The organism is Amphritea balenae, from assembly GCF_003858655.1.
Lineage (GTDB): Bacteria > Pseudomonadota > Gammaproteobacteria > Pseudomonadales > Balneatricaceae > Amphritea > Amphritea balenae.
Window position 1 is genome coordinate 57672 of the sequence record NZ_RQXV01000011.1, and the last position, 55599, is coordinate 113270.

Below are 55599 nucleotides of genomic sequence, written 5' to 3' on the forward strand. Positions count from 1 at the left end.
GCAGAATGATGCATAATCAGCTACCTGCAGCAGTCCTGTTTGACCTGGACGGCACCTTAATAGACACCGCACCTGATTTTCACTTCGTTATAAATCAGCTACTGGCAGAACACCAGCGATCCGCCATCAGCTATGACTACCTGCGCGGCTATGTATCCAATGGCGCCCGCGCCATGATTAGCGCCGCGTTTCAATTGGATGAAAACGAACCCGGCTTTAACAACCTGCACAAAAGAATGCTCGAACTCTATCTTGAGCACCTGAGTGTAGATAGCAAGCCCTTCCCCGGCATCACCGACCTGTTAAGATGGCTGGGTAGTAAAAACATTCCCTGGGGTATAGTAACTAATAAGCCTGAGCTTTATACCACCCCGGTAATGCAGGGTCTTAACTTGCAACCCTCCGCCAGCACAGTTATTTGCCCGGATCATGTTACCGAGAAGAAACCTCATCCTGAAGCCCTGCTATTAGCCTGCCAGGAGATCTTCGTTACACCGGCACACTGTGTTTATGTTGGTGACCATCAGCGCGATATTGAAGCGGGATACAGAGCAGGCATGAAAACCATCGCCGTAAGCTATGGCTACATCGATGAAGACGAAGATATTGAGGCCTGGAACAGCGATTATCTTGTCGATCATGCCCGTGATATCCAGCCTATTCTCGAAAATATTTTTAAACCCGCATTCGACAATAGTGTTTCTAATTAATAACCTTACATCCTCAGCCTGAAGCCTATATTCAGGCCATACAACCTGACCCTATATTGAAGGAATTGCCATGTTTGATTACCAGGCACCAGAAAACCTGCTACAAAATAAAGTCATTCTGGTAACCGGTGCCGGCGCAGGCATAGGCCGGGCAGCAGCACTTAGCTACGCATCCAAAGGCGCTACCGTTATCTTATTAGGCCGCACAGAAGAAAAGCTGGATACGGTATACGATGAAATTGAAGCTGCCGGTTATCCACAGGCTGCAATCATTACGCTAAACCTACAAACCGCAGGTGAAACAGACTATTGCAACCTTGCCACCAGCCTCCAGCAAGAATTTGGCCGACTCGATGGCATCCTTCATAACGCCAGCATACTCGGCCTGCGCACACCGCTAGAAAGCTATGATCCTACTATCTGGCAACAAGTTATGCAGATCAATGTGAACAGCACGTTCATGCTGACTCAGGCACTACTACCGCTAACCGAAAATTCGGACGACGCCTCAATCATCTTCACAACCTCCAGCGTTGGTCGAACAGGACGCGCATACTGGGGCGCATATGCCGTATCAAAATTTGCCACCGAAGGCTTAATGCAAGTACTGGCAGACGAGCTGGATCACAACAAAAACATTCGGGTCAATTGCATCAATCCAGGCGCTACCCGCACCAATATGCGTGCCGCCGCCTATCCAGGTGAAAACCCTTCTGCCAATCCAGCAGCAGAAGAGATCATGCCGCTATATCTATACCTGATGGGCAAAGACAGTAAAGAGATCAACGGACAATCTCTGAACGCTCAATAAACCTAATTTACGAACAAAAAAAAACGCAGCCATCATCACCCTGAGTAAGCTGCGTTTTTATTATTTCATATCCGAGACTACTTAGTCCGAACGCTTTGGCCCAACTTCGCGACGTGTTTTCTGTCGTTTAACCCGACGATTGGCCTGCTCTTTCTCTTTAACCGTCAACGCTTTATTCTTCTTCTGCTTCATGCCCATCATACTGGAGAGCATATTAATCTCTTTCTGCTCCAACTCTTTCCAGTGCCCGGCCTTTACTTCACTCGGCAAAAAGAACGGTCCGTAACGAACCCGCTTCAAACGACTAACCTGAACACTCTGTGATTCCCACAGACGACGAACTTCCCGGTTACGCCCCTCCATCACTACCACGTGATACCACTTGTTAGCACCATCACCATCGAAGTACTGAACATCACTAAAGCGCGCCATGCCGTCATCCAGCAACACACCCTTCTTAAGGCGAGCGATCATATCGTCATTAACATCACCCAGAATTCGTACCGCATACTCACGGTCGATATTCGCAGAAGGGTGCATCAGGTTATTTGCCAGCTCGCCATCAGTAGTGAACAACAGCAAACCAGAGGTATTAATATCCAGCCGCCCAACAGCAATCCAGCGCCCCTGCTTCAATGGCGGCAAATGATCAAACACCGTTGCACGACCTTCAGGATCATGGCGAGTTGACACTTCACCCAGGGGTTTATTGTAGACAAGTACCCGACGTTCACTATCACGGTCAAACACCATCTTCTGGGCAACCCCATCAACCTCAACTTCATCCCGAACAGAGATTCTGTCGCCGAGCGTTGCCAGCTCACCGTTTACACTTATACGGCCAGCTTCAATCCAACGTTCCATCTCACGACGTGAACCAACTCCGGAACGCGCCAAAACTTTCTGCAGTTTTTCGTCATTCATCGACGCTTCCTCAAATTCATATTACTAACAAGCTTTATAGAAAATAAAAAAGCCCTTCAACCAGAAGCTGAAGAGCTTTAACTATTCTACAAGAAAAGCGTTACTTAATTAAGCAATCTTCCTTGGTGTTACCACTTTCAAAGAAAGCTTTAAATACTGCTGGCGTACGACCACGGCCAGACCACTGATGCAGCTCACCATTTTCATCCGTTACCTGATACTTAGGCTCAACTTTTTTCTTAACCGGCGCATCAACGAGATTCATCAGATCATCCAGATCAATTCCTGCATCCTGCATACTTTTCTTAATCGCTTCAATCTTTTCCAGACGTTCCTGCTCAACAGCCTGAGCCGCCTGTTCTTGCTCTTGCTTCTCTTCCAGTATTTCTGTCAGATCAGCAATCGCTTTTTCAACATCAGCACTTGAAAGCGCCTGACACTGTTTACGAAGTGAATTTTTACGAGTAAGCAGCTTTACGAAATCGGTCATTATTAATTACCAATAATAAATTAATATGGGGGAACTAAATTAATTATTATTTATTAAAACCTTTTTTACAACTATTTATATTTCTTACTATTCAAAATCTGAAATATCACCGGCACCGTTTCGAACAACCACTGGTACATCATCAACAAGATTAATAACCGAAGTAGCTTCCATACCGCAATACCCACCATCAATAACAAGATCAACTTCATGCTGCAGAAGATCCCGCACTTCATAAGGATCAGTTAACGGCAACTCATCACCCGGCATTATTAACGAGGTACTCATTATAGGTTCACCAAGCGCTTCCATTAACTGCAGAGCAATATTATTTTCAGGAATACGCAAGCCAATAGTACGCCGCTTAGGATGCATTAAACGACGCGGCACCTCTGTAGTCGCATTTAATATAAAGGTATAGGCGCCCGGCGTATGAGCCTTCAACAATCGATAGACTGAGTTATTTACTTTTGCATAAGTACCGATCTCAGAAAGATCCCGACATACCAGTGTAAAGTTATGTTTTTCATCCAGCTTTCGAATACGTTTAATTTTTTCTACCGCATTCTTATCACCAAGATGACAACCCAGCGCATAGGCGCAGTCGGTTGGATAAACAACCACACCACCCTTCCTGATAATATCGACGGCCTGATTAATCAGACGCTGCTGGGGATTATCCGGATGAATCTGAAAAAACTGGCTCACATGAAGACCTTTAAGTTCTTTAAATAATATTGATATTCTACTGAAAACAGCACTAAGACAGAAGCAAACGAGTTAAAACATGTTCATTATCTGTACTGAAACCAGGATACTTTCCTAAACCAGTCCAATGAAACTGTTTTTTATGAAAATCACTGCCAGCAGACACCATCAGATTATGTTTCTTCGCCAACTTATCTAACTGCAATATATGACCCGACTCAATGCCAGGATAGCTTATTTCAATTGCATCACCTCCCTGTTCAAAAAAAGCATCAACTAAGAGACGAATTTTTGTAAAGGTAAGATTATATTTAGTCGGATGCGCTAACACAGTTATTCCACCTGCATTTTTAATAATCGCTATCGCTTCAGATAATTCAGGCCAGTCAACTTTAACATCACCAACCTTACCTGAGCCTAAATAACGATTAAATGCCTGAGCTTCAGTATTAACCACCCCAGCCTCAACTAAAGCCTGTGCAAAATGCGGCCGACCCACCTGCCCTTTATTAGCAAGTTCAAGCGCTCGCGCAAGCAGATCGGGCAGCCCCTGCTTTATTAATTTCTGCGCTATCAGCTCGGCCCGATATAACCGCAATCCATCAAGTTGTTTCATATACTGAACAAGCGCCGGATCCTGATCATCAAAGCCAAGCCCAACCACATGTACTGAGCGACGCCCCCAGTAACAGGTCAGCTCGGTACCACTAACAATATGAATACCGGCACCTGAAGCAGACAGACGCATCTCAGCTAAACCTGCAACGGTATCGTGATCCGTCAAAGCCAGCACTGCAATCTGTTTTTCAATAGCCATTGCCACCAGTTCAGAAGGCGTTGATTCACCATCAGAGAAGCTTGAATGGAAATGTAGATCCGCTATCGGCAAAGTATCACCGTTTTCGGGTTTATAACTTATCTGGCTCACTCTATAATCAACCCACTTCTAACTAACAATATGTTGTCATGAAACTACTTTTAGACTTCCTACCGGTCATTATCTTCTTTATTGTCTATAAAAGCACCGACGATATCATTCTGGCCACCGCCATTCTGATTCCGGCAACTCTGCTACAGATGCTTTACACCTGGATCAAAACCCACAAAATAGAGATGATCCAGATCGTCACACTGGTACTGGTTGTCCTATTAGGCGGCGCCACCGTCATCTTTCAGGATAAGACCTTTATCCAGTGGAAACCGACAGTAGTGACATGGCTATTCGCAGCTGCATTTTTAGGCAGCCAGTTCATTGGTCAAAAAACCATTATTCAGCGCCTCATGGGTGGCACTATCGAATTGCCAGCGCCAGCCTGGAAACAGCTAAACATTGCCTGGATAGTTTTTTACCTGATTCTGGGTGCCACTAACCTGTTTGTTGCTTTTACCATGAGCGAAGAAACCTGGGTTAACTTTAAACTGTTCGGCATGTTAGGCCTGACACTTATTTTTATTCTGCTACAGGGCTTTTATATCTCTAAACATATGGAGCCAGAAGAAGCTGACAGCAACGGCAGCAACAATAGCAACGAAAACAAAACTGAAAATTAATAAACAAGGATCACTCTATGTTTTATGCAATTATTAGCGAAGACAAGCCCGGTACCTTAGAGCAGCGTATGTCTGCTCGCCCCGACCACCTGGCTCGCCTGGAAGCATTGCGTGATCAGGGACGATTACTCATCGCTGGCCCACACCCGGCCATCGATAGCGAAGATCCCGGTCCCGCTGGATTTACCGGCAGTTTAGTGGTTGCCGAGTTTGATTCACTAGAGCTGGCACAGGCCTGGGCCGATGAAGATCCGTATATTTCTGCCGGTGTTTATCAACGCGTGGTAGTCAAACCTTATAAAAAAGTTTTACCATAACAGCGATTTATAGGCTTTAATTCCCATGGGGGGGATGCTGGCGCCTGCCTCGTTTATACTAGGTTCAGGTTAAGCTGGTATAAATAGCCACAAACAGATCACTCTTACATAAAAAAGGATGTACATGATGAAGAAGCTTGCTCTTACAACGGCTCTGGCACTGACACTGGGAATTTCTGCTACCGCTCAGGCACACCCAAACCATGCTGGTTATGCAACCACAAAAGCAGATACTGTATGGATATCCGGTACCGGCGATTGCTGGCAGCACGGTTTCTGGACTGCTGATAATAAAACTGTAGAGTGTGGTGCTGAAGCAGCTGCGCCTGCACCAGCTCCGGCTCCGGCGCCAGCACCAAAAATGATGATGATGGATGCTGAAGAAAAGCATATCGTTTACTTTGATTTCGATAGCAGCGCAGTAACTGACGTTAGCGCTATCGTGAACTACGTTGGCTCTCTGTCTAAACTGACTTCAATCGATCTTAAAGGCTACACTGACCGCATCGGTAGCAATGCATATAACGATGCACTGTCTCAGCGCCGTGTAGAAGCAGTTGACGCAGCTCTGGCTAATGCCGGTATCGATACTAATAAGATCGCTACCCACTCTTTCGGTGAAACTAACCCAGTTAAAGAATGTACTAATGCTGGCGCATCACTGAAGAGCTGTCTGGCTGAAAACCGTCGTGTAGAAGTGACCATCAATGGTCAGAAGCAGATGAAGCACTAAGCTATACAACAGTAAAGTCTAATATAAACCGATTACCCGGGTATTCTATACTTGGGTAATCGGTTTTTTTATACCTGAAAAAAGACAAACATCAGTCCACAGACAAAAACAAACTAAGAGCTAATGAATAAGCCCTGCTACAGTAAGTGCTATTAAATAAGCTCAAATAAATGCCCGACTAAAAAGCCCTGACATTATGAAGACTTTAATGACCACTCTGTTCGCCATATTACTCGCCAACACCGTTTTGGCCGCTAATCAATATGACGAGCAAAAAGTACTCTACCACGTTAACTACCATGAGCAGTCTCGTATCAATGAGACACTGGTTAACGTCGCCAACCACCTTGAAGCTTTAGGTGAAGATCGGGTAGACATTAAAGTGATGATTCATGGCAAAGCGATTGAATACCTGATTGCTGCTAACGACGATGAAGGCAAGCAGATGCAACTGGACAGCCTGCGCATGAACGGCGTGCAATTTCTGGTATGCGGCAACACCCTGAATGGCTACAACATCACACTTGAAGACCTGTATGAAGTCGAGCCTGAAGACATGGTTCAGGCAGGTCTCCCCGCCATTGTCGACCTACAGCAGAAAGGCTATATCTACGTACGCCCATGACTTTTTTCAAAAACTTACCAGACTGGCTTAGCTGGCTCCCTCTAGGCACGGTTCCATCTGTTCCTGCAGATAAAGCAGCTATGCTTTTGAAGCAATGCACTTTACTCGATGTCCGCAGCCTCTCGGAATTTAATAAAAGCCATATACCCGGGGCAATTTCTATCCCACTATACAAGCTAAGTAAAAACAGAATAAACCAGCTACCAACTGACAAACCTTTTATCTGTATCTGCCTTTCTGCCCATCGCAGCAAACCAGCCGTCCGTAAACTTTTAAAAGCAGGACTCGACGCTAAAGAATTAGAGGGCGGTATGCTGGCATGGTGGAAACTTAAGCTGCCAATAGAAAAATAGCCATACTTTGCCACCCGCTTAGCCGTTAGATTACCGCTATATGGCTGCGAGAGGCCACTCCGCTGCTTGCTCGCCACTAGAAAAAACCTCTTTCTAATTCTTCTCCAAATTTGTAAAACACTTCTCTATATCGAAAGCACCTAAAACAAAAAACCGCCATAAGGCGGTTTTTCTTAGCTTTGACTAACGACTGATTCAACCAACCCAAACCCGGGCATTACGGAACATCCGCATCCAGGCACCATCCTCATTCCACTCTTCCGGCGCCCAACTGTTTGTTGCAGCACGGAATACACGCTCAGGATGTGGCATCATCAGGGTTACACGACCATCAGCAGAAGTCACACCAGTAATGCCATCTGGTGAACCATTAGGGTTCGCCGGATAGGTCTCAGTTACTTTACCGAAGTTATCCACATAGCGTAACGCAACAGTCCCTGAATCCTGCAGGCTATCCAGATGCGCCTGATCAGAAAACTCAGCACGACCCTCACCATGCGCAACCGCGATAGGCATACGAGATCCCGCCATTCCCTGAAGGAATACTGAGTTACTTTCCTGAACTTCAACCATCGCAACCCGAGCTTCAAACTGCTCAGACATGTTACGCACAAAATGAGGCCACTGTTCAGCCCCCGGAATCAGTTCATGCAGATTGGACAACATCTGACAGCCATTACAGATACCTAGCGCAAAGGTATCTTCACGGCTAAAGAATGCCTGGAATTGCTCGCGAGCACGGGCATTAAACAGAATAGACTTAGCCCAGCCTTCACCTGCACCCAATACATCACCATAGGAGAAACCGCCACAGGCAACCAGACCCTTAAAGCGATCCAGCGTAACCCGGCCTTCCAGAATATCGCTCATATGCACATCAACAGCAGCAAAACCAGCACGATCAAAAGCCGCACCCATCTCTATCTGACCATTAACACCCTGCTCACGAATAATAGCAACGGCTGGACGTACACCTGATGCAATAAATGGTGCCGCAACATTGTCATCCTGATCAAAGTTCAGGGATACATTCAGACCCGGATTTTCTTTATCCAGCAACACATCGAACTCTTGCTGCGCACACTCTGAGTTATCACGCAGCGATTGCATGCGATAAGAGGTTTCTGCCCACCAGCGCTGCAGCTGAATACGGGACTCTGCGTAGATCTCTTCATCATCAAAATGACAACGCAGCTCATCATCAGGGTTCAGAGAACCTATCACCTTGGTAATATCGCCCAGGCCCGCTGCGTTCAGTTCAGTCAATACAGTCTGCAGATCATCACGCTTAACCTGAATCACTGCACCCAGCTCTTCAGAGAACAGTGCGGCAGTAAATTCAGAGCTATCTGCAGCCAACATATCCAGATTGATATCGATACCGGTATGGCCAGCAAACGCCATCTCGGCAACTGTCGCGAACAAACCACCATCTGCACGGTCATGGTATGCCAGTAGCACCCCCTGCTTATTCAGTTCCTGAATAGCACCAAAGAAAGCTACTAGCTGTCCCGCATCGTCAACATCCGGTACATCCCTACCTACTTCGTTATAAACCTGCGCCAGCGCAGACAGACCCAAACGGTTATTGCCGTTACCCAGGTCCAGCAGAATCAGGTCAGTATCGCCCTTATTCGTTTTCAATTGCGGCGTCAGCGTCTTACGTACATCAGTTACCGGAGCAAAACCGGTAATAATCAGCGAGGTCGGTGCTGTAACAGACTTATCTTCACCCTCGTCATTCCATACGGTACGCATGGACATAGAGTCCTTACCTACCGGAATAGTAATACCCAGTTCCGGGCACAACTCCATACCTACCGCTTTAACGGTATCGTAGAGCTTCTCATCTTCACCCGGATGACCTGCAGCACACATCCAGTTAGCGGACAGTTTGATATCAATAATATCGTTGATCTGAGCGCTTGCCAGGTTTGTAACTGTTTCACCTACAGCCATACGACCAGACGCTGGAGAGTCAACCAAAGCCAGCGGAGTACGCTCACCCATCGCCATTGCTTCGCCGGCATTAGTATCAAAAGATGCCGTCGTTACCGCACAGTTGGCTACGGGAACCTGCCATGGACCAACCATCTGATCACGGGCAACCTGGCCGGTAATAGAACGGTCACCGATAGTGATCAGGAATGACTTAGAAGCAACCGCAGGCAGTTTAAGGACCCGCTCAGCAGCATCTTTCAGGTTAATTGAAGTCGCATCGAACTGTGGCACTTCATAAGATTTGCGCTCAACGGTACGATGCATTTTTGGTGGCTTACCGAATAGCACACTCATCGGCAGATCAACTGGCTTATTCTGGAAGTGAGTATCCCCCAGCGTAAGATGATGCTCTTCCGTTGCAGTACCTACGACAGCATACGGGCAACGCTCACGGGCACAGATCGCTTCAAAACGCGCCATGTCCTTTGGCTCAACCGCCATAACATAGCGTTCCTGAGCTTCGTTACACCAGATCGCCAGAGGAGACATACCTGGCTCATCATTATTAACATTACGCAGCTCAAAATCGCCACCCCGACCACCGTCTTTTACCAGCTCAGGGAATGCGTTAGAAAGACCACCAGCACCCACATCGTGGATAAATGCGATAGGGTTCGCATCACCCTGCTGCCAGCACTGATCGATCACTTCCTGACAACGACGTTCCAGCTCAGGGTTATCACGCTGTACAGATGCAAAGTCCAGATCAGCAGAAGAAGTACCGGAAGACATAGAAGAAGCAGCGCCACCACCTAAGCCGATCTGCATTGCAGGTCCACCCAGACAGATCAGTTTAGCCCCAACCGGAATCTCTCCTTTATCAACATGCTCATTACGGATGTTACCGTAACCACCAGCAATCATAATCGGCTTATGGTAACCACGCATCTCTTCGCCAGCAGCACCATTAACCTTCTGTTCAAAGGTACGGAAATAACCGTTCAGCGCAGGACGGCCAAATTCATTGTTAAAAGCCGCACCACCGATAGGACCTTCCAGCATAATATCCAGTGCACTTACGATACGCTCCGGTTTACCATACTTAGACTCCCAAGGCTGTTCAAAGCCCGGAATATTCAGATCAGATACAGTGAAACCCGTCAGACCCGCCTTCGGCTTTGAACCCTTACCGGTTGCGCCTTCATCACGAATCTCGCCACCAGATCCTGTTGCAGCACCAGAGTGTGGCGCTATCGCAGTAGGATGGTTGTGGGTTTCTACCTTGATCAGGATCTCAATACTTTCCTGATTGTACTCATACTCTTTAGTTTCAGGGTTAGGGAAGAAACGACCCGCCTCACTACCCACCAACACCGCTGCGTTATCAGAGTAAGCAGACAGGATATTCTCACCGCCCAACTCATTGGTATTACGAATCATCGCAAACAGTGACTTATCCTGAGCTTCACCATCGATATCCCATGAAGCATTGAAGATCTTGTGGCGACAATGTTCAGAGTTTGCCTGAGCAAACATCATCAATTCGATATCGTTTGGATTACGGCCCAGCTCAACAAAGCTATCGACAAGATAATCGATCTCATCATCGGCTAGCGCCAGACCGAGTTCAGTGTTCGCCAGCGCCAGAGCCTCACGACCACCCGCCAACACATCAACCGCAGTTAAAGGTGCTGGCTCATCCTGACGGAACAGTTCAGCCGCTTCTTCAACGCCACTCAGAGTCGCTTCAACCATACGGTCATGTAGCTCAGCTACCACTTCAGACAGCTCAGATTCAGACAACGGTTGCTCAGATTGCACATAATAGGCAGTACCACGCTCCAGACGCTTAACGCTCTGTAAGCCACAGTTTCTGGCGATATCAGTGGCCTTAGATGACCAGGGTGAGATAGTTCCCGGACGAGGAACCACTAAAACTAATTGACCTGAAGGCTCTTCCACTTTAGCTTTAGGTCCGTAACGTAGTATACGTTCCAGGGTGCTATGCTCCTGATCGGAAAGATCTTTTTCCAGATCAGCAAAATGCATAAACTCACCGTAGATCCCGGAGATCTGAGAAACTCTGGATTTCAGGGCAAACAGCAGCTTATCGTGACGAAAAGCAGAAAGAGCGGGAGCTCCACGCAGTACCAGCATGTTAGTATCAAGCCTCTTGAGTACGCCTAACAGATAGGTTGGATGTAGGAGAAAATTAAGGGCGAATTTTACTTAAATCGAGGTTTAGTTACCAGAAAAAGCCCAATATTCTTATGCGAATTAATATATTTCATGCTAAAGAGCTGTTATTCCTGCTAATTTCAGTCTCACTCTTCGCCGCACTGTTCTTTTTAAGTGAGAGTAGTCGCACTCAGCTGGACGCTATTCAGAAAACCGGCGTCCTGCGTGTCGTTACCCGAAACACCCCTACAACTTACTATCTTGATAATAATGGCCGGCCAACAGGTTTCGAATATGAGCTGGCAAAAGCCTTTTCTGATTATTTAGGTGTTGAACTGGAGATTTTAATACCGGATACCTTTGGTGAGATTTTTGATCGCGTAAAAGATCGCAGCGCACACATTGCCGCAGCCGGACTCAGTATTACCGAAGAGCGCAAACAGGACTTTCGCTTCTCTCCTGCATACGCCTACTCTACTCCGACACTGATCTACCGTGTAACCCGCGGCAAGCCTGCGCCAAAAACCATCGCAGACCTGGAAGATAAGAAAATTCATGTCATTGCTAATAGTAGCCATGCAGAATTAATGCGCACCCTCAAACAGACTCATCCGTTCCTTAAATGGCAGGAAAGCCCCACCAACAGCGTTACCGAACTGCTCGAAGATGTTTACAACAAAGAGCTGGATTACACCGTCAGTGATGATCTGGTGTTTGATGCACAAAAATCCTACTTTCCCGGTTTAAAGAAATCCCTGGTACTCAGTAAGCCCGAACCTGTTGCCTGGTTGCTCATAAAACAGAATGATCAGAGCCTGCAACGAGCACTACGACGCTTTTTTGAACGCCCTGAGACTCAGGAACTACTGGTCAAATTGAAAAAGAAATATCTGACCCGACAAAACCAACTAGGCTTTGTTGATATCGAAACCTTCCGCAGAGATATGGAAAACCGGTTCTGCAAGCTAGAACAGTACTTCATGATGGCAGAACAGGAAACCGATATAGACTGGCGCCTACTAGCCTCTATCGCTTATCAGGAATCCCACTGGAATCCCAAAGCTGTTTCCCCAACAGGGGTTAGAGGGATCATGATGTTAACCCAGGCAACAGCTAAAGAGATGAACGTTGCTGACCGTACAGATCCAGTGCAGAGCGTCATGGGTGGTGCCCACTATCTAAAGAAAGTAATGGGCAAAATCCCTGAGCGTATTACCGGAGATGACCGCCTCTGGTTTGCCCTCGCCTCCTATAATGTTGGTTATGGTCATCTTGAAGACGCACGCATCCTGACCAGCAGAGCAGGAAAGAACCCAGACCTCTGGGAAGATGTTAAAGAGTTCTTACCGCTACTGACTCAACGCAAGTACTACACAACCGTCAAGCGCGGTTATGCCCGGGGATACGAGCCCGTCCTTTACGTAAAAAATATTCGCAACTATTTTGACCTGCTCGACTGGGAGCTACAACAAGCCCAGATTGAAGCCAGCAAAGCTGCAATTACGCCGGCTGAAAATGAAGGTGAAATTCTGATGCCGGGTAATAGCGATGAATCGGGCGAAGCGGTAAAAACTATGATTGAATCGGTTCCTTCCACCCTCTAATAGCAGTCTTCCTCAGGCTTTAATAGCTTTCATGTGGCAGCGCTCCACTTCTTCAGTAAAGCAGATTACAATAGCCCCCACCTGAACATGTGGTTATTAACGTTATGCCTGCTCGCCTGATACATCTGATCGCCCTATACCTTTGCCTGATGGTTACTACAGTCTGCCAGGCCGAGCCCGCCGACCTGCTTTCTGATTACGATATAGCTGAATCAGACAAGGGCATTAATGCACTGCCCCATAAACAGATCGTAGATATTTGTAACCGTATCGGCAAAAAATTAAGCAGCGTATCTAAACAGGACTGCTTAGATGGTAACTTCGATTCACCGCGTTTCTATTCGAACCGCAACAACCTGATACTTGAAAAACACTTTCACGCCCGGCCCGACCTGCACAACGCCCCCCGCATCCTGTTCTTAGGCGGTATTCATGGTGATGAATACTCCAGTGTCAGCGTGTCATTTAAATGGCTAAAGACCTTACAAGAAAATCATAGCGGTATTTTCGACTGGCACTTTATGCCACTCACCAACCCTGATGGTTTATTGCAAAAAAAATCATCGCGAGTTAATGCCAACAAAGTAGACCTGAACCGCAATTTCATCCCGGCTGAAACAGCGATCAATCCGATAAAACACTGGCAAACTTACGCCAAAAAACGTGCCCGTTATTATCCTGGCACCAGCCCACTGAGTGAACCAGAAACCCAGGCTATTCATCAACTGATTGAAGAGATAAAGCCAGATGTCATTGTCTCTGTTCACGCGCCCCATGGCATCCTGGATTATGACGGCACCATCACGCCACCTAAAAAGCTAGGACCGCTGCGCCTCAAACAACTAGGTACCTACCCCGGCTCTCTGGGTAATTACGGCTGGTTTGTTAAGCAGATCCCGGTAATGACAATTGAGTTAAAACACGCAGGCATCATGCCTAAAAGGAAAGATATCGATCGCATGTGGACCGACCTTATTCACTGGGTAAAACTACGCACCGATGGCGATGGCACCCTGCTGGCACGTAAAAGCACACCTTAGACCAGACAGTAAGCCAAAACTTTTACCAACAGTTTGGTTTACTTTTTCTTCAACGCTTTTTTCTCAGCCCTGCGTCGTTTAAAAAAAGCACTGATAATCCCGCTGCACTGCTCAGCCATTACGCCACCCGAATGCGTCGGCCAGTGATTCAGCCAACTCTGCTCATACAGCTGACTATTACTCACTATTGCACCGGCTTTTGGCTCAGTCGCACCGAACACAACACGATCGATTCGCGAATGAATAATAGCCCCGGCACACATGGTACAAGGCTCAATAGTGACATATAGCGTCGCACCGACAAGACGGTAATTTTCAAGCCGGCCTGCAGCATCCCGCATAGCCATAATTTCAGCGTGCGCAGTAGGATCATGGCCTGAAATTGGCTGATTCCAACCCTCACCTATGATCTCGCCATCCAGTACGATTACGGCACCCACCGGCACTTCATCCAACTCAGCGGCACGCGCCGCAAGCTCAAGGGCACGCGCCATCCACTTACGATCTGAATCCTGATCCGTTATCTCTTTAGTCATAGCCAAACAATATATTTATCGCTTCTATTAATCACTTCTATTAATCACTTCTATGTATCGCCTCGATACATCCACGACATACCTATATCCCGCATATAAAAGCCTGTATACAAAAAGACCGCATATAAAAAGCCCGCATTATGCGGGCTTTGTCATTAACAGATTAAGGTCGCTTATTCCCACTCGATAGTGGCCGGCGGCTTAGAACTGACATCGTAAGTCACACGAGACACATGTGGAATCTCGTTGATAATACGAGCAGAAACTGTTTCCAGTAGCTCATAAGGCAGATGCGCCCAACGGGCCGTCATGAAGTCGATAGTTTCAACGGCACGCAATGCAATAACGTATTCGTAACGACGACCATCACCTACCACACCAACAGACTTCACCGGCAGGAATACCGCAAAAGACTGACTGGTCTTGTGATACCAATCGGCAGCGTGCAACTCTTCCAGGAAGATCGCATCCGCTTCACGCAGAATATCCGCATATTCTTTCTTAACTTCACCCAGAATACGCACACCCAGACCCGGACCCGGGAACGGATGACGATAAACCATATCGTATGGCAGACCCAGCTCAAGGCCGATCTTGCGAACTTCATCCTTAAACAGTTCACGCAGTGGCTCAACCAGATCCATCTTCATATCGTCTGGCAAACCGCCAACATTATGGTGGGACTTGATTACATGTGCTTTACCGGTTTTCGCAGCAGCCGACTCAATCACGTCTGGATAGATAGTGCCCTGCGCCAGGAAGTTAACATCCTGAAGCTTAGTTGCTTCCTCATCGAACACTTCGATAAAGGTATTACCGATAATCTTACGCTTTTTCTCTGGATCATTTTCGCCCAGCAGACGACCCAGGAACAGATCTTCCGAGTCAGAACGGATCACGCGAACACCCATATTCTTAGCGAACATGTCCATCACCTGATCGCCTTCATTCTTACGCAGCAAACCATTATCAACAAACACACAGGTTAGCTGATCGCCAATCGCCTTATGCAACAACGCAGCGACCACTGAAGAATCAACACCGCCAGACAGACCCAGCAGTACTTTCTGACCACCAACTTGCTGCTGAACCTTCTCGATCAGATCAGCAATGATATTAGCCGGATTCCACAACGCTTCACAGTCACAGATCTCGCGTACGAAACGCTCAAGGATACGACCGCCCTGCTTAGTATGAGTTACCTCAGGGTGGAACTGCACACCGTAATAGTTTTTAGCTGGATGGCACATCGCAGCAACCGGCGCACTCTCTGTGCTGGCAATAACACCGAAGCCTTCTGGAAGATTACCTACTTTGTCACCGTGGCTCATCCATACATCGAGTAACAACGAACCGTTATTGGCGATATGATCTTCGATACCTTCCAACAGACGACTCGGACTGTCTTCCAAACGCACTTTGGCATAACCAAACTCGCGCTTATCAGAAGTAACTACGGAGCCACCCAGCTGCTCAGCCATCGTCTGCATACCGTAACAGATACCCAGAATTGGCACTTCCAGATCGAACACCACATCCGGTGCACGGGGAGAATCACCCTCAGTAACTGACTCAGGGCCACCCGCCAGAATAATACCTTTCGGTGCATATGCACGGATGTCAGACTCATCCATATCCCAGGGATGAATCTCACAGTAAATACCGATCTCACGTACACGACGCGCGATAAGCTGAGTGTATTGTGAACCGAAATCCAGAATCAGAATTCGCTGAGCATGAATATCTTGTGACATTTCGATGACTCCGAAATCATCGCCCCTAACTCTTAGAGTAAACAGGACGATCAGACTGCTTTAGCAGTATATTAAAAAAGAAAAAGTGGGAGGGCCGAAGCCATCCCACCTGCTTTATCAGTAAAGAGCCGATTATCCTACGCGATAATTCGGCGCTTCCTTCGTAATACTTACATCATGTACATGGCTTTCAGCCATACCTGCATTGGTGATACGAACAAACTCAGGCACGGTACGCATGGTCTGGATATCCGCACTACCGGTATAACCCATTGATGCACGCAGACCACCTACCAGCTGGTGCACTACACCACCCATAGGGCCTTTACAGGCAACACGACCTTCAATACCTTCAGGTACCAGCTTCTCGGCACCTTTAGATGCATCCTGGAAGTAACGGTCTGAAGAACCGGTACTTTGAGCCATTGCACCCAGAGAACCCATACCACGGTAAGACTTATAAGCCCGACCCTGGAACAGCTCAACTTCACCCGGCGCTTCATCGGTACCCGCCAGCATGGAACCAACCATCACTGCAGATGCACCGGCAACAACAGCCTTAGAAACATCACCAGAGAAGCGTATACCACCGTCAGCGATACAAGGAACGCCATATTTCTCCAATGCTGCAGAGACATTAGCTACCGCACTAATCTGAGGCACACCAACACCAGCGACAATACGTGTAGTACAGATAGAACCCGGACCGATACCAACCTTAACACCATCGGCACCCGCTTCAGCCAGAGCAATCGCTGCCGCTGCTGTTGCGATATTGCCACCAATTACCTGCACTTGCGGATAAGTTTGCTTCACCCAGGCAACACGATCGATAACGCCTCGGGAGTGACCGTGAGCTGTATCAACGATAATCACATCAACACCCGCTTTAACCAGGGCATCAACGCGCTCCTCAGTCTCAGCACCTGTACCTACAGCAGCACCTACAATCAGGCGACCTTTATCGTCTTTAGCTGCATTAGGATGGGTCAACGCTTTGTTCATATCCATTACGGTCATCATGCCGCACAGACCGAACTTATCATCAACGACCAGAATTTTTTCAATGCGGTGCTTGCGCAGCAAGTTACGTACATCATCGGGATCAGCCCCTTCCTGTACAGTAACCAGGCGCTCTTTCGGCGTCATGATGGACGCAACAGAGGCATCCAGTTTATTCTCGAAACGGGCATCACGGCCGGTAACGATACCAACCAGTTCACCGTTATCAATAACAGGGTAACCGGAAAAACCAAGACGGTTAGACAGGGCATTCAGTTCGCCAACTGTCATATCAGGACTGCAGGTCACAGGATCGCTAACCACACCGGCTTCGAACTTCTTAACCCGGCGTACTTCTTCAGCCTGCTCATCTATGGTCAGGTTTTTATGGATAATACCGATACCACCTTCCTGTGCCATGGCAATTGCCAGACCAGATTCGGTTACAGTATCCATTGCAGCGGAGACCAGAGGGATATTCAGCTCAATGCCTTTGGTCAGGCGAGATTTCAGCGATACGTCCTTTGGCAGTACTTCAGAGTAACCTGGTACCAGCAGAACATCGTCAAAAGTGAGGGCTTCTTCAGCGATTCGCAACATATGTGAGCGTGCCTGTAGTGTCTAAAAAAATAAGACGCGGGATTATAGCCTTTTGTCGAACTTCCGACAATCAAAAACAACACTCTTTCCAGCATTTTTCAACAATTAATATATTCCACAAATCCTCCGTTACAAACCTGCCGCAGGTTGGTTTACTATGCGCAGTATGCAATCAAATTCTTTCTCTCAAAAACGCACAACTCATCAACCTGTGGGCGCTACCCATAACCAGGCCCTGAGCGTTAGTGAACTCAACCGGCAGGTTAAATCCCTGCTCGAATCATCCTTTCTCACTATTCATGTTGAAGGTGAACTCTCTAATGTTGTCCGCCCCAGCTCCGGGCATTGGTATTTCACCCTGAAAGACAGGGATGCTCAGGTACGCTGCGCCATGTTCCGTAACCGTAACCAGTACCTGAAGTATCAGCCTAAGAATGGTGATCAGGTCGTGGTCCGAGCCAAAGTCAGTCTCTATCCAGGCCGGGGCGATTACCAACTGATCTGCGATTACATGGAAGAAAGCGGTACCGGATCACTGCAACGCGCCTATGAAGAGCTTAAGCTCAAACTACAGCAACAGGGACTGTTTGATCCGGCATTTAAAAAACCAATCCCGGAACACCCTCAACACCTCGGCGTGATCACCTCCTCTACCGGTGCAGCTGTTCACGATATCCTGACCGTATTGAAGCGACGCTTTCCATCACTTCCTGTCACACTATTCCCGACTTCGGTACAAGGCAATGAAGCAGCACCACAGATCGCAGATGCTATCCGTATAGCCAATGAAGATGGCCGCTGCGATGTATTGATCGTCGGGCGTGGAGGCGGCTCCCTTGAAGATCTCTGGCCGTTTAATGAAGAGATTGTCGCCCAGAGTATTTTCCACAGCGAAATACCTGTAATCAGTGCAGTAGGTCACGAGGTTGATGTCACTATTGCGGATTTTGTCGCCGATATGCGAGCCGCTACCCCCTCCGCAGCGGCAGAACTGATCAGCCCGGATCAGCAGCAACTGCTATTACAACTAAACCAATTGCAGCACCGTTTAAACCAGGCCTGGCAACGCAGCCTTCAACACCGACAGCAGCAATTACAATGGACCCGCGCCCGCCTGCGCCATCCAGGCGAGAAACTGCGTGAGCAGGCCCAGAAACTAGACGATTTTGAACTTCGACTGCAACGGGCAATCAACAATAAAGTCCAGCGCCAGAAAGACCGCTTTAGCGCGGCCGAGCAACGCTACCAACGCTGCTCCCCAGTACCTCAGATACACAACGCGCAGACTCGTGTCGAAGCGTTAAAGCAACGGCTTCAAAGCCTGATTACGCATAACCTGACACAACAATCATTAAAGCTAAAAGGTATTGCAGGCACGCTACACAGTGTCAGCCCTCTGGCCACACTGGAACGTGGTTATGCCATCGTTCAGGGTGACGACGGCAAGGTAGTACAGGACATCAACCAGCTTAGCCAAAACAAGACTGTCGAAACCCGCCTGCATAACGGCCGTTTCCAAAGTCAGATAACGGAAATCATCAAAGATTAAGGAATCAAAGCCATGCGTTTAACCCGTCTGATTCTTACCGGCCTAATCAGTATCGGCGTCAGCTACAATGTCGCTGCAGTAGATCTACCCGAGCAATCAAGAGTACCCGGCGGCATCGCTCTGATCCCCCTGGCCGATCTTAATTCTCAATCAGCACCTTCAGCCTGGTACCGGGGCAATCGGGTTATGGTCATCCCAACCACCGACACCCCTTATGCTGAACAGTCTCCCTGGCTGGCAGTCATCGGTATTCCATTGTCAGCCAAGCCCGCCGATGAACAATTAATGAAAGCTGATGGCAAACGCTTCCCTTTCAGGATTGACGATAAGGAATATGTCGAACAACGACTGACTATCACCAACAAGCGCCACGTTAATCCGAACCAACAGGACCTGGCTCGCTATAAGCAGGAAAAGGACGAAATGACTGCCGCCTTCAAAAACTGGTCATCTCCTGAACTGGAGACACTGGCGTTTAATCTGCCATCCGAAGGACGCTTCAGCAGCCCCTTCGGACTAAAGCGTTTCTTCAACGATCAACCCCGCAACCCGCATAGCGGCCTGGACATTGCTGGCGGCCAGGGTGGCGCTATCAATGCACCTGCGGCAGGTACTGTTGTTGCCGTAAGCGAATACTTTTTTAACGGCAATACCGTCATTCTGGATCACGGCTACGGCCTGACCACCATGTACTGCCATATGAGCCGCACCGACGTTAAGGTGGGAGATCAACTTAACACCGGAGACAGTATCGGCGCGATTGGCAAAACAGGCAGAGTTACAGGACCACACCTGCACTGGAGTGTCAGCATGAATAATACCCGGGTCGATCCACTACTCTTCGTAGATGAGAAATAACCGGCCAATTATTATCTGCACTGGAGCATCAGTATGAATAATACCCGGGTCGCCCTCCCCCTGTTCTTTATAGATGAGAAATAACCGTGCAGTTATGATCTGCACTGGAGCATCAGCATGAATAATACCCGGGTTGATCCGCTGCTTTTCGTAGATAAAAAATAACCAGCCACTTATGATCTGCACTGGAGTATCAGTATGAATGAGACCCCGGTCGATCTTCTACTTTTCGTAGATGAGAAATAACCGGCCATATATGATAGGCTTCGCCATTCTTTTAAAACCGAACCGACAGAGAAATCATGTCTGAATTAAAACTTGAAACAAACGAACAGATTGCCAGCTACGGTATCGGCCGTCAGATGGGCGATCACATTGCGACTCAAAGCTTTGAAGGCGTTGAGCTGAATGCAGTTATTGCTGGTATCCAACAGTCTTTCGCTGGCGAAGAGCTGAGCATTGAAGCTGAAAAGATTCAGGAAGCATTCAACGTAATCCAGGAACGCATGCAGAAGCAAGCTGAAGAAGCGGCTAAAGAAGCAGCTAAAGAAGGCACTCAGTACCTGGAAAAGAACGCTCAGCGCGAAGAAGTAATCGTTACAGATTCCGGTCTGCAATACGAAATTCTGACAGCTGGCGAAGAAGGCGGCGCTAACCCGACTCGTGAGTCCACTGTTCGCACTCATTACCACGGTACATTCATCGACGGTAAAGTATTTGACAGCTCTTACGAGCGCGGTCAGCCAGCTGAATTCCCAGTCGGCGGCGTTATTGCAGGCTGGACTGAAGCTCTGCAGCTGATGACTAAAGGCGCTAAATGGCGTTTGACTGTTCCTTATCAGCTGGCTTACGGCGAGCAAGGTTCACCAGGCGGCATTCCTCCACTGGCGACGCTGGTATTTGATGTTGAGCTGATCGACATTCTTTAAAAAAGATTCCAGGCAGCTATGCCTGGAAACTTTTAAAAGTGAATTATCACTTTAAGAAAAGACTGGTCAGGTATTTAACTATACTTCCCGGTCTTTTTTATGATCTGCTGGAAAGCCATTTCTAAATCATGAGTACTGGAGAATTAACAATATGCAGCTGAATGTTCAGATTCATGGCAATGGCGAACCTCTGATCATAATGCACGGCCTGTTTGGCACCCTGGAAAACTGGGGCGGACAGATTAAAGCACTGTCTGAACACTTCACCGTATATGCGGTAGATATGCGCAATCACGGTCGCTCTCCACACTCAGATACCTTTGATTATCCTTCGATGACGCAAGATGTATTGCAGTTAATGAATGATCATCAGCTAGCCAAAGCCCATATACTGGCTCACTCCATGGGTGGCAAAGCCGCGATGCAGCTAGCCCTTAACTATCCCGATCGCGTAGATAAGCTCATTATTGTCGATATTGCGCCGGTAACTTACCCCCACCACCATCAGGATGTCATGCGCGGCCTCAACGCGATACAACTGGCCAGCCTTAAGTCCCGCAACGAAGCAGACCAGCAGCTTAGCCAATACATCCCCGAGCTATCGGTACGTCAGTTCTTACTCAAAAACCTCTACAGGGATGAGCAAAAGCAGTTCGCCTGGAGAATGAATCTGCCAGTGATAGAAGCAAACTACCCAAATATCAGCATCGCACCGATCGGACCGCCTTATACAGCCCAAGTACTCTTTATCAAAGGCGAGCACTCCGATTACATCACTGCCGAGTACCGCGAACCTATTCTTAAACTATTTCCAAAAGCTGACTACAGAATGATACAAGGCACCGGCCACTGGCCTCACGCCGAGAAGCCCGGTATCTTCACTAAGATGGTTTTAAACTATTTATCGAAATAAATTTGCGCTTCTAAATTTCAAAGATGCAAGCAGCCAGACGGAGTGCTTCAGCTGCTTGCTAAAACCAGAGATTGGCGGGCACTTAATTCAGTTAAAAGCACTCGCTAAAACAGAACCGTCCTATTACTATGCATACCAAATTCATTTAAAGAAGTAATACTGTATGTCTCTTCCCCCTTGCCCGAAATGCAGCTCTGAATTCGTCTACCAGGATCAGGATATGTTGATCTGCCCGGAGTGCGCACACGAATGGAACCCCTCGCAAGCACTTGCTGAAGAAGAAACCCTGGACATCAGAGATGCCAACGGCACACAGTTACAAGAGGGCGATAAGATCACATTCATAAAAGACCTCAAGGTAAAAGGCAGCTCTCAGGTGCTTAAGATCGGCACAAAAGCCATAATCAAACGAATGGTTGAGGGCAAGGATCACCAGCTTGACTGCAAAGTAGATGGCACGGGAGATATGATGGTAACCGCAAAATTTGTCAAAAAAGCATAAGAATAAGAAGGATTTCGCTAACCATTAACAAGCGACAACGCCGCGCCTGGCCAACCACGAAAAGAGCTCAACCACTGTTATTAAATAAGCTGATCCAGAATAGAGCCTTCAGGAAAGAACTTATTTAGTACACCAGCATCGACCAGACGCTGGTTTATCTCAGCCAGACGCTTATTAACATCTTGCAGTCGCTCATTAAAATCCTGTAGCTGATCAGCCTGATCTTCATGACGGGACTGCAGGTCTTCGATGTTATTCTGTAACGCCTCAGAACGTCGGGTTTCACGTAACGAATCCGCCTCCTGACGACTGGTATTAAGCGCCTCAGAACTCTGCTCCTGACGCGCCAGTTCAGCCCTGGCATCGGCAGCTAATGCCGCAGCTCTTACTGCCACTGCCCGATCCTGGGTTGAGGGCTCTGATACGGCCAATGCCGCCCGCAATATAATCTCAGCCTTCTCCAGCGTCGCTTGCGGATCGTTAGGCACGGCCGAGGTATCAATACTCACCTCTCCCCCCACCGCATAGAGCCGGCCATCTGGCCCACGCTGATACTCAAATGTCGGCGCCCCGGCATGAGAACCACCTGCTGCCGCATGGCTCAGCTCGTGCTGACGCACCTCACGATCACGGGCAGCCAGCTCCCTGATCAGCTTTTGCTCATCGTCACTGACCTGCTGCTCAGATTTTGAATCACGACTAACTTCTGGCTGTCCAGAACCAGACTCTTTATCCGACCTATTCTCAACACTATTACCATAGGACTGACGAGCCCCAGATGCATTTTCGACACCTGAACCAGCCACACTGGGCGTAACCGTCAAAGGGGATGGAGTAGATTGTAACGCTTGAGATTGGGATGAAACAGAAGCAACAGTACCGGATACCGCAGCCTGAGGCGCAGCGGTAGAAGAGAGTGGCTGATTAGTATTAACAGCCAGTGAATTGACAGCTGTGGGTAACTGCATCAATCTCAACTCCTGCCAGATTAATTCCTGCTAGTCTGATTCCTACTGGAAAAGCTCCTGCTCAATGACGTATTTCAGATCTGTTTGATGTACTGCGCTTTCTTTAAATAGAGAAAACATTAAACATACCGAACAATTACGCCCGAATATCTATCAGTGTACCTAGTGTTTCCTCAGCAGACTGCACCACTTTAGTTGATGCCGCCACTGCATTTTTTTCGACTGCCAGATCGGTTAGAGCCTTATTTACATCATTACCACTGGCTTGCTCTGGTGACTCAGGCTTACCTGCACCGGCAATATCACTTGCCGCTTTCTGAACCCCATCAAGGCCCCGGTTAACACCCAGAACCCCAGTATTTAATGCAGATGTAACATTCATGATCACACCCCATGCTGTATTTTCTAAATCAATTCTGAATACAAAGCAGCTTTTTCGGATCCATGAAAACAAACTGCCCTGCCAATAATTCAGAATTATTATAGTCCAAAACACAACCTGGTTATTTTATGAACATCCCACAATGGGACCTATATCCAGAAAGCTGGCAACATGCTCTGGCGATGTATCACTGACATTAGGTACTTCGCCTAAGAGAGGTGCAGACAACATACCCCTCAGGGTATCCAGGTTTTCCTGATAGCAGCTCATATCAGGATCAACTTTATTAGCCACCCAACCCGCCAGACGCAGACCATCCTTAACAATCGCTTCAACGGTTAACAGGGTATGGCTTATACAACCCAGTTTCATACCCACAACCAACACCACAGGCACTTTTAACTGCTTTGGCAGATCAGCCAGTGTCTGACGGCTATTCAACGGTACCCGCCAGCCACCAGCCCCTTCAATCACCATGAAATCTGCAGGTTGCATCATCACCCCTCGACACAACGCCGCCATACGATCAGCATCCAGTCGCCGCCCGGCCTGGACTGCCGCAATATGAGGGGCAATTGCAGGCTCAAGCGCAATAGGATTCACCTGCTCATAGGCCAGCTTGATTGACGCTGTCTGCTGCAACAAAAGTGCATCTGAATTACGCAGCCCTTCATCAGTCTGTTCACATCCAGCCGCCACCGGCTTAACCGCAACAGTACGCAAACCTTTATCATTAGCGGCCTGCAACAGACCCGCAGCGATCACTGTCTTACCCACATCGGTATCAGTGCCAGCAACAAAAATAGTATTCTTAGCCATTGATCAGCTCTCCGTAAAAAACCTGGTATGTCGCAGGCAGCTTACCGTCACCACTTCGACGAAACTGCTCATAGGCCTGCTTAAACGCAACAATGCGGGCCTTACCCGTAAGCCCTTCCTGTCGACCTGCGCTTATATTATGTGCGCCTATCCCTTTAAGCTCTGTAGTCAGCTCACGCAACTCGCCATAAAGCAGCACGCGTTCTTGCTCTGCAATTGTCACCTGATCAAAATACTGATCGGCAAAATCACTCAGCGTTCGATAGCTAACAAAGCGGTTTACGTGCTGATACTTATCCACCGTCGACCAGGCATCGCGCAATTCATGTAACGTATGCGGGCCCAGAGTAGAGAAAAGAAACCGACCTCCCGGACGTAATACCCGCGATACCTCAGTAAACAGCGCCGGTAAATTTTCACACCACTGTATCGCCAGACTGGAAAAAATCAGATCAACAGAATTGTCAGCCAACGGTAACGCCTCAGCATCTCCGCACAACCAACTGCCTTGCTCAATATCCCGATGCGCTCTGGCATACTGCAACATACCGGGGGCCAGATCGATAGATATTAAGTGGTCAGGTTGCAGCTTACGCTGCAAGTGAGGGCCAAAAAAACCCGTACCACAGCCCAGATCAACCACCACAGCAGCGTCACTTTGAGGCAGTTTTTCTAACAGATCAAAACCCACCTGACGTTGCAGCTCAGCCACGGAATCATAACTCAACGCGGCTTTACTGAAAGACGCAGCAATATCCGCCTTATCAAACTGTGACGTATCTGATCCGGTACGCACAGCATTCATAACCAGGACTCCAACAACGCTACCACTTTCTCAGGAGCCGACACTAACGGCACATGTGATTGTTCAGACAGCACCTCTACCTTCGCAGTAGGACAAAGCCCTACTAAACCCGAGGCTATTTCAGCGGGTGCCAGGCTATCAAGCTGACAAAGAATATGCAGCACCGGCAGCTTAATGCCTGAAAAAAGATATCGGTAATCATCACGCAGTAGGGCCAGTGAATGACTCAACCCTGTCTCCGATGGCTGCGATGTTTCAGCCAACAATAATTTCAGCTGCTTAAGATCAGATCTTGCAGACACACTCCCCTGCACCTGTAGCATATTAAAACGCTGCAGAGTCTTAACCGGGTTATCCTTCAGAGAAGCTTCAAACTCGGCAAATACTTGCGGTGCCATTCCGGCACTCCAGTCATCACGCTGTACAAAACAGGGACTGGTTGCCAGGGTAACCAGCTTACTCACTCGCTCAGGGTACTGCTCAGCAAATGCCATCGCGGCAATCCCGCCCAGCGACCAGCCTAGCCATGCGGCTTTTTCAGGCGCCACATCTGCCAGCAGCTCAACAACAGCATCCAGAGAATAGGGATCCGGAATCAAATCAGCGCTACGCCCTAATCCAGGCAGATCGATCAGAGTAACCGAGTAATGAGCCAATCGCTCAACAAGAGGGTGCCACACAGAACTGTGCATCCCCCAGCCATGAATAAACACCAAAGGCTTGCCGTCTGGATCACCATAATGAGCCACATATAACTGACTCATAGACCACATTCCTGCTGCGCTTTCTCAAGTGCATCAAGCAGACGATCCAGCTGTTCCTCGGTGTGACTCGCGCTCAGCGTCACCCGTAAACGCGCCTCCCCCTGAGGCACAGTGGGGGGACGGATAGCCCCGATAAATATACCCTGCTGTTCCAACGCTGCGCTCATCTGCATCGCCTTCTCAGACTCACCCACCATGATCGGCTGGATAGGTGTTGGAGAATCAATAAGAGTCAGACCCAACTGCTCACAACCCGCACGGAAACGTTGAATAAGGTGATTCAGTTTTTCCCTGCGCCACTCTTCCTGCTGTAATAGCCTGAGACTGGCACGGGTCGCTTCAGCAACCGCTGGCGGCATACTGGTAGTGTAAATATAAGTACGGGCATGCTGTACCAGTGTTTCGATAAGCTCTTCAGAACCGGCCACAAAAGCACCGGATGTACCAAAGGCTTTACCCAGAGTACCCACTAAGACCTGCACCTGATCCGGTGTCATATCAAAATGGTCGACGACACCCCGCCCACCTTTTCCGATACAACCAAAACCGTGAGCATCATCAATCATCACCCAGGCATTGTGTCGTTGGGCTGCATCACTGATAGCAGGCAGATCTACCAGATCACCATCCATGCTAAACACACCATCTGCAACAACCAGCTTACGACGCGCTTCACTGCGCTGCAGTCGGGTTTCCAGATTCTTAGCATCATTGTGAAGGTAACGTTGAAAGCGTGCTCCGCTGAGTAATCCGGCATCCAGCAGTGAAGCATGATTTACCCGATCCTGAAATACCGCATCGCGCTTATCTATCAGCGCATTTACCGCACCAATATTTGCCATATAGCCCGTCGAGAACAGCAGCGCTTTAGGGCGCCCGGTGAACTCGGCCAGTTCTTCTTCCAGCGCATGATGCGCCTGACTATGGCCATTAACCAGGTGGGATGCTCCGCCGCCAACACCGTATTTTTCAGCACCTTTTTGCAGTGCTGAAATCACTTGCGGATGATTAGCCAGACCTAAGTAGTCATTAGAGCAAAAGGCCAGATAGTTTTTGCCATCGACCTGAACCTCGGGTGCCTGCGGGCTTTGTAAAATACGACGTTGCCGGTAAAGAGATTGCTGTTTACGCGCTTCCAGCTCTTCGCCCAGCTGATCAAAAGACATCGGATAAGATCCCTGTAATGCAGACCGGCCTCAGCCAGTCTGCAGGTGATGATTAAGCTTCGTAGAAATGCCCGGCATCCTGCTGCTTTTGCAGGTCTTTGATGATAGCTTGCTCCTGCGTATCATCGGTTTCAGAGATGCGCTGCTCAGGATTAATTCCCAAACGCTTAAACAGTAACAGGTCCCGATGAGTTCCCGGATTAGGTGTGGTCAGCAGACACTCTCCATAGAAGATTGAGTTGGCGCCCGCCATAAAGGTCATCGCCTGCATCTCATCACTCATGCTCTCACGACCCGCTGACAATCGAACATGGGACGCCGGCATCATGATACGTGCCACGGCGATATTTCGAACGAAGTCCAGATGATCCAGATCTTCAACATTTTCCATTGGCGTGCCAGCGACTTTAACCAACATATTGATAGGCACACTTTCAGGATGCTTAGGCATATTCGCCAGCTGACGCAGCAGACCGATACGATCCGTTGCCGTTTCACCCATCCCCAGAATACCGCCACTGCAAATCTTCATACCAGATTCACGCACGTGATGAAGCGTATCTAAACGATCCTGATAGGTACGGGTAGTAATAATTTTGTCGTAGAACTCTGGTGAGGTGTCCAGATTATGGTTGTAATAATCCAAGCCCGCATCCGCTAATTGGCCAGCCTTACCTTCATCCAGCATCCCCAGTGTCATACAGGTTTCCAGGCCTAACTCTTTCACCCCTTTGACCATCTCAACCACATAAGGCATATCTTTATCTGCCGGATGCTTCCAGGCAGCCCCCATACAGAAACGGGTAGAACCGGTCTCTTTCGCCTTGCGGGCTTTTTCCAATACCGCTTCAACCTGCATCAGGCGCTCTTTTTCCAGACCGGTATTGTAATGACCGCTCTGTGGACAATATTTACAGTCTTCAGGACAAGCGCCGGTTTTAATAGAGAGTAGAGTACTTACCTGAACCTCATTTGGATTGAAGTTCTGACGATGAACAACCTGCGCCTGGAACAGCAGATCATTAAATGGCAGATCGAACAGCGCCTTTACTTCCTGCTCAGTCCAGTCATGTCGGGGCTCTTGTCGAAGATCTGTCTGGTGTTGTTGCATCGCGGTGACTATCCTGTGTTATGCCTGATTTCAGGTATTTTTTTCAGAAGGACTAATTTTAATCCGACAGAAGGATCTGTCAACTATGTTTTTAAAATACAAAAACAACTGGTTATTATTTAACCAGAAGAAACCCTGCGTTTTATGCCGCCAAACAACTGAAAATCCCGACGCTATCTGTAGCGGATGCGCAGCGGACCTACCCTGGCTAACATTGTGCTGTAACCGTTGCGCCCTTCCACTTAACAGCACACCTGAACACCCAACCCTCTGCCCGGACTGCCTGAAAAAGCCACCGCCCTTTACGCAAATCATTGCGCCATTTGAATACCGTTTCCCGATTGACCAGATGATTTTGCAAGCCAAATTCAACAACAGAAGCTACCTGCTACCACCCCTGGCATACCTGTTGGCAGATAAACTAAAACAGTCAATGACAGAACATTCCCGGATACCAGACCTGATTGTTGCCGTCCCCTTACACCCCAGCCGCCTACTCGAACGCCAGTATAATCAATCAGCGATACTGGCTAAGATAGTCGCCCAACAACTGAATATTCCTTTATCAAATAACTTACTGATCAAGCAGAACAAAACACCTCACCAGGCCAGTCTCGATCACAAAACCAGGCAAAAGAATCTGAAAGACAGTTTCCGCTGCCTGTCGACACCTCCGACATCGGTAGCCATTATCGACGATGTAGTGACTACCGCAGCAACAGCCACTGAAATATCAAGACTACTACTCCGAAAAGGGTGTCAAAATGTTGATGTATGGGCTATCGCCCGCACCGGAAAAGAGTTATTTTTTTAGTAAGTCGGTATTTTACATTGAATTATCAATAACACCTGAAGATGTAATAAGTCGTCAGCTGCCAACATTCAGACACTTATTACCTGCCTGTTATTTTCTACAAGGAGCCCGCAATGGATCTGAGTAACATTGGCGACCTGTTCGGCGGCCTGGGCCTGTTTTTGCTCGGCATGCAACTAATGACCAGCGGCCTTAAACGCGCAGCGGGTAACACTCTTCGCAAAGCTTTGGAGGCTGCAACAAAATCCCGTTTAAGAGGACTTATCTCTGGCACCGCCATTACCGCACTGGTCCAGTCATCCACCGCAGTAACCGTTGCCACTATCGGTTTTGTTAACACAGGTCTGTTAAATCTTGGCCAGTCCGTCGCGGTTATTTACGGCTGTAATATAGGCACTACTATGACTGGTTGGCTGGTAGCCACCATCGGCTTTAAATTAAAAATCAGCGCGTTTGCCCTGCCAATGATCGGCGCCGGCATGGCCATGCGGCTTATCGGTGGTGAAAAAAGTTATGCCCATATGGGCACCGCCCTAACCGGTTTCGGACTATTCTTTATCGGCTTATCCTTTCTGAAGGGTACTTTCACCGGCCTCGAAAACAGCATACCTTTCGAAGCGATCGGCCAGACCGGATGGGGGCTGGCCCTGTTCGTCTTTGTCGGCTTTATGCTAACCGTGTTGATTCAGTCTTCCAGTGCAGCCATGGCTATAACACTATCGATGGCCGCCACCGGGGCCATCCCTCTGGCGGCAGCCGGCGCCCTAGTCATCGGTGCTAACATGGGCACTACATCTACCGCCGCTTTATCCGTCATAGGCGCGACATCTAATGCCAAACGAATCGCCTGCGCCCACGTATTCTTTAATTTGATAACCGGATTTGTCGGGCTATTATTACTAATTACCCTGGCCGGCACCATTAACAATTCAGGCTGGGCCCAGAGCTTTGATCTGGTGATTTTACTCGCTCTGTTCCACACTATATTCAACACCGCTGGCGTATTGATCATGTGGCCGATCACCACCCCCATGGTAAAATTTCTTAAGACCCTGTTTCGCAAGGCTGAGGAAGATCAGGCAAAAGCCCGCTATCTGGACAAAAACATCCTGGAAACCCCTCCACTAGCAATTGATGCTATGACCCGCGAATTAAGCCGGGTTAGTCGAATGACCGCCTCTTTAGCCAAAGCATCCCTGAGCGCAGAAGTAGGCGAGCGCAAGCAGATTCGCGATCAGATGAATATCATTAATAAGATCATCGTTCAGATAGGTAGTTTCAACCAGAAACTTGCACAACAAAACCTGAGTGAAGAGTCCTCTCAGATTCTGCCGAGCGCAATGCGGGTCGCCCGCTACTTTAACGAGATGTCCCGGCTATCCTGCCTGATCGTTGATTACAGCACCCGCTTCGATAAAGTAAATGACAGCAGTACCCAGAAAGATATTTATGAACTCAAGAAAATCACTAACAAGATCATTGATGCTGCAACTATTGATGACGAGATTTCTGTTTCATCTTCCGATAGTCGGGCTGTACTGAAAAAACTGGAAAAGAAATATCAAAAAATAAAACAACATACACTGGATGCCATGATCGAGGGCAGGCTTAGCCCGGATGAGGGTACTGACCTGCTTGATTCTCTGAGTCATATTCATCGCCTGGGCCAGCAGGCCGAGAAAAGCTCCCGCTATTGGAGCAGCCTGAGCCCGATAGAGCACCGATCTCCAGTATCAGGCACAGAGGAAAGCAGCGGGGACTCAGATTCACATCAAAAGCACAAAAGTTCTAAAAGAGAGAATTCTAAAAAAGAAGACTCTAAAAGAGATGATCCAGATACAAAAGAATCGCTGGCCATCGACTAATCTGAATTGCAAAATAGGCGGTCAAACCTGCTTGCTAACAAACTGGAGAGGCATTATGGATAATCTTGAAAGCAGAGCCTGCCAACTGGCCCGGGAATTTTTAGGCCACGCAATAAAAGTCCGTGCCGAGAACCCGGAATACGCCCAATCGCCAGAACAGAGCTGCTTTATTGTCGGCATGGAATTGGGAAGACTGGCTCAGAACGCAGACCAACAAGGTAAGCAGGATATCCTTAACGGGCTAACCAAAGCCCTTCAACAACTCAAACTCAGTGAGCAGGAAAGCCAGACGATCTACAACACACTGGCCCCACAGATAATGCCCGCCGATAAATAAAAGTTCCTATGACTCATTCAAGCCTCAGCATCAATCCTATCGCCTTGATTCACAGCGGTTATAAAGAAAAATTTGGTATCCCTCGTCAACCCGGATTAGCCGCTTCGATGACGGCAACTATAGAGTTACTCCCCCCCTTCGATAGCCCAGACACCGTCAGAGGATTAGAACACTGCAGTCATATCTGGCTGCTATTTGTCTTTAGCGCCTGCGTAGATAAAGGCTGGTCGCCTCTGGTTCGCCCACCCCGACTAGGCGGAAATGAAAAGCTCGGCGTTTTCGCAACCCGCTCTCCCTTTCGGCCCAATCCTGTTGGCCTGTCGCCAGTAAAGCTCGATCAGATCAGAAAAGATAATGGCAAAGTATTTCTTGATGTCAGTGGAGCCGATCTGCTGGATCAGACACCGATTATCGATATCAAACCCTATCTGCCTTACGCTGATATTATTCCTGAAGCGGAATTTGAACTGGCGTCTTCAATCGAGATGCTCGACCTGCCCGTACACTTTAATTCTGCGGCGACTGCCGCTCTGCTGACACATAGCAACCGCCTTCAACAACCATTACAGCAGCAGATAGAAGAAGTACTACAGTGTGATCCCAGGCCGGCGTACCATAAGGGAAAGGACAACAATCGGGACTATGGCATTAAGCTACACGACCTGAACATTCGCTGGCAGATTTCTGATAGCAGAATCGATGTAACCATCATCGAAAAGGTCAATTGAACCGACCACCTTTCTTCACCCCACCCTCACAAGTCAATAGGCAAACAAAAAAACATACCCAAAGTGCGCAGTTTGCTTGACAGTATATGCATAACTCCTTATGTTATTGGCCGTAGGCAGGGAAAGCCTGAAATAACAAATGGATAACATCCATCCCAGTCTATGCCCCGACTAACAACAAAAGAAATAAGGGCCCATTACGATGGAAAACTATAAGTTTCAGTTGTCTTTTAGTTTACCCGGATATCTTAACGATATTTCCCACCGATTTGATTTCGATACACTGAGCACTCAGGGTTTTGATATCAACCTGAATCAGCATCAGGTTATCTGCCAATGTAAGCGCCCAGGCAATTCAGCCCTGCGCACGATCAAAGACTCGATCACTCATATTCAGGATATTTTACCTGAAGCATCACTTCAGGCTGTATCCCCGGATCTGGTGCCTTATGATGCCGTGGCCAAAGTCCTTAAATTAAGTAACGTTAAGTTTAAGGCTCTCATTGCCAGTGAATCCAACGCATTCCCCAAGCCTTCACCAAGATCTGAAAAGCCAGCCTGGCACTTGAAAGAAGTACTGGAGTGGAATCGGGATCATCGACTACAAGAGATCAACAGCACCATATTTGAAACCTCTTTGGCAGCACATAAACTTAATTCCCTGCAGCACAGAACCCCGACCAGAACACAAAGCCAGGGCTATGAGCTACCCGACAAGTATGCCGCCAGAAGCTTTGCAGCCAAGCCTGTCGCCGAACCTAAGCTATACAGATAATGTGCGATGAAACTATATCAGTAGTGAGATTAAACTCATAAGTCAGGCCCGAAACACAGAACAGCCAGACAAAAAAAGGCAGCGCATAGCGCTGCCAAAGACTTGTTGCTGGAGAACAACTTCTAAACCTTTACTTACATCCTTTACTCAATCCAACCTGAGCCTTAACACCTTTAAACCTGAGCCGGTGTTCGCAATCCACGCGCCACCCAATAGTCAACACTAAAATAACGTCCCGCCCCAGTGAAGAACAAACTCAGTAGCATAATGAAATAGGTCGCGGCAAATTCAATACCATTATTCAGAACAACCACTGATCCCCGCCCCGTTATCCAATCATAGTTACTGTTATCCTGAAGAATAGACTTAGCTCGCGCTAATCGCTCACCGGCTTCCATTACCCGTTCATTTGCCAACCAGCTTGAGCTGTCAGCAATCGCAAGCCAGCCGTTTTCCAGATGCACTGTCACCGCAGCAACAATCATTGTGATCATCAGTGGTATAGAGATCCAGCGAACAGCAAAGCCAATAATAAGCAGAATTCCGCCAAAAAACTCGGTACCCGCCGCCATCGCAGCCATCACCTCAGGCATTGGCAACCCTAACCCCCAGTCAGGATTACCAAACCATGCTGCGGTATCTTCAAAATGCGAAAGCTTGTTATAACCCGCCTGTATCATTATCGGAGCCAGATAGAGACGTAATAACAGCGGTGCAACGCCCTCCATCATCCGGGTTTTATCCAATAAATCATGTAATGAATTTGTGTGTTTTATCAATGCATTAGCCATAACAGTTTCCCCAATGCTTATAATTTAATCTGTAAATCCAGCTCATCATCTCAGGCCAGAGGCCTTAATAACGAACACCTGAAATAATTTCGCTATTGCGCAACTGCTGCAAAATGGTCAACCCACCCTCAACAATTTGTTCCGACTCAGGCTGCCCCATCTCTGCTGCAATACTCAACAAAGCCTGCCGCCCACTCAGCTGAACATCTTCACTTAACAGATAAAGCAGACGCGCGGTGAGCTGATTAATCTCCATAAACTTCACCCGGTCATCACTATTGCGATAAACCACCAGAAAAGTTGATAGCTCCGGCGCCATCTCAGGTAGGTAATCACTGCTGATCCGGTGTACAGGAAACTGATACATCAGCGACCAGGCCAGAGGCGACTGTTGTGGATGCCCCTTCAACAGGTCACCCTGCACATTCACTTCAACATCTGACAAATCTGCCTCAGATGTATCCAGCGCCAATTCAACCCATTCGTAATGCACCAGCTCCTGCAAAAACGGATAATCCCACGGTTCAGGCTCCCGCTCATTAGTAACCCAGGCCACAAACTCTCCGGCTATTTCAAGAAAGTAAGGGGTGTGGCTACGGTATTGATCAAAGAACTTACGCACCATCTGCAACCAGTTTTTTTCACTGGTAATAGATTTCAGCACCGGAAAGCCGCCACTGATAAAACCTTCAATATTGTTAAAAAACAGATCCCGATAGATCGCCATTCGCCGATCTTCAATATCAGCAGGTTTCGAATTTTCCTGCGGATTACGAATATGCGCTGCAAACTGATACTGCAGTTCAGTAAAGCTCTGCTTAGGCACCGACATGAGCAACCTCCTGCTGCGAAGCTGTCTGAGATGACACTGCCTGGGTCTGATAATCCCGAATCTGATCAACCTCTGTCAGCAATTCAGGCATCGCCGGAATATTGAAATCACGCTCCAGAAGTGTTGGTTTAACGCCAAACTGCTGGTAAGTCTGCTGCAGCAACGCCCATACCGGATCTACTACATCTGCACCATGGGTATCGACAATCAGGTCATCCGCTTCGTTATAGTGACCCGCCACATGGATATAACTAATACGCTCGCCCGGTATCTGCGCCAGAAACTCCGCCGCATCGTAGCCATGATTAACACTGTTCACATAGATATTGTTTACATCCAGTAACAAGTCACAGTCAGCCTCTTGAAGCACCGCACGAAGAAACTCCATCTCACTCATCTCAGCACCCGGAGCGGCATAATAAGAAACATTCTCTATAGCAATGCGCTGCTGCAAAATATCCTGAGTCTGACGGATACGACCGGCAACATGCTTAACCGCCTCTTCTGTAAAAGGGATCGGCATCAGGTCGTATAAGTGACCTTCATCAGTGCAGTAGCTCAGATGTTCGGAATAACCTCGAATATTATGCACCTCGATAAAAGTTTTCAGTTTCCCGAGAAACTCCAGATCCAGTGGCGATGGACCACCCAACGAAAGTGATAAACCATGAGTAACAAAAGGAAAACGCTCGGTATATTCACGGAACGCTTTACCGAATCGACCACCCAGCCCCATCCAGTTCTCCGGGGCGACTTCCAGAAAATCGACTTGCGAAGCATCTACCTCAGCAAAGCTTTCAGTCATGCAACGACGAAAACCCAGGCCCGCTCCAGAAATTTGAAAGGTTTCGTTATTCATGATTTATCCCTTTGATAATATTTATGACCCCTCCGCAGAGGGGCTTTAGCGCCAGATATCAGCTATCAACTACAAGCTTTGAGCTTTAAGCTTTAAGCTGATTTCTTATCTCCACCGCATTTACCTTCACCACACTTACCTTCGCCTTCCGCTTTTTTATTGCTGTCGCCGCCACACTTACCTTCGCCGCACTTGCCTTCGCCTTCCGCTTTTTTACTGCTATCGCCACCGCACTTGCCTTCGCCGCACTTGCCTTCGCCTTCCGCTTTTTTACTGCTATCGCCACCGCACTTACCTTCGCCGCACTTGCCTTCGCCTTCAGCTTTTTTACCGCTATCGCCGCCGCACTTACCTTCGCCGCATTTGCCTTCACCGGTTTTATGGTTATCTGCTACTTCGTAACCTGAGGACAGTTCCTGGGCAGCAAAAGGATTTGTTGTTGCCGCGTTTACAACAGACGTTGCAGCCATACCTGCCAGTAGAACAGCACCAACAGCAGCAGTAATAGGTTTGATCGTGGTTGTTGTTTTCATGGTTCACCTCAGTTGAATCTATGTGATTTCATTACAAGTTAAATGTTGGTTAACGTCATGGGATCAGCGCTTGCTGCTCACAATTTGCTACCCTGTTTAAGATGGCTCTACTATAAATTTGCATTCTGAAACTAAACTGAAAACATGAATAAAATTTCATTAGATTTTGATTTTCTATTATTTTACTATATTAGAATATCCTAATTATAAAGATTCATTATGAGAAAACAGCTATGCTAAACACTATCGAAAGCCCCGCAGCAACAAGGCTGGAGCACTTTCCTATCACTTTCTTCGCGATGATTATGGGAATCACCGGACTGACACTCGCATGGGAAAAAGCAGCTCAGGTATTTGGCGCACCAATCGTTATCAGCCAGGCGCTTCTGATCATCAGCGCTTCTCTATTCGCTATTGTGACAATCATTTTCCTACTCAAAGTCCTACTCAAAGGTGCAGCGGTTCAAGCTGAATTCGCGCACCCAATCAAACTCAGTTTCTTTCCTGCGTTCTCTATCAGCATGCTCCTGCTCAGCATTGCTACTCTGAGTCTGTCTGAGCAGCTATCACTCCTGCTATGGGCTGCCGGTAGCGCTCTTCATCTGTTATTTACGCTTTATGTACTGACCCAGTGGATTCACCATCCTAAGTTTCAGATCGCCCACAGCACACCCGCCTGGTTCATCCCGGTGGTCGGTAATATTCTGGTGCCTATTGCCGGGGTAGAGCATGGTTTTATTGAGCTAAGCTGGTTCTTCTTCTCTATCGGCCTGGTGTACTGGATCATCTTAAAAACACTGATTCTGAATCGAATGCTGTTTCATGATCCGCTACCGGAAAAAATGCTGCCAACCTTGTTTATCCTGATAGCACCACCTGCCGTGGGCTTTATCTCCTACATTAAACTAAATGGAGAGCTGGATAACTTTGCCCGCATTTTGTACTACTCAGCGATATTTTTAGTACTACTGTTACTCAGTCAATTGCCCCGCTTTACCCGAATTAATTTCTATATGTCGTGGTGGGCCTACTCATTCCCCCTGGCAGCATCAGCCATAGCCACACAATTGATCTACAGCCTCACGGGCGACGCGTTTTTTTATTATCTGGCATTTGCCCTTCTGGCACTTACAACAACAGTTATCCTGCTGTTACTTGCTCGTACAGCCGTGGCAATCGTGCGCAATGAGATCTGTCAGCCAGAGTAAGTGACTAATCTGTTCAACCGTACAGCCCGATGATCAGATTTGCTTTATCCTAAAAACCGGGCTGTAATAGCCCGGCTTTTTCTATTCAGGGATTAATCATGACTATCACCAGCACACAGATCAGTTTTGATCAGCAGCATATCTGGCACCCATACTCATCAATGATCAGCCCTCCGGCTGCTTATCCGGTTGCTTCTGCAGCAGGCGTTCGCCTGACACTTACCGATGGCCGTGAGTTAATTGATGGCATGGCTTCCTGGTGGTCAGTCATACACGGTTACAATAATCCCGCACTGAACGAAGCAGCCCACAGTCAGATCGACAAAGTCTCCCACGTTATGTTTGGCGGGCTGACCCATGAACCTGCGATTGAGCTATGTAATCAGCTAGTAGAGATGACTGCAGAACCGCTCCAAAAAGTATTTCTGGCAGATTCGGGCTCGGTTGCTGTTGAAGTTGCATTAAAGATGGCAATTCAGTACTGGCACGCCAAAGATAAGCCAGCAAAACATAAACTCCTGACCATCCGTAATGGCTATCATGGCGATACGTTTGGCGCTATGTCTGTGTGCGATCCGGTAACCGGCATGCATGAGATATTCAGCGGAGTATTGCCGCAACAGTTCTTCGCGCCAGCCCCTCAGACAAAGTATGGTCAGGCATGGGATCCCAGCGATTGCGCAGAACTTGAACAACTGATCAGTGATCATCACAACGATATTGCCGCCCTGATTCTGGAACCTATTGTTCAGGGAGCTGGCGGTATGCGTTTCTATCATCCGGAATATCTGAAACGCGCCCGCACATTGTGCGACCAGTTTGGCCTGCTGTTAATCGCTGACGAAATAGCCACCGGCTTTGGCCGCAGCGGTAAACTCTTTGCCTGCGACCACGCGGGCATCACACCGGATATTCTTTGCCTGGGTAAAGCGATAACCGGCGGCTATATGACACTGGCTGCCACCCTGACCACCACCGAAGTTGGTGAAACAATATCTGCCGGTGGTGCAGGCTGCTTCATGCACGGCCCCACTTTCATGGGCAATCCGCTGGCCTGCGCCGTAGCTAATGCCAGCCTTAAACTACTACGTGAGTCTGACTGGGAGAGCAACATAGCCCGTATCGAACAGCAATTGAAACAAGGCCTTGCAGCCTGCGCCGAACTCGACTCCGTAGCAGAAGTACGCTGTCTCGGCGCCATCGGCGTAGTAGAAATGAAAGAGCCTGTTGTTACTGCCGATATTCAGCCACTGTTTGTCGAACAAGGGATCTGGATCAGACCATTCGGTAAGTTGGTTTACGTGATGCCGCCTTATGTTATGACCGATGAGGATCTGGCAACACTTACAAGGGGAATGTGTGACGTGATTCAGCAGTACACTGCGAAGAGTCGCTAGCTGAAAAGCCACGCCTTTCTTGCTAAAAAAGTTTAAAGAGCGCTTCCGGCGCTCTTGTCATTTTTGACAGCACTGCCTGTAATTAATTGCCTGACCAGCGCCGGAAAACTATGATGCTGATAGCGCTGATAATCATCCAACTGAAAACCTGCCTGCTCTATAAACTCCGCTGTAGGTCGATTCAATTGACACCCCCCGGCGCAACGGTGCCAATAAGGATTCAAACGATGCTGCCAGCGCTGTATCGCCTCACTATCCGCCAGCACATGCTCAAAAAACAGGAGCTTACCTCCCGGCTTAAGCACCCGACCAATCTCATTCAGAACCTGTTTTGGATCAGGCACTGAACAAAGCACTAAGAAACAGACAACGGTGTCACAGCTATTCTCAGCCAACGGAATATCCATTGCATCTGCGATCAGCATCTCAATTTTTCCACTTTGCGACTGCGGCAGTCGACTCAAAGTAGTTTTTGCTTTTCTCATTACCGCCACATCAGGCTCAAGCGCCAGTAACTTATTAACCTCAATACCATAACAAGCGAAGCTGGTTCCGGTGCCCGCGCCTATTTCTAGCACCACTCCTTTAGCCTGAGCCAAAAGCTGTTCTCTTTCGCGGGCAACAACCTTAGATACACGATCCAGCAACCAGGGAAATATCCAGCGATAGTAAGGGTTAAAACGTCGTAGACTCACTCCAATACTTCCTCTATTCTTTAATCTTTGTTTCAAGGTTACATTGCCAAATTTCTATATGGCTATCAGGGAGTTACTCTATGGCACGTATCAAAATTGATATGCCCGACAATTATAGTTTCAGCACCGAGATGCCGGTACGCATCAGCGATATTAACTACGGCGGACACCTTAGTAACGATGCCGTTCTGGCCATGGTTCATGAAGCCAGGGTACGTTTTCTAAACTCGTACAATTACGGTGAACTGGATATCGAAGGCGCCAGCATCATTATGACCGATTCTGCCATCGTTTATAAAGCAGAAGGCTTTCACGCCGACCTGGTACAGATCGATGTCGCTGTAGGCGATTTTAATAAGTACGGCTGCGATATTTACTACCTGTTAAGCAATAAAAAGACAGCAGTTGAGATCGCCCACGCTAAGACCGGTATTGTGTTCTTTGACTACAATGAACGCAAAGTCATTCCGGTACCTGAAGAGTTTCAGAATCGAATTGTTAAAGTCACCGAATAACTGTTCATAAATCAGCCAAAAACAAACTTCAACTGATTGAATTATATACAGAAAAACAGCACTGGACGGTTTTTAACCCACTGACGCAAAGCCCCGTATTACGGGCCTTAACAGAGGTTATCCCAGAGTTACGCACAGCTTTGTATTACTATTTCTGTTTATAACTATCCACAATTCAGAGCACAAAAAAACCGCCTGTAAGAGGCGGTTTTTTTTAAGCTTTCAGCCTGTGGATAATACTCTTTAGACTGATCCTATTCGTATTCCTGATATGAACCCAACGCCAGGTTTTCAAACTTGGTGAACTGGCCAATAAATGCTAAGCGGTTACTACTGAATAAAATACCCTGACGCAGGCTCTATTCTTAGTCCTGATATGAGTCCGGAACTAACTTTACTCGTATTCCTGGTATGACCCCAACGCCAGGTTTTCAAACTTGGTGAACTGACCGATAAAGGCTAAACGGTTACTACTGAATATAACCACTTAAGCTGACGCTATTCATAGGCCCGATAAGAATCCAACAGTAAATTTTATTCGTATTCCTGGTATGAGCCCAACGCCAGGTTTTCAAACTTGGTGAACTGACCGATAAATGCTAAGCGATTACTACCGATCGGTCCATTACGCTGCTTACCAATAATAATCTCGGCGACACCTTTATCGGGTGAGTCTTCGTTGTACACCTCATCACGATAGATAAACATAATAACGTCGGCATCCTGCTCGATGGCACCTGATTCACGCAGATCCGAGTTTACCGGCCGCTTATTAGGCCGCTGCTCAAGTGCTCGGTTAAGCTGTGACAATGCGATAACCGGACACTCTAGCTCTTTCGCTAAGGCTTTAAGGGAACGTGAGATTTCAGATATCTCAGCCGTACGACCTTCCGAGTTGCCGCCTTTTATCTGCATCAACTGAAGATAATCGACCATGATCATGGCGATATCACCATGCTCTCGTACGATACGTCGGGCACGGTTACGCATCTCCGTTGGGCTGATACCGGCAGTATCATCAATAAACAGCGGCTTATCCCGCAACATATTCACAGCGGTAGTCAGGCGTGGCCAGTCATCCTCTTCCAGCTGACCGGATCGTACCCGTGTCTGGTTGATTCGACCCAGCGAGGAAAGCATACGAGTTACCAGCTGATCTGCAGGCATCTCCAGACTGAAAACCAGTACCGGCTTTTCCTGCGCCATCAAAGCATTTTCAACCAGGTTCATCGCAAAAGTTGTTTTACCCATGGATGGTCGGGCAGCTACGATAATAAGATCGGACGGCTGCATACCACCTGTCGCCTTATCCAGCTCATCAAAACCAGTGGTAACACCGGTCATCGCACCATCAGAGTTAAACAACTCATCAATCTTATCCACCGCCTTTTTCAGCAGCGGATTAACTCCCATCGGACCACCCTCATTAGGACGATCTTCAGCGATCTGGAAAATTTTCTGTTCAGCTTCACTAAGAATATCAGCGCTGGGACGACCTTCCGGCATAAAGGCGTTGTCAGCGATCTCATTAGCAACATGAATCATCTTACGCAACAGCGCCCGATCACGAACAATCTCAGCATATGCACGGATGTTAGATGCACTTGGTGTGTTACGCGCCAGCTCAACCAGGTAATCAAGACCACCGGCAGCATCAAGATTAGCGGTGCGGTCCAACTCCTCAGAGATAGTCACCACATCGATCGGCTGCATATTGCCGACCAGCTTTTCGATGGTACGGAAAATCAGCCGATGGTCATGACGGTAAAACTGATCTTCCAAAACAATTTCGGATACCGCATCCCAGGCATTGTTATCCAGCATCAGACCACCGAGCACAGATTGCTCAGCCTCTTGTGAATGGGGCGGAACTTTTACGCCTTCCACCTCTGCCGAACCGGGATCCAGATAATCCATAAAACCTTATACCTCAAGCCAAAACAGGCATATCAAAAAAATAATAGCCCTGAAACGAAAAAAGCACTGCGCAGTATAATACTACGCAGTGCTTCTTAACTCACCTGAACTGATCAAATCAGTTCAAAAGTAATGCTTAGTCGCCAACAACAACGATGCCGACAGTAGCAGTTACTTCTGGGTGCAGCTGGATAGCGATTTCGAACTCACCAGTGTGACGCAGTGCGCCTTCTGGCAGACGAACTTCGCTCTTCGCTACTTCGATACCAGATGCAGTGATTGCATCAGCGATATCGTGAGTACCGATAGAACCGAACAGCTTACCTTCGTCACCAGCTTTAGCAACGATAGACAGTTCGATTTCGTTCAGCTGATCTGCACGTGCCTGAGCACTGTTCAGTTTTTCAGCAGCTGCAGCTTCCAGATCAGCACGACGTGCTTCAAAAGCTTCCAGGTTACCAGCAGATGCTGGTACGGCTTTACCGAAAGGGATCAGGTAGTTACGACCGTAACCGGCTTTAACAGAAACCTTGTCACCTAGACCACCCAGTTTGCCAATTTTCTCGAGCAGGATAACTTCCATCTCGCAAACCTCTATTTTTACACTCGCCCGGCAATTTTAATCGCCAGGCTGAAACTTGTTTAATCACCCGTACTCATTTTACTGAGCAACGGGCTAACCGTGATTACTGGTGGCTGTCAGTGTATGGCAGCAGCGCAACGTAACGGGCACGCTTGATAGCAGTTGCCAGCTGACGCTGGTAACGAGCTTTAGTACCAGTGATACGGCTAGGAACGATTTTACCGGTTTCAGTGATGTAACCTTTCAGGGTATCCAGATCTTTGTAATCGATCTCGGTAACACCTTCAGCGGTAAAACGGCAGAATTTTCTACGACGGAAAAAACGAGCCATGGTATATCTCCTCTAAATAAATGTTGAACCGATTACTCGGCAGCAGCTTGATCAGCAGCTGGAGCTTCAGCAGCAGGTGCCTCAGCAGCAGGTGCTTCAGCAGCAGGAGCTGCAGCAGCAGGCTTCTCAGAACGCTCTTCGCGACGTGGACGACGCTCTTCACGGCCTTCGGCAGCTTTAATTGGAGATACATCAGTAACTGCATCTTTACGACGTACAACCATGTTACGGATAACCGCATCGTTGTAACGGAAGATGTTAGTCAGCTCGTCCAGAGTTTCCTGAGCACATTCAACGTTCATCAGAACGTAGTGAGCTTTATGGATCTTGTTAATTGGGTAAGCCAGGTGGCGACGGCCCCAATCTTCCAGACGGTGGATTTGACCTTCAGATTCTTCAATCAGCTTGGTGTAACGCTCTACCATAGCTGGAACCTGTTCACTCTGATTCGGGTGAACCAGAAAAACGATTTCGTAATGACGCATTATTGCTCCTTACGGTTTATACAGCTTTCAGATCGCATCGAAACACGAAAGAAAGCAAGGAGTTAAAGTTAATTCCCGACCACATACACAACTGCACAGGTCAAAAGGGAGCGCGCATTATACGTGAATTGATGAAGCTTTCAAACTGCTTTATAAGGGAAACTTAAGACGTTGATTCATTTTGGCGCAAAATAGCTTACGGGAATTTTTTTCCGGGGCTTTACGAATTGAAGCCCAACAACTATTCAGGCTAGGAAATTCAGAAAACCTGAGGCTATTGCGCTGATCGACAAGATAAGTGTAACGATAAAAATCTCGTCCGTTCCACAGGGAACCTTCAGTACCATCATTAAGACAGAGGTAATATTTAAAGATGTATACCCCGGATTGCTTAGGCCCATTCAGGGTTCGGTAAAAGTTTAATGGTTCTGTACCATACTCATGATGGCCACGTAATTGTTTTACATAGCTTTTACAGGTATCAATATCTTTTACCTTGTCATCATAAAACAGTCCTGCCATAGAAACAGGGGTCCCTTTATAGTTAAAGACGGCTAACAGATAGACATTATTCGGATCAGCTATGGCCCGCAAACTCAGCAGCATCAGACAGAGTAATAAGGTATAGCGATACATAGAAGTCCCCCCGAAAACCTTAACCGATAAAGGTATTCTGTAACCATAGCATTAACCGAAGAAGTTTATCATGTACTTTCCGCCCGTCCAGCGGTGTTCCATAGCACCGGCTAACAACATGTAATACAACATCTTTATGCAGGTCCGGTATTATCTGATTGTTTCGCAACAATGCTTCTTCTGATTATCAGCTCCCCCTGTCACTGACACCTTCTAACAATAACTGATAAAGCGCATGTGCCGCCGGTCCGGTTTGTACTGTTTTAGGTAAAGCAAGATGAATTGGCACCTGATAACAGGAGCCCCCCAGAATCGATAATTGCTTGATATTAGAAGTATCCAGACCAGATAACATATGTTCTGGTACACGACAAAATCCCACCCCTGCATATACCGCTTTCCAGGCATGATAAAAATTATCAACGGTGATTCTTTGCTGCGACTTCAACCAGCCTACATTCTGATCATCTTCTTCATTTACACTCCCCAGGTCACGTACAATAATCTGAGTTGCAGTTAATAGATCCTCAGCACAAACCGTCTCCTTCTGTGCCAGGCAGTGTTGCCGGGCAACCACAGGCACCATTGTCACCACACCAAAAGCTTCCGCCAGATAATTCGTCACCGGCAGATTAATAATGGCGATATCCGCTTGCTGTTCTAATACCGCATCACGGGTACTGCTCAATGAGGTTTCCCGTACCTGAACCGACGTCCCTTTATTAACGCTAAGAAATTTATTCAATGGGCGATATAGCCAGTCAGGATTACAAAGATGATCAATACTCACGGTAATCTCTGACTCAATTCCCTTTGATAGCTGCCCCCCCAGCATTTCAAGCTCTCGCGCCTGTGCTAATAACGGTTCGGCACGGCGCAACATCGACTTGCCTTCATCAGTCAACACGGCCCTACGTCCATCAATCCGGATCAGTGTGACACCTAACTGTTGCTCAAGCTTTTTAACTGCATAGATCAGTGTGGTATGGCTCTTATTCAGGCGTATCGCTGCCCCCTGAAAGCTGCCGGCCTTGTCTACTTCAAATAGCGTGAGCCATTGGTCCAACGTTGTCTTTAATCTCATGGTGTAAATTTTACACAGTTATTAGCAGTTTTATGAACTTTATATTGCATTTTATCGACGTATCATCAACTCATCTCCAGAGTTTAAGGACAACCACTTTAACTTCCAGAGTAAAAAATTAACGAACTCAGCGACAAGGTATTAACGATGAAAACATTACTGCAGGTAGATTTTGATTATCAGGGACCATTTGGTGAAGTCATGAGCGATGCTCTTAAAGAACTGGCTGCGACTATCAACAACGAACCCGGCATGATCTGGAAACTCTGGACTGAAAATGAAAAAACTCAACAAGCAGGCGGTGTCTATCTGTTTGAAAGCGAGGAGACTGCGCAAGCCTATCTAGAGATGCATACCGCTCGCCTAACGACGATGGGTATTCCCAACGTTCAGGGGCAAGTATTCAATATTAATGAATCACTCTCAGCCATTAACCAGGGCCCGTTTAACTTGAGCTCTTAAGTTTAACGGCCTATGCCCGGACTAAATTCCGGGCTCTATCTGAATATGCACCTATACGGGGGCTAAATCTAAATGAGTAACAAAACATTCTTAACTATTCATAGCGCTATATATGCGAGCTTTGCTATCGCGCTGTTCTTTGTACCGGCCCTGTTATGGCCCCTATACGGCGTCAGCGTTAGCGATCCAAACGCTTACTTCCTGTCCCAGCACAACAGCATATTTCTCGGCGGATTAGCGGTTATCAGTTTCCAGTTCCGGGATATTGAGTCTGACAACCCGATGGCCGGAAAGCTATTTAAAGGGTTAATGTGGACCAACATCTTTGGTCTGTTCATCACTCTTTACGCTTGTATAACAGGTACATTTACAGGCTTCGGCTGGTCCGACCCGGCTTTTTTTGGCTTACTGGCTATACTCAGCTTCCGTCAGTTACAAAAAACTAACAACAGTTAACAGAAAACCAGATACTGCCATAAAACAAAAAACCGCCAACAGGCGGTTTTGTTCTAACTACTGTCGAATTTATTCGACCTCTTTAATCTCATAGCTGTGGGTAATCTCTACCCCGCCTTTCTCCAGCATCAGTGATGCAGAGCAATACTGTTCAGCAGACAGTTTAACTGCCCGCTCAACATGCTTCTCTTTAAGACCACGACCAGATACCACAAACTTCACATGGATCTTTGTGAAAACCGCCGGTACTTCATCTGCACGCTCAGCATCGATCTCAGCAACGCAATCTACAACATCCTGACGGGTTTTCTTCAGAATACCGATTACATCGTAGGAGGTGCAGCCACCTAAACCCAGCAATATCATTTCCATCGGGCGAGGGCCCTGTTTCAACTCACCATCAAGGGTGATATCAAAACCTGAACCAGTGGTACCTTTGAAACGAACATCGCCGTCCCATTTAACTTTTGCTTGCATAGTAACTTCTCAATAATCTTTACAATTCTTATATTGCATCCAGTAATAACGAGGATTTACGTTTGAGAGCAAGGCAAATTTTTTCGAAAAAGCGGAGCTTACTGCTGTAAGTACTCGCTTTGCTCGCCCTCCGGGCCGCCCTTTGAGCGTTGTAACAGTAAACTGTTGCTGAGCATTTTGAGAAAAAATTTAACGCCGCTATCGAGCGTAAAGACCGTTATTTAGCAAATAGCTCAGCAAGTTTCTGACCTGGCTCATCCGCCCGCATAAAGGCTTCACCCACCAGGAAACTATCCACATTGTGTTCACGCATCGCAATCACATCATCACGATTCAGAATACCGCTTTCGGTCACTACAATACGGTCATCCGGAATCATATCCAGTAGCTCATAAGTGTGCTCCAGGGTTACTTCAAAACTGTGAAGATCACGGTTATTGATACCCACCAGCTTATTACCTAGTGGCAGCGAACGCAGCAGTTCTGCTTTGTTATGCACTTCGATCAGCACATCCATACCTAAGTCAATTGCCAGAGCATTCAGATCAGCCATCTGCTGATCTTCCAGTGCCGCTACAATCAACAGAATGCAGTCAGCACCCATTGCGCGCGCTTCATACACCTGATACGTATCGACAATGAAATCCTTACGTATAATCGGCAGTGAACAGGCGGCCCGGGCTTCCATCAGGTAAGCTTCGCTGCCCTGAAAATAGTCCGCATCGGTCAGTACTGATAAACAGCTGGCACCACCCGCCTCATAAGATCGGGCAATATCGGCCGGGATAAAAGGATCACGGATTACCCCTTTAGACGGGCTGGCCTTCTTCGCTTCAGCAATGATTGCCGAACGACCTTCAGCCAGGGCTTTTTCCATATTAGCAACAAAGCCGCGGGGATCAGTTGCACTGCCTTTCTGATCTTCGATCTGCGCTTTCAGGTCAGCGATACTGACCTTCGGCTGACGCTCAGCCACTTCTTCATGCTTACGGGCAATGATTTTCTTGAGGATGGTTGGAGTATCTGGATTGCTCATTATTCTTTATTCGCCCTTAAACGCTTGCGTAAATTCAGCCAGCTGTTTCATTTTCGCTGCAGCTGCACCGCTGAGGATAGTCTGCTTCGCCTTAGCAACACCAGCAGCAAGACTCTCAGCCAGATCTGCCGCATAGATTGCAGCACCCGCATTCAGCGCGATCATATCAACCGCCTTCATATTTTCACCGGCAAATGCAGCTTCAATCAGCGCCCGGCTTTCAGCAGAGCTGTTAACCTGAAGGCCATCTAAAGACTGAACCTGCAGTCCGGCATCGACAGCGTTGATCGTATACTCACTGATCGCACCATCCTTCAGCTCAGCGACAAAAGAGTTTGCCGCCAGACTGATCTCATCCAGCCCATCGCCTGCATGTACGACCAATGCATGTTTAGCACCCAGTGCCTGTAGTGCTTCTGCCATAGGGCGACACAACGACTTATCAAATACGCCTAACAGATAATGTTTAGCTGATGCCGGATTTGTCAGCGGACCCAGAATATTAAACAGCGTACGCAGCCCCATCTCTTTACGAGGGCCAATAGCATACTTCATTGCACTGTGGTGCTGCGGTGCGAACATAAAGCCGACACCGACCTCATCAATACAGCGACCTACCTGCTCCGGCGTAATCGCCAGATTAACACCTGCCGCTTCCAGTAGATCCGCGGCACCTGAGCTGGAAGACACCGAACGGTTACCATGTTTAGCAACATGACCACCGGCAGCTGCAACCACAAAAGAGGAAGCACTGGATACGTTAAACAGGTTTGAACCATCACCGCCGGTACCCACAATGTCCACAGCGTTTTCAGCCTGCACGGTGACCGGAATGGCAAGCGCACGCATACCATCGGCTGCGCCGGTAATTTCAGCAACGGACTCGCCTTTCATACGCAGTGCTATTAATAGCCCGCCAATTTGAGCATCCGTTGCATTGCCGGTCATGATTTGATTCATTACGGCTTTCATCTGTTCTGCCGTCAGGTCCTGACGATCGACGACCTTAGTCAGCGCTTGTTGAATATCCATCGCGTTGTTACCTGCTTCTCTTATTATTTGCGCTTTAAAAAATTAGCCAGAAGATCATGACCCTGCTGGGTCAGAATCGATTCTGGGTGGAACTGAACCCCTTCAATATCCAGCTCTTTATGGCGTACGCCCATGATCTCATCCATGGAACCATCTTCATTCTGGGTCCAGGAGGTGATTTCCAGGCAGTCTGGCAGCGTCTCTTTATCAATGACCAGAGAGTGGTAACGGGTTACAGACACAGGGTTCTCCAACCCTTCGAATACTCCGGTGTTATTGTGATACACCGGCGATACCTTACCGTGCATAACCTGACGGGCACGAATTACATCACCGCCAAACGCCTGTCCCATACTCTGATGTCCAAGACAGATACCAAAGATAGGTAATTTACCGGCAAAATGATTAATTGCCGCCACTGATACTCCCGCTTCATTAGGGGTACAAGGTCCGGGAGAGATCACCAGTTGATCCGGATTCAGGGCTTCAATCTGCTCAATAGTAATCTCATCATTACGGTGCACCTGGACATCGGCGCCCAGCTCACCCAGATATTGCACGACGTTATAGGTAAAAGAGTCGTAGTTATCGATCATTAACAGCATATCGGACCTGGCCTGTTGAATTCAGAACATTAAACGGAACATTAAAAGAAAGAGCCGGTAATACTACCCCAAGCGAGAACAGGTTCATATATAGGTGAAAAGCCTTAACGCAATAATATTGTTTATCAGAAACAATTCTCGCACTGAAAGTTGCTGAAGTTAGATAGTAACAATTTGAGTCTGCTACGCTAAACATCAGATATTAAGCAACTTTTTACCAAATGTTTCAGCTTAATTTCAGGTTAGCTGGATATAGTGAACACAGATTAAGTAAGTAACACATCGGCGACTATAAACCGGTCAGCTTATGAATAAGACAAATACATAGCGTCATTAAGCCAAAAACATTAACAAAAGATCAGGGGCCGTAAGAAATGAAAACGTTAGTTAACCGAAAAAACACTTTTAGCTCGCTGTTCACGCTCCTGTTAGTGATGTTTTCATTCCAGGCTCAAGCGAAAGACCCGATCTATACATCCTTCTTTAGCAACGTAGCCGTGTCAGGCTATGACACTGTTGCCTATTTCACCGACAACAAAGCCACTAAAGGTAGCAGCAAGTATGTCACAGAGTATCAGGGCGCCCAGTGGCAGTTCAAAAACGCTGACAACCTGGCGGCCTTTAAAGCGGAACCTGAAAAGTACGCACCTCAGTACGGTGGTTATTGCGCCTGGGCTGTGGCCAGCAATGATACAGCGTCCGGTGATCCGCAACAGTGGACTGTTGAAGACGGCAAGCTCTACCTGAATTACAACGCTAACATTCAGGCTAAATGGCTGAAAGACAAGTCCAATCTGATCGAACAGGCTGATAACAACTGGCCGGCGGTTATCCGTTAAACCCAGGCTCTGCTAATAACATTTAATATTTAAGGATCTGCCATGAAATCTCGAATCATCTCTATCGCCAGCTGGGTCATCGTTCTCTGGATTGCAAAAGTATTCCTGGGCTCACTGCCTTATAAATTCACCAATCATCCTGATACCCAGCATATTTTTTCTACCATCGGTGGCTGGATGAGTAATACAGTTTCTACAGGTTTAGGTAACTGGTTCACCCAATACGGTGCTTACGCGGTAGGTTCTGCCGAACTGATTGTGTCTGTCATCCTGTTGCTACCGGCAATTTTCTTTATCCTGAAAAAACTCAACCTGATTGGAAAGATGCCTGAGCGAGCAATAATTCACAGCATCGGTGGCATTATGGCTTCAGCAGTCATGCTGGGGGCAGTATTTTTCCATCTTGCAACACCTCTAGGTATTGTCGTGCTACATAACGGTCAGAGCGATAACGGATCACTGTTCTATGCTGCAGTTTCAATTCTGGTTCTGGGCTTTACAATGGCTCTGGTTAACTTTACCCACTGGCGTTCGCTTAAGTCGGCCAGCTAAGCTGCCGCTACATTATTGATTGGTTACACTTTTATTAGTCAACATAAGCCACAGAGAGCTAACTGACTTTTATGATTATTCGAATAGTATTAGTAATTTCATATATTGCTTCCTGCATCCGGTTGAGAGCTAAGCCATGGCGCTACTTTCAACTGAATGCTGACTATTTCAATAAGGAAAAAGGGCTCTATTCCAAGCAGGATATAAATGACCTGATTCCTGAGCAGTGGCGCCTGAATCAGTGGATAGATAAAGCTACGAAAGAAACTAAAGATAAACCTGAGATTACAGCTGATGCCTACCCGGTTTTTGTTAAACCTGAATGGGGCCAGAACTCACAAGGCATACGACGGGCCGACAATCCAGAACAGTTAACCCGGATCAGGGCCCAACGGGATAACAGTCAGCCAGTTCAGTATCTGATACAGGAAGCTGCAAAAGGTAAAATAGAGTTTGAAATTTTTGCCATTCCCTGTGATCAGTCAGCTGATCGTTACGCCATGCTGTCGGTAACTCAGGTAGTAAACCATAGCGACGATGATTACCCGATTAACGGTATCTATAACCAGCAAACCGAGTATCTGGATATCACCCGCTCACTGAGCCTGGAGCAACTTGAGCAACTATGGGGATATCTTAAAGCGATCGGGCGCTTCAGAATCTCCCGTGTCGGAGTTCGCGCCGACTCGATAGAGCTGCTGATCGCCGGTGACTTTAAAGTGATTGAGATCAACCTGTTTCTGCCAATGCCCTTGGTGCTACTGACCTCAAACACAGGTACCCGAGAGAAGTACAAGACCGCTCTGAGATGCACCTGGCTTCTGGCAAAAAACACGAAAACACTGCCAAATATCAAGAAAGAACCGGTCATATTTTTTAAGAAGCTCGCTTTTATCCGACGTACAAATCGAACCGATTAAGGCTATCTAGTAAGGACATATCTGATGCAAGCAATTAAGAAAGCGATCTACAGCTGGATCAGCCAGAAGTATATGAATGGCTGTAGTAGCTATAACAACCTTGAAGTCCGAAAGAGCTGTCGTTCAAAGGAACAGGCCCGCGCCGTGTTTGATAAAGGTAATGTTCCCCATGCCAAAGGTCTGATCTTTTTTAACCCGTTAAAAGCCCACAGTTTTGCTAAGCAGCATGGCTTCCCGTTGGTAATAAAGCCTAACGTCAGTGGTTATTCCCGTGGCAGCTATTTCCCGATTAATAACTTCCGTGAACTCTGGAAAGCGATCTTCCTGGCTAAGATATGGTGGCCAACAACCGTCGTTGAGCAATACCTGAAAGGCTGTAATTACCGAGTCGTGGCAATTAAGGGTGAGCTGATGTCTGTCATTGAGCGCTACCCGCCAACAGTAACCGGCGATGGCACACAAAGTATCGGCACACTAATCGATGAAGAGAACGCCGTACGGGCAGCGATGAAACTGCACCCGACTATCTACCCGATTCAGAAAAACGAACAGACCATTAACTATCTGAAAAAACAAAACCTTAATATGGACTCAGTGCCAGCTAAAGGTGAGGTCATTACGCTGTTCTATCGTATATCACTGGCCCCGGGCGGCACCGTCAGGACAGTAGAAAAAAGCACCATTCCCGAAGACAACAAACAGCTGTTTCTCGATGTACTGGAGATGTTCGACGCTAACATTCTGGGGATCGATGTAATTTTTGAGAAAGGTATCGAACATTCCTATAAAGATCAGAAATGTATCTTTCTCGAGGTTAACTCCCGCCCCTACCTGAAGATGCACGATTACCCTCGCTTTGGTGAGAAAGAGGATCTGACCCCCTATTTCCAAAAGCTTGATCAACTCGAAATAAGCAACGCAGATACCTACTGATGACTAGCATTGCGCGTAACTTTTTCCAATTTGCCGGGGCACACTCCCTGCTGATCGGCCTGTTGCCATTCTTTATTCCGGTCCTGTTACTAAAACAGGGCAACTCTATCGAAGTGATCGCCCTGTTCATAGCCCTCACTGGCCTGAGTTTTATTTTCTCACTCAAGCTATGGGAACGAATTTATCATCAGGCTAACTGGCGACTGATCACTGCGGTCTCATTTATCACTGAGATTATGCTGGTAGCCGCGCTACTGTTTATCACTGATAACAATACGTTACTGATCATCGCCGCCCTGCTGAACGGCGTTTACAACTGCTTTTACTGGACCACTCAGCGGGTTATGTTCAGCACGATGACCGCAGAATCGACGCAGCATTCAGATACTGACAAGAGTGAGCAGCCGTCTGCAAATCATCACACTGGCCGGCATTTCGGTAACTTTCAGATAGTCGTTGTGATACTGCTGAAGCTGGGTATTCTTATCAGCGCCTTCCTGCTTGAAGGCGGTTACGAATTCCAGTTATGGTTACTCAGCACGCTGATTTCTGGCAGCGCTATGCTGTGGTTTTTACGTGCAGACAATAGTGCCACATTTGTAGGTATCAACCGCTGTTTAGCGATGGAAAACTCGTCAGAGGTTGCCGATACAAATAATCAAAGCCAATCTATTTTTCATTTTAAAGACAAACACAATTCGGCGGTGGTTTTTTATCTCGACGGTGTATTCCTGTTTCTGGAGAGCTATTTCTGGATCATCTCCCTGTATTACATCACCCAGGAAAACGTTAAACAGTTAGGTCTTATTGTGGTGCTGTTAACCGTATTCCTGTCGGTTATATTCTTTCTGCTAAAGAATCGAATCGATGTGATGAATCGCAATAAAGTCTACATCGTAGCCGTTATCTTCTACGCGGCTTCCTGGTTACTGCGGAGTACGCTGGACACCAGCCTGCCTGATTACTGGGTCTACCCGGCCATTCTGCTTATCGCCTTCCTGACGACTTTCTTCCGGTTGAGCTTTAACAAACGCTTTTTCGATAATGCCCGTCAGCAGCGTCCACTTAATTACCTGCTAGCTAAAAGTTATCTGTCACAAACCGGTATCGTTATTTTTTACAGCCTGATCGCATTGCTGGCCCTTTACTTTGAAGATGCTCAGTCCGCACTGTCTTCTACCTATCTGATCCTGACCCCTATCGCGCTGATCTATCTGGTTTATAGCGTGCCTAAAGGCGCGGAGAACAAAACCAATACTGAGGCAAAAATTATCACTCCTGCGTCCGCATCAACCCAGAATTTACAGCTTAGTAAGACGGAAAATTAATATGAATAAAGTGATCAGCAGCAGTGTAAACATCCTGGATCAGCTGCATGACTTTATTGTCAGCATCGATGCAGTCACTTATCAGACAAACCACAAACCGCTGTTTGACAGTAGCATTGGTCAGCATCTGCGGCATATTCTGGATATGTTTCAGGCCTTGATTCAAAACAGCGATGCTCCGGTTATTAACTACGATATTCGTCAGCGCGGCATCCCGTTAGAAACCGTTCAGCAGGAAGGTATTATTGCATTAAAGAGTGTCCGGAAATGGATGGAGAACCTGAACGAAAACGACCTGAAACGCTGCGTAACCATTCACACTGAAGTCGATATTGCAGAACAATACAGCGCTCAGTTCAAGTCATCTTTTGGCCGTGAACTGGCATTTGCTTCCACCCATGCGGTACACCATCTGGCGTTAATGGCCACTATCGCAAAAGTATCAGGCTGTCAGGTCGATGCCCAGTATGGCGTCGCTCCGGCCACCGCAACTTATCAACGTTCTTTATTGCCAGAAGCTAAAAAGCCTTCGCAAGTTGAACAGCCCGCACAGCCGGCATAAATAAAAAAGGTTCAGCCCGTATGTGCACAGTAAGCTGGCTAGTGAATACTGAAGGTTATCAGTTGTTTTTTAATCGTGATGAGCAACGCAGTCGTAGCAAAGCGCTTCCGCCTCAACAGTTCCAGAACCAAAACGTAGCAGTATTAATGCCGATCGACCCCGATGGCGGAGGGAGCTGGATCTCAGTGAATAATCATGGGTTAAGCCTGTGCTTGCTTAACTTTTATCAGGGCCGCTTACCGGGGGGGATTTTAAAGAGTCGCGGACAGTTACTAAAAGCTCTGTCTAGCCTGACAACAGAGCAAGAAATATCTATTCGACTAAGCGCTCTTAATCTGCATCAGTACGCACCCTTCACCTTACTGACTTTTACGTTAGAAAATCAGCCACAAGGTTTTCAGTGGGATGGTAATACCTTAACAATACTGAGTATTCACAGCCCGATAACATCCTCATCAGTGGAATTTGATCGGGTATATAGCGCACGACAGGCTAACTACTTAACGCTGGGTGAGTCTCCTGATGCCGATCAGTTACTGGCGTATCATCAAAGCCATCAAACCAGTCCCTGGTTAGACCAGAACAACCCGCCAACTAATAAATATCTACGCGAAAAAAACGGCCTAAGCATTCAGGGAGAGCAATCAGTTTGTATGCACCGAGACGATGCCGAAACCGTTAGTCTGAGCCACATAGAAGTAACTCAGGAGAAGGTCTGTTTCAACTATATTGATGGCTCACCTTGCGAACTCCAGCCATCAGGAATGAAATCGCTATTAGTGGCGGCAAATCAGAACTACCTGATACGTGCGCAGTAACCTGAGAACATGCTTAGACATAGATAAAAGCTTATAACCGGACAAACCTTTATGCTTTTTTTCGTGATTTTGCATACCTACTCTTAACCACTTTTTAAGAGCAATTCACCACAGAGAGCACAGAGGACACTGAGAAGAGATAACTGCTGAACAATTAGAGTGATGTTTATAAAGTTTTAAAAAGCTTTTGAGCTTTTCCTCTGTGTGCTCTGTGCCCTCTGTGGTGACAATGTTTTTAGATTTTTCTGTTTGCAAAAAATATACAGGAAGAATTTAGATAAAGGTTCCAGGCTATCTGACGATGAACCTAAAATTCGCAAATCAGTGATCCTGACAGCAGTGTTTCTCCAGGGTCAGCGATACTGAGTCGGCAAAACGCAAAGCATGAGGCTTATCAATAGTGACACTGGCAAAGGTCACCCAGGGATGGCCGGACGCAATATCCAGCACATCACCGACCAGCTTTTCTAACAGCAGAAAATGCCCCTCTTCAACATGCTGAATAATCTCTTTGCACACTATTTTATAATTCAGAGCCTTAGCTACATCAT

Annotated in this window: 64 protein-coding genes (2 of these 64 running past the window's edge); 32 read left to right on the top strand and 32 right to left on the bottom strand. The window is 47.5% G+C overall.

Annotated features, from left to right (window positions below):
- The 3 genes from ubiG to EHS89_RS17100 all read left to right on the top strand — a co-directional run.
- Positions 1-9: the end of a bifunctional 2-polyprenyl-6-hydroxyphenol methylase/3-demethylubiquinol 3-O-methyltransferase UbiG gene (ubiG, locus tag EHS89_RS17090; RefSeq protein ID WP_124927388.1), read on the top strand. The gene continues 717 nt to the left of window position 1, outside the view; only the last 9 of its 726 coding nucleotides appear in the window; its start codon lies beyond the left edge, outside the window; the stop codon is at positions 7-9.
- A complete protein-coding gene (locus tag EHS89_RS17095) occupies positions 6-710 on the top strand; it encodes an HAD family hydrolase (protein ID WP_124927389.1) in 705 nt (234 codons plus the stop codon). Before ubiG ends, EHS89_RS17095 begins: the two co-directional genes overlap by 4 nt.
- Positions 711-780: 70 nt before the next feature.
- Entirely contained in the window at positions 781-1521 is a 741-nt protein-coding gene (locus tag EHS89_RS17100; protein ID WP_124927390.1) for a YciK family oxidoreductase, read from the top strand.
- Between the two features lie 81 nt (positions 1522-1602).
- Here EHS89_RS17100 and rluB read toward each other — a convergent pair whose 3' ends face one another.
- The 4 genes from rluB to EHS89_RS17120 all read right to left on the bottom strand — a co-directional run bounded on the left by rluB (position 1603) and on the right by EHS89_RS17120 (position 4571).
- Entirely contained in the window at positions 1603-2445 is an 843-nt protein-coding gene (gene rluB, locus EHS89_RS17105; protein ID WP_124927391.1) for a 23S rRNA pseudouridine(2605) synthase RluB, read from the bottom strand.
- A 100-nt stretch (positions 2446-2545) separates the two neighbouring features.
- A complete protein-coding gene (locus tag EHS89_RS17110) occupies positions 2546-2935 on the bottom strand; it encodes an H-NS histone family protein (RefSeq protein WP_124927392.1) in 390 nt (129 codons plus the stop codon).
- Between the two features lie 87 nt (positions 2936-3022).
- Positions 3023-3643: an L-threonylcarbamoyladenylate synthase gene (locus EHS89_RS17115; protein WP_124927393.1), complete on the bottom strand. Its 621-nt coding sequence runs from the start codon at positions 3641-3643 to the stop codon at positions 3023-3025.
- Between the two features lie 52 nt (positions 3644-3695).
- The gene (locus tag EHS89_RS17120; RefSeq protein ID WP_124927394.1) at positions 3696-4571 is read right to left on the bottom strand and encodes a PHP domain-containing protein; all 876 of its coding nucleotides are present in this window, start codon (positions 4569-4571) and stop codon (positions 3696-3698) included.
- A gap of 38 nt (positions 4572-4609) precedes the next feature.
- Here EHS89_RS17120 and EHS89_RS17125 point away from each other — a divergent pair, with 38 nt between their 5' ends.
- From EHS89_RS17125 to EHS89_RS17145, 5 genes are all read left to right on the top strand, one after another.
- A complete protein-coding gene (locus EHS89_RS17125; protein WP_124927395.1) occupies positions 4610-5194 on the top strand; it encodes a septation protein A in 585 nt (194 codons plus the stop codon).
- A 17-nt stretch (positions 5195-5211) separates the two neighbouring features.
- The gene (locus EHS89_RS17130; RefSeq protein WP_124927396.1) at positions 5212-5511 is read left to right on the top strand and encodes a YciI family protein; all 300 of its coding nucleotides are present in this window, start codon (positions 5212-5214) and stop codon (positions 5509-5511) included.
- Positions 5512-5635: 124 nt separating this feature from the next.
- Positions 5636-6244 (top strand): OmpA family protein, encoded by a 609-nt coding sequence (locus tag EHS89_RS17135; protein ID WP_229753687.1) that lies wholly within the window; start codon positions 5636-5638, stop codon positions 6242-6244.
- A gap of 208 nt (positions 6245-6452) precedes the next feature.
- A complete protein-coding gene (locus tag EHS89_RS17140) occupies positions 6453-6869 on the top strand; it encodes a DsrE family protein (RefSeq protein WP_229753685.1) in 417 nt (138 codons plus the stop codon).
- Positions 6866-7222, top strand: coding sequence for a rhodanese-like domain-containing protein (locus EHS89_RS17145; protein WP_124927399.1), 357 nt, complete (start codon positions 6866-6868; stop codon positions 7220-7222). Before EHS89_RS17140 ends, EHS89_RS17145 begins: the two co-directional genes overlap by 4 nt.
- Before the next feature lie 195 nt (positions 7223-7417).
- On the opposite strand, the gene purL is transcribed toward EHS89_RS17145, so the two are convergent.
- Positions 7418-11320: a phosphoribosylformylglycinamidine synthase gene (gene purL / locus EHS89_RS17150; RefSeq protein WP_124927400.1), complete on the bottom strand. Its 3903-nt coding sequence runs from the start codon at positions 11318-11320 to the stop codon at positions 7418-7420.
- A 113-nt stretch (positions 11321-11433) separates the two neighbouring features.
- Here purL and mltF point away from each other — a divergent pair, with 113 nt between their 5' ends.
- Together mltF and EHS89_RS17160 are read left to right on the top strand one after the other, a co-directional pair.
- Positions 11434-12945, top strand: coding sequence for a membrane-bound lytic murein transglycosylase MltF (mltF, locus tag EHS89_RS17155; RefSeq protein ID WP_124927401.1), 1512 nt, complete (start codon positions 11434-11436; stop codon positions 12943-12945).
- Between the two features lie 104 nt (positions 12946-13049).
- The gene (locus tag EHS89_RS17160; RefSeq protein ID WP_229753683.1) at positions 13050-13985 is read left to right on the top strand and encodes a M14 family zinc carboxypeptidase; all 936 of its coding nucleotides are present in this window, start codon (positions 13050-13052) and stop codon (positions 13983-13985) included.
- A gap of 38 nt (positions 13986-14023) precedes the next feature.
- Here EHS89_RS17160 and tadA read toward each other — a convergent pair whose 3' ends face one another.
- The 3 genes from tadA to guaB form a co-directional block, all read right to left on the bottom strand.
- Positions 14024-14521 (bottom strand): tRNA adenosine(34) deaminase TadA, encoded by a 498-nt coding sequence (tadA, locus tag EHS89_RS17165; protein WP_124927402.1) that lies wholly within the window; start codon positions 14519-14521, stop codon positions 14024-14026.
- 173 nt (positions 14522-14694) lie between these two features.
- Positions 14695-16275 carry a glutamine-hydrolyzing GMP synthase gene (guaA, locus tag EHS89_RS17170; RefSeq protein WP_124927403.1) on the bottom strand — a complete coding sequence of 527 codons (1581 nt, stop codon included), beginning with the start codon at positions 16273-16275 and terminating at the stop codon, positions 14695-14697.
- Between the two features lie 132 nt (positions 16276-16407).
- A complete protein-coding gene (guaB, locus tag EHS89_RS17175) occupies positions 16408-17877 on the bottom strand; it encodes an IMP dehydrogenase (protein WP_124927404.1) in 1470 nt (489 codons plus the stop codon).
- 166 nt (positions 17878-18043) lie between these two features.
- Between guaB and xseA the strand changes: the two genes are divergently transcribed.
- Both xseA and EHS89_RS17185 read left to right on the top strand, forming a co-directional pair.
- Positions 18044-19426 (top strand): exodeoxyribonuclease VII large subunit, encoded by a 1383-nt coding sequence (gene xseA / locus EHS89_RS17180; protein WP_124927475.1) that lies wholly within the window; start codon positions 18044-18046, stop codon positions 19424-19426.
- Between the two features lie 12 nt (positions 19427-19438).
- Complete coding sequence (locus tag EHS89_RS17185) at positions 19439-20284, top strand: M23 family metallopeptidase (RefSeq protein WP_124927405.1); 846 nt, start codon at positions 19439-19441, stop codon at positions 20282-20284.
- On the opposite strand, the gene EHS89_RS17190 is transcribed toward EHS89_RS17185, so the two are convergent.
- Positions 20261-20470, bottom strand: coding sequence for a hypothetical protein (locus EHS89_RS17190; protein WP_124927406.1), 210 nt, complete (start codon positions 20468-20470; stop codon positions 20261-20263). The genes EHS89_RS17185 and EHS89_RS17190 overlap by 24 nt on opposite strands.
- Before the next feature lie 116 nt (positions 20471-20586).
- Between EHS89_RS17190 and EHS89_RS17195 the strand changes: the two genes are divergently transcribed.
- The 3 genes from EHS89_RS17195 (at position 20587) to EHS89_RS17205 (ending at position 22628) form a co-directional block, all read left to right on the top strand.
- Complete coding sequence (locus EHS89_RS17195; RefSeq protein ID WP_124927407.1) at positions 20587-21213, top strand: BamJ family beta-barrel-assembly machinery protein; 627 nt, start codon at positions 20587-20589, stop codon at positions 21211-21213.
- A 151-nt stretch (positions 21214-21364) separates the two neighbouring features.
- The gene (locus EHS89_RS17200; protein WP_124927408.1) at positions 21365-22126 is read left to right on the top strand and encodes an alpha/beta fold hydrolase; all 762 of its coding nucleotides are present in this window, start codon (positions 21365-21367) and stop codon (positions 22124-22126) included.
- 163 nt (positions 22127-22289) lie between these two features.
- On the top strand, positions 22290-22628 hold the full coding sequence (locus EHS89_RS17205; protein WP_124927409.1) for a zinc ribbon domain-containing protein YjdM: 339 nt from the start codon (positions 22290-22292) through the stop codon (positions 22626-22628).
- A gap of 80 nt (positions 22629-22708) precedes the next feature.
- Here the strand turns inward: EHS89_RS17205 and EHS89_RS17210 are convergent, their stop codons facing one another.
- From EHS89_RS17210 to bioB, 7 genes are all read right to left on the bottom strand, one after another.
- Positions 22709-23596 (bottom strand): putative metalloprotease CJM1_0395 family protein, encoded by an 888-nt coding sequence (locus EHS89_RS17210; protein ID WP_124927410.1) that lies wholly within the window; start codon positions 23594-23596, stop codon positions 22709-22711.
- 136 nt (positions 23597-23732) lie between these two features.
- Entirely contained in the window at positions 23733-23978 is a 246-nt protein-coding gene (locus EHS89_RS17215; protein ID WP_124927411.1) for a hypothetical protein, read from the bottom strand.
- Between the two features lie 126 nt (positions 23979-24104).
- Positions 24105-24797: a dethiobiotin synthase gene (gene bioD, locus EHS89_RS17220; protein WP_124927412.1), complete on the bottom strand. Its 693-nt coding sequence runs from the start codon at positions 24795-24797 to the stop codon at positions 24105-24107.
- Positions 24790-25602 carry a malonyl-ACP O-methyltransferase BioC gene (gene bioC, locus EHS89_RS17225; protein WP_124927413.1) on the bottom strand — a complete coding sequence of 271 codons (813 nt, stop codon included), beginning with the start codon at positions 25600-25602 and terminating at the stop codon, positions 24790-24792. The genes bioD and bioC overlap by 8 nt, the downstream gene beginning before the upstream one ends.
- A complete protein-coding gene (gene bioH / locus EHS89_RS17230) occupies positions 25599-26366 on the bottom strand; it encodes a pimeloyl-ACP methyl ester esterase BioH (protein WP_170167537.1) in 768 nt (255 codons plus the stop codon). Before bioH ends, bioC begins: the two co-directional genes overlap by 4 nt.
- Positions 26363-27532, bottom strand: coding sequence for an 8-amino-7-oxononanoate synthase (gene bioF, locus EHS89_RS17235; RefSeq protein WP_124927415.1), 1170 nt, complete (start codon positions 27530-27532; stop codon positions 26363-26365). The genes bioH and bioF overlap by 4 nt, the downstream gene beginning before the upstream one ends.
- Before the next feature lie 52 nt (positions 27533-27584).
- Entirely contained in the window at positions 27585-28643 is a 1059-nt protein-coding gene (bioB, locus tag EHS89_RS17240) for a biotin synthase BioB (RefSeq protein ID WP_124927416.1), read from the bottom strand.
- An 85-nt stretch (positions 28644-28728) separates the two neighbouring features.
- On the opposite strand from bioB, the gene EHS89_RS17245 reads away from it, so the two are divergent.
- The 5 genes from EHS89_RS17245 to EHS89_RS17265 all read left to right on the top strand — a co-directional run bounded on the left by EHS89_RS17245 (position 28729) and on the right by EHS89_RS17265 (position 33162).
- A complete protein-coding gene (locus EHS89_RS17245; RefSeq protein WP_124927417.1) occupies positions 28729-29457 on the top strand; it encodes a ComF family protein in 729 nt (242 codons plus the stop codon).
- Between the two features lie 113 nt (positions 29458-29570).
- Positions 29571-31322 carry a Na/Pi cotransporter family protein gene (locus tag EHS89_RS17250; protein WP_124927418.1) on the top strand — a complete coding sequence of 584 codons (1752 nt, stop codon included), beginning with the start codon at positions 29571-29573 and terminating at the stop codon, positions 31320-31322.
- A 55-nt stretch (positions 31323-31377) separates the two neighbouring features.
- Complete coding sequence (locus EHS89_RS17255; protein ID WP_124927419.1) at positions 31378-31659, top strand: hypothetical protein; 282 nt, start codon at positions 31378-31380, stop codon at positions 31657-31659.
- Between the two features lie 8 nt (positions 31660-31667).
- The gene (tsaA, locus tag EHS89_RS17260) at positions 31668-32387 is read left to right on the top strand and encodes a tRNA (N6-threonylcarbamoyladenosine(37)-N6)-methyltransferase TrmO (protein ID WP_124927420.1); all 720 of its coding nucleotides are present in this window, start codon (positions 31668-31670) and stop codon (positions 32385-32387) included.
- Positions 32388-32589: 202 nt separating this feature from the next.
- Positions 32590-33162, top strand: coding sequence for a hypothetical protein (locus EHS89_RS17265; protein ID WP_124927421.1), 573 nt, complete (start codon positions 32590-32592; stop codon positions 33160-33162).
- A gap of 173 nt (positions 33163-33335) precedes the next feature.
- On the opposite strand, the gene EHS89_RS17270 is transcribed toward EHS89_RS17265, so the two are convergent.
- From EHS89_RS17270 to EHS89_RS17285, 4 genes are all read right to left on the bottom strand, one after another.
- Positions 33336-33953 carry an HvfX family Cu-binding RiPP maturation protein gene (locus tag EHS89_RS17270; RefSeq protein ID WP_124927422.1) on the bottom strand — a complete coding sequence of 206 codons (618 nt, stop codon included), beginning with the start codon at positions 33951-33953 and terminating at the stop codon, positions 33336-33338.
- A 64-nt stretch (positions 33954-34017) separates the two neighbouring features.
- Complete coding sequence (locus EHS89_RS17275) at positions 34018-34785, bottom strand: HvfC family RiPP maturation protein (protein WP_124927423.1); 768 nt, start codon at positions 34783-34785, stop codon at positions 34018-34020.
- The gene (locus EHS89_RS17280; RefSeq protein WP_124927424.1) at positions 34772-35644 is read right to left on the bottom strand and encodes an HvfB family MNIO-type RiPP peptide maturase; all 873 of its coding nucleotides are present in this window, start codon (positions 35642-35644) and stop codon (positions 34772-34774) included. The genes EHS89_RS17275 and EHS89_RS17280 overlap by 14 nt, the downstream gene beginning before the upstream one ends.
- A gap of 92 nt (positions 35645-35736) precedes the next feature.
- Positions 35737-36177, bottom strand: coding sequence for an HvfA family oxazolone/thioamide-modified RiPP metallophore (locus EHS89_RS17285; protein ID WP_124927425.1), 441 nt, complete (start codon positions 36175-36177; stop codon positions 35737-35739).
- A gap of 233 nt (positions 36178-36410) precedes the next feature.
- Here EHS89_RS17285 and EHS89_RS17290 point away from each other — a divergent pair, with 233 nt between their 5' ends.
- Together EHS89_RS17290 and bioA are read left to right on the top strand one after the other, a co-directional pair.
- Positions 36411-37385, top strand: a complete 975-nt coding sequence (locus EHS89_RS17290) for an SLAC1 anion channel family protein (protein ID WP_124927426.1) — start codon at positions 36411-36413, stop codon at positions 37383-37385.
- A gap of 98 nt (positions 37386-37483) precedes the next feature.
- On the top strand, positions 37484-38782 hold the full coding sequence (bioA, locus tag EHS89_RS17295; protein ID WP_124927427.1) for an adenosylmethionine--8-amino-7-oxononanoate transaminase: 1299 nt from the start codon (positions 37484-37486) through the stop codon (positions 38780-38782).
- A gap of 32 nt (positions 38783-38814) precedes the next feature.
- Here the strand turns inward: bioA and EHS89_RS17300 are convergent, their stop codons facing one another.
- The gene (locus tag EHS89_RS17300) at positions 38815-39477 is read right to left on the bottom strand and encodes a class I SAM-dependent methyltransferase (RefSeq protein WP_170167538.1); all 663 of its coding nucleotides are present in this window, start codon (positions 39475-39477) and stop codon (positions 38815-38817) included.
- Between the two features lie 80 nt (positions 39478-39557).
- Here EHS89_RS17300 and EHS89_RS17305 point away from each other — a divergent pair, with 80 nt between their 5' ends.
- Positions 39558-39992 carry an acyl-CoA thioesterase gene (locus tag EHS89_RS17305; protein ID WP_124927429.1) on the top strand — a complete coding sequence of 145 codons (435 nt, stop codon included), beginning with the start codon at positions 39558-39560 and terminating at the stop codon, positions 39990-39992.
- Between the two features lie 534 nt (positions 39993-40526).
- Here EHS89_RS17305 and dnaB read toward each other — a convergent pair.
- From dnaB to EHS89_RS17335, 6 genes are all read right to left on the bottom strand, one after another.
- Entirely contained in the window at positions 40527-41909 is a 1383-nt protein-coding gene (gene dnaB, locus EHS89_RS17310) for a replicative DNA helicase (RefSeq protein ID WP_124927430.1), read from the bottom strand.
- Positions 41910-42045: 136 nt separating this feature from the next.
- Positions 42046-42492, bottom strand: coding sequence for a 50S ribosomal protein L9 (gene rplI, locus EHS89_RS17315; protein ID WP_124927431.1), 447 nt, complete (start codon positions 42490-42492; stop codon positions 42046-42048).
- A 103-nt stretch (positions 42493-42595) separates the two neighbouring features.
- The gene (rpsR, locus tag EHS89_RS17320; RefSeq protein WP_019622438.1) at positions 42596-42823 is read right to left on the bottom strand and encodes a 30S ribosomal protein S18; all 228 of its coding nucleotides are present in this window, start codon (positions 42821-42823) and stop codon (positions 42596-42598) included.
- A 32-nt stretch (positions 42824-42855) separates the two neighbouring features.
- On the bottom strand, positions 42856-43308 hold the full coding sequence (gene rpsF / locus EHS89_RS17325) for a 30S ribosomal protein S6 (protein WP_124927432.1): 453 nt from the start codon (positions 43306-43308) through the stop codon (positions 42856-42858).
- A 150-nt stretch (positions 43309-43458) separates the two neighbouring features.
- On the bottom strand, positions 43459-43944 hold the full coding sequence (locus tag EHS89_RS17330; protein ID WP_124927433.1) for a hypothetical protein: 486 nt from the start codon (positions 43942-43944) through the stop codon (positions 43459-43461).
- Between the two features lie 187 nt (positions 43945-44131).
- Positions 44132-45028 (bottom strand): LysR family transcriptional regulator, encoded by an 897-nt coding sequence (locus EHS89_RS17335; RefSeq protein WP_124927434.1) that lies wholly within the window; start codon positions 45026-45028, stop codon positions 44132-44134.
- 147 nt (positions 45029-45175) lie between these two features.
- Between EHS89_RS17335 and EHS89_RS17340 the strand changes: the two genes are divergently transcribed.
- Positions 45176-45490, top strand: coding sequence for a monooxygenase (locus EHS89_RS17340; protein ID WP_124927435.1), 315 nt, complete (start codon positions 45176-45178; stop codon positions 45488-45490).
- Positions 45491-45562: 72 nt separating this feature from the next.
- Complete coding sequence (locus EHS89_RS17345) at positions 45563-45946, top strand: hypothetical protein (protein WP_124927436.1); 384 nt, start codon at positions 45563-45565, stop codon at positions 45944-45946.
- A 69-nt stretch (positions 45947-46015) separates the two neighbouring features.
- Here the strand turns inward: EHS89_RS17345 and EHS89_RS17350 are convergent, their stop codons facing one another.
- The 4 genes from EHS89_RS17350 to EHS89_RS17365 all read right to left on the bottom strand — a co-directional run bounded on the left by EHS89_RS17350 (position 46016) and on the right by EHS89_RS17365 (position 49096).
- Entirely contained in the window at positions 46016-46423 is a 408-nt protein-coding gene (locus tag EHS89_RS17350) for an OsmC family protein (RefSeq protein WP_124927437.1), read from the bottom strand.
- A 217-nt stretch (positions 46424-46640) separates the two neighbouring features.
- On the bottom strand, positions 46641-47459 hold the full coding sequence (trpC, locus tag EHS89_RS17355; RefSeq protein WP_124927438.1) for an indole-3-glycerol phosphate synthase TrpC: 819 nt from the start codon (positions 47457-47459) through the stop codon (positions 46641-46643).
- Positions 47460-47465: 6 nt separating this feature from the next.
- On the bottom strand, positions 47466-48491 hold the full coding sequence (trpD, locus tag EHS89_RS17360) for an anthranilate phosphoribosyltransferase (protein WP_124927439.1): 1026 nt from the start codon (positions 48489-48491) through the stop codon (positions 47466-47468).
- 23 nt (positions 48492-48514) lie between these two features.
- Positions 48515-49096: an anthranilate synthase component II gene (locus EHS89_RS17365; RefSeq protein WP_124927440.1), complete on the bottom strand. Its 582-nt coding sequence runs from the start codon at positions 49094-49096 to the stop codon at positions 48515-48517.
- A gap of 374 nt (positions 49097-49470) precedes the next feature.
- Between EHS89_RS17365 and EHS89_RS17370 the strand changes: the two genes are divergently transcribed.
- The 7 genes from EHS89_RS17370 (at position 49471) to EHS89_RS17400 (ending at position 55048) form a co-directional block, all read left to right on the top strand.
- The gene (locus EHS89_RS17370; RefSeq protein ID WP_124927441.1) at positions 49471-49935 is read left to right on the top strand and encodes a YHS domain-containing (seleno)protein; all 465 of its coding nucleotides are present in this window, start codon (positions 49471-49473) and stop codon (positions 49933-49935) included.
- Positions 49936-49977: 42 nt separating this feature from the next.
- Positions 49978-50487: a hypothetical protein gene (locus EHS89_RS17375; protein WP_124927442.1), complete on the top strand. Its 510-nt coding sequence runs from the start codon at positions 49978-49980 to the stop codon at positions 50485-50487.
- A 71-nt stretch (positions 50488-50558) separates the two neighbouring features.
- The gene (locus EHS89_RS17380) at positions 50559-51407 is read left to right on the top strand and encodes a D-alanine--D-alanine ligase family protein (protein WP_124927443.1); all 849 of its coding nucleotides are present in this window, start codon (positions 50559-50561) and stop codon (positions 51405-51407) included.
- A 24-nt stretch (positions 51408-51431) separates the two neighbouring features.
- The gene (locus EHS89_RS17385) at positions 51432-52340 is read left to right on the top strand and encodes a cyanophycin synthetase (protein ID WP_124927444.1); all 909 of its coding nucleotides are present in this window, start codon (positions 51432-51434) and stop codon (positions 52338-52340) included.
- On the top strand, positions 52340-53668 hold the full coding sequence (locus EHS89_RS17390; RefSeq protein ID WP_124927445.1) for a hypothetical protein: 1329 nt from the start codon (positions 52340-52342) through the stop codon (positions 53666-53668). The genes EHS89_RS17385 and EHS89_RS17390 overlap by 1 nt, the downstream gene beginning before the upstream one ends.
- A 1-nt stretch (position 53669) precedes the next feature.
- Positions 53670-54230, top strand: coding sequence for a DinB family protein (locus tag EHS89_RS17395; protein WP_124927446.1), 561 nt, complete (start codon positions 53670-53672; stop codon positions 54228-54230).
- 20 nt (positions 54231-54250) lie between these two features.
- The gene (locus tag EHS89_RS17400; RefSeq protein WP_124927447.1) at positions 54251-55048 is read left to right on the top strand and encodes an NRDE family protein; all 798 of its coding nucleotides are present in this window, start codon (positions 54251-54253) and stop codon (positions 55046-55048) included.
- A 321-nt stretch (positions 55049-55369) separates the two neighbouring features.
- Here EHS89_RS17400 and folX read toward each other — a convergent pair whose 3' ends face one another.
- On the bottom strand, positions 55370-55599 hold the 3' portion of the coding sequence (gene folX, locus EHS89_RS17405) for a dihydroneopterin triphosphate 2'-epimerase (RefSeq protein ID WP_124927448.1). It continues 148 nt past the right edge of the window; only the last 230 of its 378 coding nucleotides appear in the window; its start codon lies off the right edge, out of view — the gene reads right to left on this strand; its stop codon occupies positions 55370-55372.

Excerpts from the sequence above, each read along its gene's own strand:
- EHS89_RS17200 (WP_124927408.1), top strand. The coding sequence starts at position 21,365 with ATGCAGCTGAATGTTCAGATTCATGGCAATGGCGAACCTCTGATCATA.
- EHS89_RS17330 (WP_124927433.1), bottom strand. The coding sequence starts at position 43,944 with ATGTATCGCTATACCTTATTACTCTGTCTGATGCTGCTGAGTTTGCGG.
- EHS89_RS17265 (WP_124927421.1), top strand. The coding sequence starts at position 32,590 with ATGGAAAACTATAAGTTTCAGTTGTCTTTTAGTTTACCCGGATATCTT.
- EHS89_RS17335 (WP_124927434.1), bottom strand. The coding sequence starts at position 45,028 with ATGAGATTAAAGACAACGTTGGACCAATGGCTCACGCTATTTGAAGTA.
- dnaB (WP_124927430.1), bottom strand. The coding sequence starts at position 41,909 with ATGGATTATCTGGATCCCGGTTCGGCAGAGGTGGAAGGCGTAAAAGTT.
- rplI (WP_124927431.1), bottom strand. The coding sequence starts at position 42,492 with ATGGAAGTTATCCTGCTCGAGAAAATTGGCAAACTGGGTGGTCTAGGT.
- EHS89_RS17160 (WP_229753683.1), top strand. The coding sequence starts at position 13,050 with ATGCCTGCTCGCCTGATACATCTGATCGCCCTATACCTTTGCCTGATG.
- EHS89_RS17195 (WP_124927407.1), top strand. The coding sequence starts at position 20,587 with ATGTCTGAATTAAAACTTGAAACAAACGAACAGATTGCCAGCTACGGT.
- EHS89_RS17345 (WP_124927436.1), top strand. The coding sequence starts at position 45,563 with ATGAGTAACAAAACATTCTTAACTATTCATAGCGCTATATATGCGAGC.
- EHS89_RS17285 (WP_124927425.1), bottom strand. The coding sequence starts at position 36,177 with ATGAAAACAACAACCACGATCAAACCTATTACTGCTGCTGTTGGTGCT.
- EHS89_RS17280 (WP_124927424.1), bottom strand. The coding sequence starts at position 35,644 with ATGAATAACGAAACCTTTCAAATTTCTGGAGCGGGCCTGGGTTTTCGT.
- EHS89_RS17135 (WP_229753687.1), top strand. The coding sequence starts at position 5,636 with ATGATGAAGAAGCTTGCTCTTACAACGGCTCTGGCACTGACACTGGGA.
- EHS89_RS17350 (WP_124927437.1), bottom strand. The coding sequence starts at position 46,423 with ATGCAAGCAAAAGTTAAATGGGACGGCGATGTTCGTTTCAAAGGTACC.
- EHS89_RS17370 (WP_124927441.1), top strand. The coding sequence starts at position 49,471 with ATGAAAACGTTAGTTAACCGAAAAAACACTTTTAGCTCGCTGTTCACG.
- EHS89_RS17250 (WP_124927418.1), top strand. The coding sequence starts at position 29,571 with ATGGATCTGAGTAACATTGGCGACCTGTTCGGCGGCCTGGGCCTGTTT.
- EHS89_RS17390 (WP_124927445.1), top strand. The coding sequence starts at position 52,340 with ATGACTAGCATTGCGCGTAACTTTTTCCAATTTGCCGGGGCACACTCC.
- guaB (WP_124927404.1), bottom strand. The coding sequence starts at position 17,877 with ATGTTGCGAATCGCTGAAGAAGCCCTCACTTTTGACGATGTTCTGCTG.
- EHS89_RS17375 (WP_124927442.1), top strand. The coding sequence starts at position 49,978 with ATGAAATCTCGAATCATCTCTATCGCCAGCTGGGTCATCGTTCTCTGG.
- EHS89_RS17290 (WP_124927426.1), top strand. The coding sequence starts at position 36,411 with ATGCTAAACACTATCGAAAGCCCCGCAGCAACAAGGCTGGAGCACTTT.
- bioH (WP_170167537.1), bottom strand. The coding sequence starts at position 26,366 with ATGAGTCAGTTATATGTGGCTCATTATGGTGATCCAGACGGCAAGCCT.
- EHS89_RS17245 (WP_124927417.1), top strand. The coding sequence starts at position 28,729 with ATGTTTTTAAAATACAAAAACAACTGGTTATTATTTAACCAGAAGAAA.
- EHS89_RS17205 (WP_124927409.1), top strand. The coding sequence starts at position 22,290 with ATGTCTCTTCCCCCTTGCCCGAAATGCAGCTCTGAATTCGTCTACCAG.
- EHS89_RS17130 (WP_124927396.1), top strand. The coding sequence starts at position 5,212 with ATGTTTTATGCAATTATTAGCGAAGACAAGCCCGGTACCTTAGAGCAG.
- bioB (WP_124927416.1), bottom strand. The coding sequence starts at position 28,643 with ATGCAACAACACCAGACAGATCTTCGACAAGAGCCCCGACATGACTGG.
- EHS89_RS17380 (WP_124927443.1), top strand. The coding sequence starts at position 50,559 with ATGATTATTCGAATAGTATTAGTAATTTCATATATTGCTTCCTGCATC.
- EHS89_RS17095 (WP_124927389.1), top strand. The coding sequence starts at position 6 with ATGATGCATAATCAGCTACCTGCAGCAGTCCTGTTTGACCTGGACGGC.
- bioD (WP_124927412.1), bottom strand. The coding sequence starts at position 24,797 with ATGGCTAAGAATACTATTTTTGTTGCTGGCACTGATACCGATGTGGGT.
- EHS89_RS17395 (WP_124927446.1), top strand. The coding sequence starts at position 53,670 with ATGAATAAAGTGATCAGCAGCAGTGTAAACATCCTGGATCAGCTGCAT.
- bioC (WP_124927413.1), bottom strand. The coding sequence starts at position 25,602 with ATGAATGCTGTGCGTACCGGATCAGATACGTCACAGTTTGATAAGGCG.
- rpsF (WP_124927432.1), bottom strand. The coding sequence starts at position 43,308 with ATGCGTCATTACGAAATCGTTTTTCTGGTTCACCCGAATCAGAGTGAA.
- tadA (WP_124927402.1), bottom strand. The coding sequence starts at position 14,521 with ATGACTAAAGAGATAACGGATCAGGATTCAGATCGTAAGTGGATGGCG.
- EHS89_RS17145 (WP_124927399.1), top strand. The coding sequence starts at position 6,866 with ATGACTTTTTTCAAAAACTTACCAGACTGGCTTAGCTGGCTCCCTCTA.
- EHS89_RS17365 (WP_124927440.1), bottom strand. The coding sequence starts at position 49,096 with ATGCTGTTAATGATCGATAACTACGACTCTTTTACCTATAACGTCGTG.
- EHS89_RS17270 (WP_124927422.1), bottom strand. The coding sequence starts at position 33,953 with ATGGCTAATGCATTGATAAAACACACAAATTCATTACATGATTTATTG.
- EHS89_RS17255 (WP_124927419.1), top strand. The coding sequence starts at position 31,378 with ATGGATAATCTTGAAAGCAGAGCCTGCCAACTGGCCCGGGAATTTTTA.
- rluB (WP_124927391.1), bottom strand. The coding sequence starts at position 2,445 with ATGAATGACGAAAAACTGCAGAAAGTTTTGGCGCGTTCCGGAGTTGGT.
- EHS89_RS17340 (WP_124927435.1), top strand. The coding sequence starts at position 45,176 with ATGAAAACATTACTGCAGGTAGATTTTGATTATCAGGGACCATTTGGT.
- EHS89_RS17185 (WP_124927405.1), top strand. The coding sequence starts at position 19,439 with ATGCGTTTAACCCGTCTGATTCTTACCGGCCTAATCAGTATCGGCGTC.
- EHS89_RS17305 (WP_124927429.1), top strand. The coding sequence starts at position 39,558 with ATGGCACGTATCAAAATTGATATGCCCGACAATTATAGTTTCAGCACC.
- EHS89_RS17275 (WP_124927423.1), bottom strand. The coding sequence starts at position 34,785 with ATGTCGGTGCCTAAGCAGAGCTTTACTGAACTGCAGTATCAGTTTGCA.
- EHS89_RS17400 (WP_124927447.1), top strand. The coding sequence starts at position 54,251 with ATGTGCACAGTAAGCTGGCTAGTGAATACTGAAGGTTATCAGTTGTTT.
- trpC (WP_124927438.1), bottom strand. The coding sequence starts at position 47,459 with ATGAGCAATCCAGATACTCCAACCATCCTCAAGAAAATCATTGCCCGT.
- bioA (WP_124927427.1), top strand. The coding sequence starts at position 37,484 with ATGACTATCACCAGCACACAGATCAGTTTTGATCAGCAGCATATCTGG.
- tsaA (WP_124927420.1), top strand. The coding sequence starts at position 31,668 with ATGACTCATTCAAGCCTCAGCATCAATCCTATCGCCTTGATTCACAGC.
- EHS89_RS17140 (WP_229753685.1), top strand. The coding sequence starts at position 6,453 with ATGACCACTCTGTTCGCCATATTACTCGCCAACACCGTTTTGGCCGCT.
- guaA (WP_124927403.1), bottom strand. The coding sequence starts at position 16,275 with ATGTCACAAGATATTCATGCTCAGCGAATTCTGATTCTGGATTTCGGT.
- EHS89_RS17385 (WP_124927444.1), top strand. The coding sequence starts at position 51,432 with ATGCAAGCAATTAAGAAAGCGATCTACAGCTGGATCAGCCAGAAGTAT.
- EHS89_RS17215 (WP_124927411.1), bottom strand. The coding sequence starts at position 23,978 with ATGAATGTTACATCTGCATTAAATACTGGGGTTCTGGGTGTTAACCGG.
- rpsR (WP_019622438.1), bottom strand. The coding sequence starts at position 42,823 with ATGGCTCGTTTTTTCCGTCGTAGAAAATTCTGCCGTTTTACCGCTGAA.
- xseA (WP_124927475.1), top strand. The coding sequence starts at position 18,044 with ATGCAATCAAATTCTTTCTCTCAAAAACGCACAACTCATCAACCTGTG.
- purL (WP_124927400.1), bottom strand. The coding sequence starts at position 11,320 with ATGCTGGTACTGCGTGGAGCTCCCGCTCTTTCTGCTTTTCGTCACGAT.
- EHS89_RS17110 (WP_124927392.1), bottom strand. The coding sequence starts at position 2,935 with ATGACCGATTTCGTAAAGCTGCTTACTCGTAAAAATTCACTTCGTAAA.
- bioF (WP_124927415.1), bottom strand. The coding sequence starts at position 27,532 with ATGTCTTTTGATCAGCTGGGCGAAGAGCTGGAAGCGCGTAAACAGCAA.
- trpD (WP_124927439.1), bottom strand. The coding sequence starts at position 48,491 with ATGGATATTCAACAAGCGCTGACTAAGGTCGTCGATCGTCAGGACCTG.
- EHS89_RS17210 (WP_124927410.1), bottom strand. The coding sequence starts at position 23,596 with ATGCAGTTACCCACAGCTGTCAATTCACTGGCTGTTAATACTAATCAG.
- EHS89_RS17125 (WP_124927395.1), top strand. The coding sequence starts at position 4,610 with ATGAAACTACTTTTAGACTTCCTACCGGTCATTATCTTCTTTATTGTC.
- mltF (WP_124927401.1), top strand. The coding sequence starts at position 11,434 with ATGCGAATTAATATATTTCATGCTAAAGAGCTGTTATTCCTGCTAATT.
- EHS89_RS17100 (WP_124927390.1), top strand. The coding sequence starts at position 781 with ATGTTTGATTACCAGGCACCAGAAAACCTGCTACAAAATAAAGTCATT.